This is a genomic window from Desulfotomaculum defluvii, assembly GCF_054657375.1.
In genome coordinates, this window is the sequence record NZ_BAAHYV010000006.1 from 288,358 (window position 1) to 345,306 (window position 56,949).

65 protein-coding genes, 1 pseudogene and 1 riboswitch (1 of these 67 only partly in view) are annotated in these 56,949 nt (G+C 38.6%); of the genes and pseudogenes, 44 read left to right on the top strand and 22 right to left on the bottom strand.

Annotated elements, in window-relative coordinates; all coding sequences use genetic code 11:
- The 16 genes from ACYQ03_RS04005 to ACYQ03_RS04080 form a co-directional block, all read left to right on the top strand.
- Window positions 1-494: the 3' portion of a sugar transferase gene (locus tag ACYQ03_RS04005; RefSeq protein WP_459907831.1), read on the top strand. The gene continues 142 nt to the left of window position 1, outside the view; only the last 494 of its 636 coding nucleotides appear in the window; its start codon lies beyond the left edge, outside the window; it ends in the stop codon at window positions 492-494.
- 18 nt (window positions 495-512) lie between these two features.
- A complete protein-coding gene (locus tag ACYQ03_RS04010) occupies window positions 513-1,049 on the top strand; it encodes a GNAT family N-acetyltransferase (protein WP_459907832.1) in 537 nt (178 codons plus the stop codon).
- Window positions 1,036-1,983 (top strand): 1-aminocyclopropane-1-carboxylate deaminase/D-cysteine desulfhydrase, encoded by a 948-nt coding sequence (locus ACYQ03_RS04015; protein WP_459907833.1) that lies wholly within the window; start codon window positions 1,036-1,038, stop codon window positions 1,981-1,983. Before ACYQ03_RS04010 ends, ACYQ03_RS04015 begins: the two co-directional genes overlap by 14 nt.
- A complete protein-coding gene (locus ACYQ03_RS04020) occupies window positions 1,970-2,965 on the top strand; it encodes an ATP-grasp domain-containing protein (RefSeq protein WP_459907834.1) in 996 nt (331 codons plus the stop codon). Before ACYQ03_RS04015 ends, ACYQ03_RS04020 begins: the two co-directional genes overlap by 14 nt.
- Window positions 2,966-2,980: 15 nt before the next feature.
- Window positions 2,981-4,147: a glycosyltransferase family 2 protein gene (locus tag ACYQ03_RS04025; protein WP_459907836.1), complete on the top strand. Its 1,167-nt coding sequence runs from the start codon at window positions 2,981-2,983 to the stop codon at window positions 4,145-4,147.
- Window positions 4,148-4,563: 416 nt separating this feature from the next.
- Window positions 4,564-5,529, top strand: a complete 966-nt coding sequence (locus ACYQ03_RS04030; RefSeq protein ID WP_459907837.1) for a hypothetical protein — start codon at window positions 4,564-4,566, stop codon at window positions 5,527-5,529.
- A 33-nt stretch (window positions 5,530-5,562) separates the two neighbouring features.
- Window positions 5,563-6,372: a glycosyltransferase family 2 protein gene (locus tag ACYQ03_RS04035; RefSeq protein ID WP_459907838.1), complete on the top strand. Its 810-nt coding sequence runs from the start codon at window positions 5,563-5,565 to the stop codon at window positions 6,370-6,372.
- A gap of 40 nt (window positions 6,373-6,412) precedes the next feature.
- Window positions 6,413-7,549: a glycosyltransferase gene (locus ACYQ03_RS04040; RefSeq protein WP_459907839.1), complete on the top strand. Its 1,137-nt coding sequence runs from the start codon at window positions 6,413-6,415 to the stop codon at window positions 7,547-7,549.
- 54 nt (window positions 7,550-7,603) lie between these two features.
- Window positions 7,604-8,527, top strand: coding sequence for a glycosyltransferase family 2 protein (locus ACYQ03_RS04045; protein ID WP_459907840.1), 924 nt, complete (start codon window positions 7,604-7,606; stop codon window positions 8,525-8,527).
- Between the two features lie 81 nt (window positions 8,528-8,608).
- Entirely contained in the window at window positions 8,609-9,817 is a 1,209-nt protein-coding gene (locus tag ACYQ03_RS04050) for a polysaccharide pyruvyl transferase family protein (RefSeq protein ID WP_459907842.1), read from the top strand.
- 63 nt (window positions 9,818-9,880) lie between these two features.
- A complete protein-coding gene (locus tag ACYQ03_RS04055; RefSeq protein ID WP_459908741.1) occupies window positions 9,881-11,239 on the top strand; it encodes an oligosaccharide flippase family protein in 1,359 nt (452 codons plus the stop codon).
- A gap of 35 nt (window positions 11,240-11,274) precedes the next feature.
- The gene (gene rfbA, locus ACYQ03_RS04060; RefSeq protein ID WP_459907844.1) at window positions 11,275-12,153 is read left to right on the top strand and encodes a glucose-1-phosphate thymidylyltransferase RfbA; all 879 of its coding nucleotides are present in this window, start codon (window positions 11,275-11,277) and stop codon (window positions 12,151-12,153) included.
- Window positions 12,154-12,177: 24 nt separating this feature from the next.
- A complete protein-coding gene (gene rfbC, locus ACYQ03_RS04065) occupies window positions 12,178-12,738 on the top strand; it encodes a dTDP-4-dehydrorhamnose 3,5-epimerase (RefSeq protein WP_459907846.1) in 561 nt (186 codons plus the stop codon).
- 4 nt (window positions 12,739-12,742) lie between these two features.
- Window positions 12,743-13,585, top strand: coding sequence for a dTDP-4-dehydrorhamnose reductase (gene rfbD / locus ACYQ03_RS04070; protein WP_459907848.1), 843 nt, complete (start codon window positions 12,743-12,745; stop codon window positions 13,583-13,585).
- A gap of 12 nt (window positions 13,586-13,597) precedes the next feature.
- Complete coding sequence (gene rfbB, locus ACYQ03_RS04075) at window positions 13,598-14,623, top strand: dTDP-glucose 4,6-dehydratase (RefSeq protein ID WP_459907850.1); 1,026 nt, start codon at window positions 13,598-13,600, stop codon at window positions 14,621-14,623.
- Between the two features lie 67 nt (window positions 14,624-14,690).
- Window positions 14,691-15,857, top strand: coding sequence for a nucleotide sugar dehydrogenase (locus tag ACYQ03_RS04080; RefSeq protein WP_459907852.1), 1,167 nt, complete (start codon window positions 14,691-14,693; stop codon window positions 15,855-15,857).
- Window positions 15,858-16,306: 449 nt separating this feature from the next.
- On the opposite strand, the gene ACYQ03_RS04085 is transcribed toward ACYQ03_RS04080, so the two are convergent.
- The 3 genes from ACYQ03_RS04085 to ACYQ03_RS04095 all read right to left on the bottom strand — a co-directional run bounded on the left by ACYQ03_RS04085 (window position 16,307) and on the right by ACYQ03_RS04095 (window position 17,538).
- The gene (locus ACYQ03_RS04085) at window positions 16,307-16,624 is read right to left on the bottom strand and encodes a type II toxin-antitoxin system RelE/ParE family toxin (protein ID WP_459907853.1); all 318 of its coding nucleotides are present in this window, start codon (window positions 16,622-16,624) and stop codon (window positions 16,307-16,309) included.
- Window positions 16,618-16,797, bottom strand: coding sequence for a hypothetical protein (locus tag ACYQ03_RS04090; protein WP_459907855.1), 180 nt, complete (start codon window positions 16,795-16,797; stop codon window positions 16,618-16,620). The genes ACYQ03_RS04085 and ACYQ03_RS04090 overlap by 7 nt, the downstream gene beginning before the upstream one ends.
- 480 nt (window positions 16,798-17,277) lie before the next feature.
- Window positions 17,278-17,538, bottom strand: a complete 261-nt coding sequence (locus ACYQ03_RS04095) for an RpnC/YadD family protein (protein WP_459907857.1) — start codon at window positions 17,536-17,538, stop codon at window positions 17,278-17,280.
- Window positions 17,539-17,728: 190 nt separating this feature from the next.
- Between ACYQ03_RS04095 and ACYQ03_RS04100 the strand changes: the two genes are divergently transcribed.
- The 5 genes and pseudogenes from ACYQ03_RS04100 (at window position 17,729) to ACYQ03_RS04120 (ending at window position 20,208) form a co-directional block, all read left to right on the top strand.
- The gene (locus ACYQ03_RS04100; protein WP_459907859.1) at window positions 17,729-17,911 is read left to right on the top strand and encodes a hypothetical protein; all 183 of its coding nucleotides are present in this window, start codon (window positions 17,729-17,731) and stop codon (window positions 17,909-17,911) included.
- Window positions 17,902-18,549 carry a DUF6338 family protein gene (locus ACYQ03_RS04105; RefSeq protein WP_459907861.1) on the top strand — a complete coding sequence of 216 codons (648 nt, stop codon included), beginning with the start codon at window positions 17,902-17,904 and terminating at the stop codon, window positions 18,547-18,549. Before ACYQ03_RS04100 ends, ACYQ03_RS04105 begins: the two co-directional genes overlap by 10 nt.
- Before the next feature lie 633 nt (window positions 18,550-19,182).
- Window positions 19,183-19,737, top strand: a pseudogene (locus ACYQ03_RS04110) (reverse transcriptase domain-containing protein); the annotation flags it as partial.
- Complete coding sequence (locus tag ACYQ03_RS04115; RefSeq protein ID WP_459907863.1) at window positions 19,713-19,961, top strand: DUF4258 domain-containing protein; 249 nt, start codon at window positions 19,713-19,715, stop codon at window positions 19,959-19,961. The pseudogene ACYQ03_RS04110 and the gene ACYQ03_RS04115, both read left to right, overlap by 25 nt.
- Window position 19,962: 1 nt before the next feature.
- Window positions 19,963-20,208, top strand: a complete 246-nt coding sequence (locus ACYQ03_RS04120; protein WP_459907864.1) for a type II toxin-antitoxin system MqsA family antitoxin — start codon at window positions 19,963-19,965, stop codon at window positions 20,206-20,208.
- A gap of 43 nt (window positions 20,209-20,251) precedes the next feature.
- On the opposite strand, the gene ACYQ03_RS04125 is transcribed toward ACYQ03_RS04120, so the two are convergent.
- The 4 genes from ACYQ03_RS04125 to tnpA all read right to left on the bottom strand — a co-directional run bounded on the left by ACYQ03_RS04125 (window position 20,252) and on the right by tnpA (window position 24,129).
- The gene (locus tag ACYQ03_RS04125) at window positions 20,252-20,500 is read right to left on the bottom strand and encodes a type II toxin-antitoxin system Phd/YefM family antitoxin (RefSeq protein ID WP_459907866.1); all 249 of its coding nucleotides are present in this window, start codon (window positions 20,498-20,500) and stop codon (window positions 20,252-20,254) included.
- A gap of 1,280 nt (window positions 20,501-21,780) precedes the next feature.
- On the bottom strand, window positions 21,781-23,316 hold the full coding sequence (gene tnpC, locus ACYQ03_RS04130; protein WP_459907867.1) for an IS66 family transposase: 1,536 nt from the start codon (window positions 23,314-23,316) through the stop codon (window positions 21,781-21,783).
- Between the two features lie 95 nt (window positions 23,317-23,411).
- Window positions 23,412-23,768 carry an IS66 family insertion sequence element accessory protein TnpB gene (gene tnpB, locus ACYQ03_RS04135; RefSeq protein WP_459907869.1) on the bottom strand — a complete coding sequence of 119 codons (357 nt, stop codon included), beginning with the start codon at window positions 23,766-23,768 and terminating at the stop codon, window positions 23,412-23,414.
- Window positions 23,758-24,129 (bottom strand): IS66 family insertion sequence element accessory protein TnpA, encoded by a 372-nt coding sequence (tnpA, locus tag ACYQ03_RS04140; protein ID WP_459907871.1) that lies wholly within the window; start codon window positions 24,127-24,129, stop codon window positions 23,758-23,760. Before tnpA ends, tnpB begins: the two co-directional genes overlap by 11 nt.
- Window positions 24,130-24,527: 398 nt before the next feature.
- Here tnpA and ACYQ03_RS04145 point away from each other — a divergent pair, with 398 nt between their 5' ends.
- A complete protein-coding gene (locus ACYQ03_RS04145; RefSeq protein WP_459907872.1) occupies window positions 24,528-24,815 on the top strand; it encodes a hypothetical protein in 288 nt (95 codons plus the stop codon).
- A 205-nt stretch (window positions 24,816-25,020) separates the two neighbouring features.
- Here the strand turns inward: ACYQ03_RS04145 and ACYQ03_RS04150 are convergent, their stop codons facing one another.
- The 11 genes from ACYQ03_RS04150 to ACYQ03_RS04200 all read right to left on the bottom strand — a co-directional run bounded on the left by ACYQ03_RS04150 (window position 25,021) and on the right by ACYQ03_RS04200 (window position 30,624).
- The gene (locus tag ACYQ03_RS04150; RefSeq protein WP_459907853.1) at window positions 25,021-25,338 is read right to left on the bottom strand and encodes a type II toxin-antitoxin system RelE/ParE family toxin; all 318 of its coding nucleotides are present in this window, start codon (window positions 25,336-25,338) and stop codon (window positions 25,021-25,023) included.
- A complete protein-coding gene (locus tag ACYQ03_RS04155) occupies window positions 25,332-25,511 on the bottom strand; it encodes a hypothetical protein (RefSeq protein ID WP_459907855.1) in 180 nt (59 codons plus the stop codon). The genes ACYQ03_RS04150 and ACYQ03_RS04155 overlap by 7 nt, the downstream gene beginning before the upstream one ends.
- A 478-nt stretch (window positions 25,512-25,989) precedes the next feature.
- A complete protein-coding gene (locus ACYQ03_RS04160) occupies window positions 25,990-26,502 on the bottom strand; it encodes an ATP-binding protein (protein WP_459907873.1) in 513 nt (170 codons plus the stop codon).
- A 240-nt stretch (window positions 26,503-26,742) separates the two neighbouring features.
- A complete protein-coding gene (locus ACYQ03_RS04165; RefSeq protein WP_459907875.1) occupies window positions 26,743-27,060 on the bottom strand; it encodes a type II toxin-antitoxin system RelE/ParE family toxin in 318 nt (105 codons plus the stop codon).
- On the bottom strand, window positions 27,054-27,233 hold the full coding sequence (locus ACYQ03_RS04170; RefSeq protein ID WP_459907855.1) for a hypothetical protein: 180 nt from the start codon (window positions 27,231-27,233) through the stop codon (window positions 27,054-27,056). Before ACYQ03_RS04170 ends, ACYQ03_RS04165 begins: the two co-directional genes overlap by 7 nt.
- 420 nt (window positions 27,234-27,653) lie before the next feature.
- Window positions 27,654-27,971: a type II toxin-antitoxin system RelE/ParE family toxin gene (locus ACYQ03_RS04175; RefSeq protein WP_459907853.1), complete on the bottom strand. Its 318-nt coding sequence runs from the start codon at window positions 27,969-27,971 to the stop codon at window positions 27,654-27,656.
- Window positions 27,965-28,144 carry a hypothetical protein gene (locus ACYQ03_RS04180; RefSeq protein WP_459907855.1) on the bottom strand — a complete coding sequence of 60 codons (180 nt, stop codon included), beginning with the start codon at window positions 28,142-28,144 and terminating at the stop codon, window positions 27,965-27,967. Before ACYQ03_RS04180 ends, ACYQ03_RS04175 begins: the two co-directional genes overlap by 7 nt.
- 481 nt (window positions 28,145-28,625) lie before the next feature.
- Window positions 28,626-28,886, bottom strand: a complete 261-nt coding sequence (locus tag ACYQ03_RS04185) for an RpnC/YadD family protein (protein WP_459907857.1) — start codon at window positions 28,884-28,886, stop codon at window positions 28,626-28,628.
- Window positions 28,887-29,392: 506 nt separating this feature from the next.
- Complete coding sequence (locus ACYQ03_RS04190; protein WP_459907853.1) at window positions 29,393-29,710, bottom strand: type II toxin-antitoxin system RelE/ParE family toxin; 318 nt, start codon at window positions 29,708-29,710, stop codon at window positions 29,393-29,395.
- Window positions 29,704-29,883, bottom strand: coding sequence for a hypothetical protein (locus ACYQ03_RS04195; RefSeq protein WP_459907855.1), 180 nt, complete (start codon window positions 29,881-29,883; stop codon window positions 29,704-29,706). The genes ACYQ03_RS04190 and ACYQ03_RS04195 overlap by 7 nt, the downstream gene beginning before the upstream one ends.
- Before the next feature lie 480 nt (window positions 29,884-30,363).
- Window positions 30,364-30,624: an RpnC/YadD family protein gene (locus tag ACYQ03_RS04200; RefSeq protein WP_459907877.1), complete on the bottom strand. Its 261-nt coding sequence runs from the start codon at window positions 30,622-30,624 to the stop codon at window positions 30,364-30,366.
- 189 nt (window positions 30,625-30,813) lie between these two features.
- Between ACYQ03_RS04200 and ACYQ03_RS04205 the strand changes: the two genes are divergently transcribed.
- The gene (locus ACYQ03_RS04205) at window positions 30,814-30,996 is read left to right on the top strand and encodes a hypothetical protein (protein ID WP_459907859.1); all 183 of its coding nucleotides are present in this window, start codon (window positions 30,814-30,816) and stop codon (window positions 30,994-30,996) included.
- Window positions 30,987-31,634, top strand: coding sequence for a DUF6338 family protein (locus ACYQ03_RS04210; protein ID WP_459907861.1), 648 nt, complete (start codon window positions 30,987-30,989; stop codon window positions 31,632-31,634). The genes ACYQ03_RS04205 and ACYQ03_RS04210 overlap by 10 nt, the downstream gene beginning before the upstream one ends.
- Window positions 31,635-32,067: 433 nt before the next feature.
- Here ACYQ03_RS04210 and ACYQ03_RS04215 read toward each other — a convergent pair whose 3' ends face one another.
- From ACYQ03_RS04215 to nudC, 3 genes are all read right to left on the bottom strand, one after another.
- Window positions 32,068-32,400, bottom strand: a complete 333-nt coding sequence (locus tag ACYQ03_RS04215) for a type II toxin-antitoxin system RelE/ParE family toxin (protein ID WP_459907879.1) — start codon at window positions 32,398-32,400, stop codon at window positions 32,068-32,070.
- Window positions 32,401-32,402: 2 nt separating this feature from the next.
- Window positions 32,403-32,651 carry a type II toxin-antitoxin system Phd/YefM family antitoxin gene (locus ACYQ03_RS04220; RefSeq protein ID WP_459907866.1) on the bottom strand — a complete coding sequence of 83 codons (249 nt, stop codon included), beginning with the start codon at window positions 32,649-32,651 and terminating at the stop codon, window positions 32,403-32,405.
- Window positions 32,652-33,032: 381 nt separating this feature from the next.
- Window positions 33,033-33,836: an NAD(+) diphosphatase gene (gene nudC / locus ACYQ03_RS04225; protein ID WP_459907880.1), complete on the bottom strand. Its 804-nt coding sequence runs from the start codon at window positions 33,834-33,836 to the stop codon at window positions 33,033-33,035.
- Between the two features lie 175 nt (window positions 33,837-34,011).
- On the opposite strand from nudC, the gene ACYQ03_RS04230 reads away from it, so the two are divergent.
- From ACYQ03_RS04230 to ACYQ03_RS04295, 14 genes are all read left to right on the top strand, one after another.
- On the top strand, window positions 34,012-34,599 hold the full coding sequence (locus ACYQ03_RS04230; RefSeq protein WP_459907881.1) for a transposase: 588 nt from the start codon (window positions 34,012-34,014) through the stop codon (window positions 34,597-34,599).
- A complete protein-coding gene (locus tag ACYQ03_RS04235) occupies window positions 34,583-36,133 on the top strand; it encodes a YifB family Mg chelatase-like AAA ATPase (protein WP_459907882.1) in 1,551 nt (516 codons plus the stop codon). Before ACYQ03_RS04230 ends, ACYQ03_RS04235 begins: the two co-directional genes overlap by 17 nt.
- Before the next feature lie 101 nt (window positions 36,134-36,234).
- Window positions 36,235-37,245 carry a DNA-processing protein DprA gene (gene dprA / locus ACYQ03_RS04240; RefSeq protein WP_459907884.1) on the top strand — a complete coding sequence of 337 codons (1,011 nt, stop codon included), beginning with the start codon at window positions 36,235-36,237 and terminating at the stop codon, window positions 37,243-37,245.
- Between the two features lie 110 nt (window positions 37,246-37,355).
- Window positions 37,356-38,267, top strand: a complete 912-nt coding sequence (gene galU / locus ACYQ03_RS04245) for a UTP--glucose-1-phosphate uridylyltransferase GalU (RefSeq protein ID WP_459907886.1) — start codon at window positions 37,356-37,358, stop codon at window positions 38,265-38,267.
- Window positions 38,254-38,985, top strand: a complete 732-nt coding sequence (locus ACYQ03_RS04250) for a uracil-DNA glycosylase (RefSeq protein WP_459907887.1) — start codon at window positions 38,254-38,256, stop codon at window positions 38,983-38,985. Before galU ends, ACYQ03_RS04250 begins: the two co-directional genes overlap by 14 nt.
- A gap of 232 nt (window positions 38,986-39,217) precedes the next feature.
- Window positions 39,218-39,688 carry a VanZ family protein gene (locus ACYQ03_RS04255; RefSeq protein WP_459907888.1) on the top strand — a complete coding sequence of 157 codons (471 nt, stop codon included), beginning with the start codon at window positions 39,218-39,220 and terminating at the stop codon, window positions 39,686-39,688.
- 17 nt (window positions 39,689-39,705) lie between these two features.
- Window positions 39,706-40,719, top strand: a complete 1,014-nt coding sequence (galE, locus tag ACYQ03_RS04260) for a UDP-glucose 4-epimerase GalE (protein ID WP_459907889.1) — start codon at window positions 39,706-39,708, stop codon at window positions 40,717-40,719.
- Between the two features lie 150 nt (window positions 40,720-40,869).
- Complete coding sequence (locus ACYQ03_RS04265) at window positions 40,870-41,574, top strand: YveK family protein (RefSeq protein ID WP_459907891.1); 705 nt, start codon at window positions 40,870-40,872, stop codon at window positions 41,572-41,574.
- A gap of 13 nt (window positions 41,575-41,587) precedes the next feature.
- On the top strand, window positions 41,588-42,313 hold the full coding sequence (locus tag ACYQ03_RS04270) for a CpsD/CapB family tyrosine-protein kinase (protein ID WP_459907892.1): 726 nt from the start codon (window positions 41,588-41,590) through the stop codon (window positions 42,311-42,313).
- A 23-nt stretch (window positions 42,314-42,336) separates the two neighbouring features.
- Window positions 42,337-43,908 (top strand): S-layer homology domain-containing protein, encoded by a 1,572-nt coding sequence (locus tag ACYQ03_RS04275; RefSeq protein ID WP_459907894.1) that lies wholly within the window; start codon window positions 42,337-42,339, stop codon window positions 43,906-43,908.
- A gap of 119 nt (window positions 43,909-44,027) precedes the next feature.
- The gene (locus ACYQ03_RS04280; RefSeq protein WP_459907896.1) at window positions 44,028-46,898 is read left to right on the top strand and encodes an S-layer homology domain-containing protein; all 2,871 of its coding nucleotides are present in this window, start codon (window positions 44,028-44,030) and stop codon (window positions 46,896-46,898) included.
- 75 nt (window positions 46,899-46,973) lie between these two features.
- On the top strand, window positions 46,974-47,789 hold the full coding sequence (locus ACYQ03_RS04285) for a tyrosine-protein phosphatase (RefSeq protein WP_459907898.1): 816 nt from the start codon (window positions 46,974-46,976) through the stop codon (window positions 47,787-47,789).
- A gap of 18 nt (window positions 47,790-47,807) precedes the next feature.
- On the top strand, window positions 47,808-48,443 hold the full coding sequence (locus ACYQ03_RS04290; RefSeq protein ID WP_459907899.1) for a hypothetical protein: 636 nt from the start codon (window positions 47,808-47,810) through the stop codon (window positions 48,441-48,443).
- Window positions 48,444-48,501: 58 nt separating this feature from the next.
- Window positions 48,502-48,583: riboswitch (cyclic di-GMP riboswitch) on the top strand.
- A 40-nt stretch (window positions 48,584-48,623) separates the two neighbouring features.
- Window positions 48,624-48,881 carry a hypothetical protein gene (locus ACYQ03_RS04295; RefSeq protein WP_459907900.1) on the top strand — a complete coding sequence of 86 codons (258 nt, stop codon included), beginning with the start codon at window positions 48,624-48,626 and terminating at the stop codon, window positions 48,879-48,881.
- Window positions 48,882-48,898: 17 nt separating this feature from the next.
- Here ACYQ03_RS04295 and ACYQ03_RS04300 read toward each other — a convergent pair whose 3' ends face one another.
- Window positions 48,899-49,975: a hypothetical protein gene (locus ACYQ03_RS04300; protein WP_459907901.1), complete on the bottom strand. Its 1,077-nt coding sequence runs from the start codon at window positions 49,973-49,975 to the stop codon at window positions 48,899-48,901.
- A gap of 213 nt (window positions 49,976-50,188) precedes the next feature.
- On the opposite strand from ACYQ03_RS04300, the gene whiA reads away from it, so the two are divergent.
- The 6 genes from whiA (at window position 50,189) to tpiA (ending at window position 56,922) form a co-directional block, all read left to right on the top strand.
- Window positions 50,189-51,157, top strand: a complete 969-nt coding sequence (gene whiA, locus ACYQ03_RS04305; RefSeq protein ID WP_459907902.1) for a DNA-binding protein WhiA — start codon at window positions 50,189-50,191, stop codon at window positions 51,155-51,157.
- Window positions 51,138-52,142: an MBL fold metallo-hydrolase gene (locus ACYQ03_RS04310; protein ID WP_459907903.1), complete on the top strand. Its 1,005-nt coding sequence runs from the start codon at window positions 51,138-51,140 to the stop codon at window positions 52,140-52,142. The genes whiA and ACYQ03_RS04310 overlap by 20 nt, the downstream gene beginning before the upstream one ends.
- Window positions 52,143-52,271: 129 nt before the next feature.
- A complete protein-coding gene (gene rpoN, locus ACYQ03_RS04315; protein WP_459907904.1) occupies window positions 52,272-53,696 on the top strand; it encodes an RNA polymerase factor sigma-54 in 1,425 nt (474 codons plus the stop codon).
- A gap of 122 nt (window positions 53,697-53,818) precedes the next feature.
- Entirely contained in the window at window positions 53,819-54,865 is a 1,047-nt protein-coding gene (gene gap, locus ACYQ03_RS04320) for a type I glyceraldehyde-3-phosphate dehydrogenase (protein WP_459907906.1), read from the top strand.
- A gap of 3 nt (window positions 54,866-54,868) precedes the next feature.
- On the top strand, window positions 54,869-56,050 hold the full coding sequence (locus tag ACYQ03_RS04325; RefSeq protein WP_459907908.1) for a phosphoglycerate kinase: 1,182 nt from the start codon (window positions 54,869-54,871) through the stop codon (window positions 56,048-56,050).
- A 119-nt stretch (window positions 56,051-56,169) separates the two neighbouring features.
- Window positions 56,170-56,922, top strand: a complete 753-nt coding sequence (tpiA, locus tag ACYQ03_RS04330) for a triose-phosphate isomerase (RefSeq protein WP_459907910.1) — start codon at window positions 56,170-56,172, stop codon at window positions 56,920-56,922.
- Window positions 56,923-56,949 lie beyond the last annotated feature (27 nt).

The window sequence follows — 56,949 nt, forward strand, 5'->3', positions numbered from 1 at the left end:
AACGACTTGGCATGAATGGTAAGGTTTTTAAGATATTAAAATTTAGAACAATGGTTGTTAATGCTGAAAAAATTGGCTCAGGTTTGTTTGTAAAAACTGAAAGTGATAACCGAATTACAAAAATCGGAAAACTACTTCGTGCCACAAGCTTGGACGAACTTCCTCAACTTTGGAATGTTGTTACTGGTGATATGAGTTTGGTTGGCCCGAGACCTCCCGTACCCCATCATCCCTATAAATATGAAGATTATAGTGATTTTCAACGAAAACGATTCGAAATGAAGCCAGGTATGACTGGTTTAACACAGGTAACAGTTAGAAATTCTGTATCATGGGATGAACGAATTCCGATTGATGTTAAGTATATTGAAACGTTTAGTATTTGGTTAGACATTAAGATTCTTTTTAAGACACTGCAGAAGCTATTTAAAAGTGAAAGTATTTACACTCATAAAAATGTAAAAGGGACAGAGAAATCATCTAACATTAATTAAATTGCGAGGGGTTATAATATGGAAATCTCCATTCGGAAATTTCAGGAAGAGGATATACCATATAAGGTAAAATGGATAAATGATGATAGAAATAATAAGTACTTGCATTATGATTTGCCTCTAAGAGAAGATAAGACCCTTCAATGGTTCAAATCACTTGAAGGTAGAAACGATAGGATTGATTATACCATTACTTACGCTGGCGAACCTGCTGGGTTAATTGGACTACTGAATATTGATTTAAAAAGTAAGGAAGCTGAATATTACATTTGTCTTGGTGGAGACAAATTTAAGGGTAAGGGCATAGCTAAAGTTGCAACTAACCTTTTAATTAAAAAGGCTTATAAGGAAATAGGCCTTAATAAGATATATCTTTATACAGAAGTAGATAATGTTCGCGCTCAAAAACTCTTTGAAAAGAGCGGCTTTGTAAAAGAGGGACTACTAAAAAATGATCTGTTTTATAACGGAAAATATGTAGATAGATATATATATACCTTAGATGTAAAAAACTATATTTATAATGTAGGTGTATCGAAAATTGGAATTAAATAAATATCAAGCAACTCCAATTCAAAGCTTAAGTGAAAATCTAAATAACAACTCATTTTATATAAAGCGAGATGACCTTATTCCTATTTCATTTGGTGGAAATAAGGCGAGAAAAGCAGTTCTTTTTTTCGAAGATTTAATCTTAGAAAAATCAGATTGTGTAGTTACGTATGGTAGCAGCAGCTCAAATCATTGTAGAGTTATAGCTAATATCGCAGCTTCAAAAGGTATTCCATGCCATATTATTTCACCATCTGAATCGAGTTACCCAACCTCTAATAGTGAAATGATTAAGTTGTTTGGTGCTTTCGTTACGAAGTGTCCTGTATCCCAAGTAAGTATTACGATTGAAAGCAAAATGGACGAATTAAGTGGAAAAGGCTACAACCCCTATTTTATTCAAGGGGGAGGCCATGGTGATATTGGTACACAATCTTATATTAACGCATATGAAGAAATTCTAGATTATGAAAAGTCATCAGGCATGTATTTTGATTATATTTTCCATACGACCGGAACAGGAACAACTCAAGCCGGACTTGTATGCGGAAAAATTCTACATGACGATGATAGAGAAATTGTTGGAATCAGCAATGCACGAAAAAACCCTTATGGCAGTAAAGTTGTTCTTGATAGTGTGAATAGTTATTTGTTGAGCCGGGATATAGAACCAATCGTCTCTGAATCCATAGCATTCATAGACGACTATATACTTGATGGGTATGGTTCCTATAATGGAGAAATATTGCAAACTATCAGGGATATTCTAATTACAGACGGTATTCCAATGGATACAACTTACACTGGTAAAGCTTATTGGGGTATGAAAGAATATATCAAAAAGAATCATATAACTGATAAGAAGATACTATTTATTCATACGGGTGGGACACCATTGTTTTTTGATAAATTGGAGGATCTAAATGATGAGCGATGATTTAAACATACTAATATTAAGCTGTGGTACTAGAAATAAAATTGTGCAGTATTTTAAAAAAGAGTTAGACGGTAGAGGGCTTGTAATAGCCACGGATTGCAGTGAGTTAGCTCCCGCTCTATATGAGGCTGATAAACATTTTATCGTACCAAGAATGAATGATGAAGGATACCTTGATGCGGTTCTCTCTATTTGCAAAGAGAATAAAATTAAAGCAGTCCTATCATTAATTGATCCTGAACTATGTCTTCTTGCAGAACACAAACAAGCCTTTTTGGATATTGGTACGATTCCGATCGTCTCAGAGTCTGATGTGGTTGAAATTTGTTTTGACAAATATAGGATGTTCGAATTCTTAGTTCAGAATTGTATACCAACTGTAAAGAGTTATATAGATAAAGAGCAGTTTTACAGTGACGTAGAAGCAGGAGTTATTAACTATCCTGTTTTCGTTAAGCCAGTGCGAGGTAGTGCAAGTATTAATATAAGTAAAGTAACGTCGAAAGAAGAAATTGAATTGCTATTTAGTAGATTTGATAATCTAATGATTCAAGAGTTCATGAATGGTACTGAATACGGCGCTGATGTTTATATTGATATGATTTCTAGTGAACCAGTTGCAATATTTATAAAAGAAAAAATTAAGATGAGGGCTGGTGAAACTGACAAATCAGTTTCAATTAAGGATGAGCATCTCATTAATTTAATTAAAAAGTTCGTCAACAAAGCTGGATTTAAAGGCATTATCGATATTGATATTTTTAAAGTTAATGATGAATATTACATTTCTGAAGTTAACCCACGATTTGGTGGAGGATATCCTCATGCATATGAGAGTGGTGTTAATGTACCAGAAATGATAATAAATAATATATATGGAAATGTAAATTTAGATTCAATCGGTATGTATGATGATGGTATTTATATGATGAAATATAATGCGATAAAGATCGTTAGAGGTTTAGCGGGAAAACAATTATAGAAAGAGGTTTAGATAATGGAATTCATCATACGACTAATTTTTTATTTGAATGCTTTTATAATCTTTTGGGCCATGGTTGGTTATCCACTATCATTAAAAATTCTGAGACGAGTCTATAAAAATAGAACATTAAAAAAAGACTTTACCTATCAGCCAACTGTAACAGTGATGGTGGTTGCTCACAATGAAGAGAAAGTGATACATGAAAAGTTAGAGAATATAATTGAGCTTGATTATCCAAGAGACAAAATTGAATTTCTTGTTGCTTCGGATAATAGTACAGATAAGACAAATAAATTAGTAAGAGATTTTATATTTAATAACCCTGAATATAGGATTCGGTTATTTGAAGTAAAACAGCGTAAGGGAAAGACCAATGCCCAAAATGAAGCCCAGAAAGTAGTTAATAGTGAAATTTTAGTTATGACTGATGCTAATTCTATGCTAAAAGTTAATTCTATAAAGGAACTGGTATCAGCATTTACTACACAAGATATTAGTTATGTTAGTGGGAGATTAGTAATCGTAAATAAGGATTATAGTGATGTTACAATCTCAGAAAACACATATTGGGATAGTGATACAAAATTAAGAAAAATTGAGAGCGATATACAAACTATAACTGCTGGTAATGGTGCCATCTACGCTTGTAGAAATGCTGACTACCACGATTTTGAACCAATTAAAAGCCATGACGGAAACATGCCTAGGTTCTATGCGTTGAATAATAAGAAAGCATTATATAACCCGGATGCTATTGCATATGAAAAGGCAGGCGAAGTTATTGAAGATGAGTTTAAGCGTAAAGTGCGTATGAATCGTGGGATTTTAAGAAATATTCTACCGGATTTTCGTATTTTAAATATATTTAAGTATCGTTGGTTTTCATATTTTTATTTTGGACATAGGACTTGTAGATATTTACTATGGTTATCACATTTAATTATTTTCATAACTAATGCTCTATTAATCACTGAACACTCATTCTATATCATGGTATTTGTAGGCCAAGTATTATTTTACCTACTAGCTTTAATAAAGGTAATTACAAAATCAAATAATAAATACTTGACTTTAATTTATTATTATTGTGTCACTTTATTTGCACAATGGGTGGGTGTCTATAATATATTAACTGGTAAAGCAAAGCCGTTCTGGGAGAAAGCTGAAAGTACAAGATGAGTCGTTTAACATAGACAAAAAGTAAGGTAATTGATGTGGTAGTGAAAACGATTATTTTTTGTCCATACAAGCCGTAAATTTAGATATAAAAAACCAAAATGCGTTTTTTACTTAGATTATAGTTTTGAGAGAGGATATTAATTGATATGTGGCAAAGAAATAGTCAAAAGCAAGTCAGCACTGTGGAAATATTATTATTTATTATGTCAATGTCCTTTGCGCCTCAGTATTTACCAGTTGATATTAGGCCGCTTGTGTACGTCTTTTGGTTATTAATAAGTTTCTCTAGAGGAGCTTTTTTTACTAAAATAAGGATTTATAATTATTCGAAAATAACTATAATGTTCTTATTTGTAATAAGCATTTATAGTATGTTGGTGGTTCTGTTTTCGTCTTCAGGTGATCATTATATATATATGAGATATATAAGAGCTATGGTGGCATTGGTTGTTATTATTTTATATATTTCTACTGCGAAATTTGAAACTAATAGACTAGTTAAAAGCATAATTTTATTGCTATTTATACATTCTACAATAATTATAACTGAAATTTTATTCCCTCCTTTCAGAGAGTTTATGACTCCATTTTCAGGGGTAAGTAGGAAATTTTATGAATTTAGAGCTAATGGAATAGTTAATTCTTATGATTTAGCAGGTATATATTCAAATTTGGGGTTACTATTATCAGCTCTAATCTATATTCAAAGCCGAAAGAAAGTATACTTACTAATGAGTTTAATTAGTATTATAGCGGTAATTTTTACATCAAGATTAAACATGGCTGTAATGTTATTAGTGCTTTTATTTATATTAATAAAGTCGATAAAGATGAAAGTTAAAGTCTTTACTACTTTAATTTTCTCAATTTATATAGTTTCAGGTGTCGTTGGGGGAGTTGTATGGGCTATAACCACCGATATGTTTCCGACAATAAGAGATTTTATTTTACAATATAATTGGGGGAATAGTTTGTATATAAATATTAGAGCTACTTATTCAGATGATGATATAACAAGTGTACTGGCAAAGCACTTTAATCTAAACATTAACTCAGCTCAATCGTTTTTATTTGGTTTAGGAACTGAAGGTAATTTAGATCCTGGGTTTAGTAAAATATATAACTCAATTGGATTCTTAGGATTAGGCTCAATTGTTTTATATTATTTGTACCAATTATTTTATATTAGGAAACTAAAGTGTGTACAGTTCAACACTCATGAATATGTTGTGTATATTTCTTTAATATTCATAATGTTGGTCATGTTGATTGGGAACCTTAAAATCTTATATTTCTTTTCAACTAGTCTATTTGAGTTGGTTAGTATTTTAATGATTAAGTATGAACTTACTATTTGGAAGCTAAAAAAACAAAGACTATAACTTGTGATAACGGTAGTATGAATAGGGGATAATATGGATAAAGTTAATTTAAAAATTGCTTTTATAGTACTCTGCTATAGAGAAACTAAAGATGTAATAAATTTAATCAAAAACATTAATAGCTATAATGGGGAAAATAAAATAGTTATTGTCAATAGCTACTATGATGAGAAAACGAAATTAGCATTTGAAAACATTGCAAAAGCTTATAATTGTGATTTTCTTAATGTTGAGAATAAAGGTTACGGATATGGAAATAATCGAGGGATTGAGTTTGTAAATGATAAATATAATTATGAGTTTCTGTGTATTTGTAACCCGGATATAATATTTAATACTTCTCCAATAAAATTACTAACAGAAGATTTACATGGGTCGATTATTGCCCCCACTATAAAAACTAAGAATGGTAAGATGCAAAACCCTTATTACTATTTACATCTACCAGTTGTTGATTGGTTAAAATATGTAGGATTAGTGAAAAATAAACGAACTTTCTACTTATTTGGTGTTGGAATTAATAAAATAGTTAGAACAATCTTTGGGATGTTAAATTTTAAAAAGAGAACTAAAATATATGCTTGTCACGGTTCGTGTTTATTTATAGGATACAAAGCAGTAGATAAATTAGGAGCAATTTATAATGAGGATATGTTTTTATTTCACGAGGAAGAGCATTTAGCGAGAAAGGCAAGGTGGATCAGTATACCAACCCTATTAATAAAAGATATAAAAGTTTTACATTTTGAAGACGGTAGTTCTGAAAGTATTAAAGATTCAACCTTACAATACATGCAACAATCTTACTCAGTATATTACAAGAGTTGGAATGGTGAAACTTAATAAAGGAAATATTAATTCAATAAGATTGAAGGTGCATCTAATGAAAGGAATATTTATTTATTATAAAAATATCAATTATGATAATTTAACAGGGATAGATAAGAAAGTTTTATGGCAAGTAGATGCTTTAAAAGAGAATGGTATCCATTGCGATATAGTTGTTATTGATAAGTATAAAAATTATAGTAAAAAGACCTCTTTAAAAAAACTATTAGATCAGATAATTATAAGTTTGCCATATGGGAACGTGTTTCCAAAATGGAAATATCTTAAAGAGTTTGATGATATTGATTATATTTATCTTAGGAGACCTACATGCTTTACATTTCATATGTTGAGAGTACTCAAGAAGATTAAAGTAAATAACCCCAATGTAAAAATCATTCTTGAAATACCAACATACCCTTATGATAAAGAGCTGCAAGTTAAACTTCGTTATCTCCCTTTATTGATTAAAGATAAATATAATCGTTTAAAATTACATGACGTAGTTGATAGAATTGCTGTCCAAAATGATATAGATAATATATTTGGTGTACCAACGTTAAATTTTACAAATGGAATAAAAGTAGATGATCTTACTATAAGAGCACCTATAGAAAAAAATACCGATGAAATAAATCTATGTGCAATTGCTAGCTTAAATCCATGGCAAGGGTATGAAAGAGTAATACAAGGAATATTTAATTACTATAAAAATGGTGGGAAAAGAAAAATTGTTCTTCATTTGGTGGGTGATGGTACTGAGCGCCAACGGTATGAGAAACTAGTAAAAAGTTATCAGTTAGAAAATAACGTGAAGATATATGGTAGATTATACGGAGATGACCTTAATTATATATATGATATTTCTAGTATTGCATTAGATGCATTTGGAAGATATAAAACAGAAAACGGTATTTCTACATCATTAAAAAGTAGAGAATACTTAGCAAAAGGGTTACCAATTGTAGCTGGCTGTAAGGTTGATATTATAAAGGAAAATACTCCTTATTATTTAGAATTTCCTAATAATGATTCTATTATAGATATAAATAGAATTATTCAATTCCATGATAAGATATACAAAAGTAACGAATCTACGATGCAGATCTCAAAAAAGATTAGAGATTATGCTTATGAGGTTTGTGATGTTTCAAATACAATGAAAAAAATTGTTCAATATATTAATAAATAGAAGGATTAGAGTTTAGTAATTAAAAATATAGAGTATATAGGTGAGGACTTTTATATGAATTTCACATTCGTGATATTACATTATTTAACACATAAAGACACTATTGAATGCGTTGAATCAATATTGAATAATGTGTTACACGAGGATTATTCAATACTTATTGTAGATAATGGATCTACTAATAATTCAGGACAAATATTGCATGAAAAATATGATTTGAACCCTAAGGTATATTTGATAGAATCGAAAATTAATTTGGGATTCGCAAAAGGAAATAACCTAGGATATAGTTATGCAAAGGAAAAGTTAAAAACAGATTTTGTGATAATGATTAACAATGATACTGTTATTACACAGAATAATTTTTTATCAAAAATCAAAAGTATTTATGTTGAAGAAAAGTTTGATATTCTTGGGCCTGATATTATTTCACTCATTGATAATAAACATCAGAATCCATATAAAGTAAATGTGAAAAAGTATTCAGAAAAAGGCATTAAAAGTATGATTCGTACAAGATATAGAAATATATTATTTTCATATCTTTACCTTTATGATATTTACCTATTTATTTACAAAAAAATTATAAGAAAACACTTCAATAAATATATTAAAAAGATAAAGAAGCAAAATGATAGAAATTCACTATATAGTGAAAATCAAAGAAATATTAAATTACATGGTAGTTGTTTAATTTTTTCACCTGATTATTTACGTAAATACAAAGGGTTATACAGTAAAACATTTATGTATTTAGAAGAAGATATACTTTTTTATATAGCTCAAAAGGAAAGGTTGAAATTAAGATATACCCCTCAAATTAAAATATATCATAAAGAAGACTCATCAACAAATGCCCTGTTAAACTCAAATAGAAATAAAAGAATATTTATTTATAAGCATGAAATTAAATCAGCAAAGGAACTATTGAAAATTATTAATGATGAATCAGTGTATAAAAGGAATCTAATAGAATGATTAATAATGTAATTGAATAATTGCGAAAATAGTGTAAATTAAATTACCTTTCAAACTATTTTATGAATTAAGGAGACAACAATGAAAAAATCAATAAATATTATTGGAGCATTTGATAGATATAACTATGGAGATTTACTTTTTCCTATTATTATTGAAGAATACCTTAAAAAGTATGATAAAAATTTACTGAAGGATTTTCAACTTGAATATTATGGATTAGTTAACTCTGACTTAACAGGGGTAGGAGGTAAGAAATCCAAAAGAATTAAAGACTTATATCAAAAGAATATCCCAGATGGTAGTGCAGTTATTATTTCAGGTGGAGAAGTAATTAGTTCAAAAAATACAAATTTATATTTGCATCTATGTGAAAACTATCCAATATTTTTATTTAAGAGTTTTATAGTTAAAGGTATGAGGAAAATAGTTGGGAAGAAAATAATAGACTCTTTTTTTAGAAAGAAATTTGGAATTAGATCAGACTACCCTTGGGTAATTGATCCAAGCCATTTTAATAATGAAATTAACATTATGTATAATACAGTTGGGGGGCGCATACCGGCTAGTAAGTACGACTATTTGCATGATAAATTGTCTAAAGCGGATTATATATCAGTGCGAGAAAATGACGTATTAAATAACATTAATATTCCACAAGCTCATTTATATCCTGATTCAGCTACAATGATGTCTGATATTTTTCCGTTAGAAATTTTGGAAAAAAAGGTTAGCCCGGTAATCAGAAATTTTGTTAATGAAAATAAAAATTATATCTGCATTCAAACAAATTTGAGTATTTACAAAAAAAATAAAGAGGAATATATTTCTCAAATAAAAAGAATAAAGTCCCATTCAAAAGAAGTAAAAATTGTATTATTGCCGTTAGGGTATGCCACAAATCATGATGATAGAATAGGGTTACGAAAGATTAAGGATCAAATTCCAGATAAAGTAGAATTAATGGATGAACTCAATATTTATGAAATGATGTATATCATTGGCTGCTCTCAATTTTTTGCGGGTACTAGTTTACATGGAAATATCACTGCAATGTCTTATAGTGTACCGCATATAGGGTTAAGTAAAGATAGACCTAAATTAGAGAGCTATTTATCTACTTGGGATATAGAAGAGCAAAATCACTGCATTGAAATATCGATGTTGTACGATTATTATGTTAAATCATTAAATACTAATAAAGAATTGTTAGCTTCAAAACGAGATGAGCTAGTTAATTTAGTATTAGAGAACTTCCAAAATTTATTTAAGGTTTTAAAAGAAGAATAAATCTAATTCTATACAAAAAATTAGATAATAATATAAATTTGTGGAGGAAAATATGAATTGAAAATGTTAAGTAGAGTTGGAAAGAAATTCTCTAAAAATAAAGTGAATGCTGCAAAAATATCTTTCGGAACTATACTAGGGCAAGGTATTTCAATTCTTACACTTCCGATAATTGCTAGAATATATGGTCCGGAAATTATTGGGCATTGGACGTTACTGATGTCCATCGCTATCATTGTTAACTCTTTTTCGGACTTAGGTTTGTTGCATTCAATTATGATTGTAGATGAAGATGATGTAAATGATCTGTACAAAGTATTAACAACAATAATAAGTTTTTTTAGTATAACAGCATCTATAATTGTAACTTTGTTTTATAGTTTTTTTGTAGAAACAGAAATGAATTTACTATTCTTATTTATATATTTGTCTTTCTTAATCTTTACTTCTAAACAAATAGATCTTTGTTATACCATTTTGAATAGGAATAGTGAGTACGATATTCTAATGAAAAATCCGGTAATAAATTATGGATTATTTAGTTTGTCTGCAATTTTATTAGGTTTGTGGCAATGGGGAGAGTATGGGTATTTTATTGGTCATATGTTAGGTCAATTTTTTACAGTTATCCATATGAAACGAAAATTACCTAAAGGTATGTTTACCTTTAAACATGAATATATGTTATTTCATATTTTAAAGCAAAAAAGGTTTATCAAATATCAAATGCCTGCAAATATTCTTTCAAACATTAAAAATCAATTGCCGACTCTATTAATAAGGAGTTTTTGGGGAGAAGAGATTCTTGGATACTACGCAATTACAGTTAGGCTGCTTCAAATGCCAAGTACATTCTTGGCAAAGGCTATAGGGCGTGTTTTTTTTAGCACATCTTCTAAAATGAGAAGAGATGGAAAAGACATAGGAAAGTATGTAATTAACAATATGATAAAAGGAATGAAGGTTGGTATTATTCCCATGTCTTTACTAATAGCTTTTGGTGATGTTGCTATTACCATTTTCTTAGGGGATGAATGGGAGATTGCAGGGAATTTTATACAAATATTAACATTGCAATATTTCTTTATGTTCCTCACTTACTCAGTACAAGGACTACCCGTTGTTTTGGAAAAACAAAATTATGCAATGATATCAGTTATATTACAGATCTTCGCCTATACAATTGGTGCTTTAATTGGTAAGTATATATTCCAAGATGTTTATAGTGCTCTGATAATTATGTCATTATTTTTTATAGTATTGAATATTGGGTATTATTGCTCGTTTTTTAAAGTTATGAAAGTACCGGTTAAGAAATATTTAATTAATGTTGCAGTTAGTTTAGGTTTAATATTTTTTATTTCAGTTTGTGTAAGGGGGATTTCCTACTTGTTAGGTATTACAAATTTCTTTGTAATATAAGACATCTATTCGCAATATAGAGAGGAGTATTATTAGTGAAAGGTATTATTTTAGCAGGGGGTAGTGGTACTCGATTATACCCTTTAACAATGGTTACAAGTAAACAATTACTACCAGTTTATGATAAGCCCATGATTTACTATCCTTTATCAACTTTAATGTTAGCAGGGATTCAAGATATACTTATTATTTCAACTCCAGATGATACGCCACGATTTAAGGCATTACTTGGGGATGGATCGCAGTTTGGAATTAATCTCGAGTATAAAGTCCAGCCGAGCCCAGATGGATTAGCTCAGGCTTTTTTAATTGGTGAAAAATTCATTGGTAATGATTCTGTTGCGATGATACTAGGAGATAACATCTATTATGGAAGTGGAATGAGAAAAATACTACAACGTGCTGCAAATAAAGAAAGTGGATCTACAGTTTTTGGTTATCATGTTCAGGACCCACAACGTTTCGGAGTAGTAGAGTTTGATCAAAATGGCAAGGTCATTAGTGTTGAAGAGAAGCCTGAAGTACCAAAATCAAATTATGCTATTACAGGGTTATATTTTTACGATAATCGTGTTGTTGAGGTTGCTAAAAATGTTCAACCTTCTAACCGTGGTGAACTCGAAATCACCTCAATAAATGAAGCATATTTAAAAATGGGAGATTTAGAAGTTGAGTTATTAGGTAGAGGGTTTACTTGGTTGGATACAGGAACACATCAAAGCTTAGTTGAAGCAACAAACTTTGTGAAAACAGTAGAAGAACATCAAGGAATTAAGATTGCTGCTCCAGAGGAAGTTGCTTTTATTAATGGATGGATTACTAAGGAACATTTATGGGAGTGCGGTGAAAAACTTAGTAAAACTAGATATGGCCAATATTTAATGAAGGTTGCAAATGGAGAGATACAATATTAAATAGAGAAAGAAGTGAATTGAAGGATGAAATTTACAAAGACAAATATAGATGGTGTGGTTGTTGTTGAACCAAACGTATTTGGTGATCATCGGGGCTGGTTTTTGGAATCCTATAACGAATCGGTTTTTTTAGAAGCTGGAATTGATGTGAAGTTTGTTCAGGACAACCAATCTTTTTCAGCATCTAAAGGCACATTAAGAGGATTACATTATCAATTAAATCCGAAAGCACAAACAAAATTAGTACGTTGTACACAAGGTGCTATTTTTGATGTTGCAGTAGATATACGTAAACAAAGTCCAACATTTGGGGAATGGTTTGGAATTGAATTAACAGCACAAAATAAAAAGCAATTATTAATTCCAAAAGGGTTTGCTCACGGGTTTATGACCTTAACTGAAAATGTTGAAGTACAATATAAGGTGGATGAGCTTTATGCTCCGGAATGTGATAGGGGCATTATTTGGAATGACCCTACAATTGGAGTCAAATGGCCTTTGGATATAAAGCCTGTATTATCTGGAAAAGATGAAAAGGCACCAGTATTAAAGAATGCTGAGAATAACTTCAGCTATGGGGATTAGTCTTATGAAGGTATTAGTAACAGGATATACTGGTCAGCTAGGGTATGATGTCGTACAATGTGGCTCGAAAAATGGGCTTAAAATGGTGGGAACAGGCTCAAAGGATTTAGATATTACAAACGAAGCTGCAGTTACTCAATACGTTAAAGAAATGAATCCTGACGCAATTATTCACTGTGCTGCTTATACAGCAGTTGATAAAGCAGAGGATGATAATGGTAATTGCTGGAACGTTAATGTTGAAGGAACAAAGCACTTAGTTAAAGCTGCAAGAGAGATAGATGCAAAGTTCTTGTATATAAGTACTGATTACGTGTTTAACGGAAAAGGAGAATCACCGTTCCAAGAAACTGATAAAACAAATCCTATTGGATATTATGGGTTAACAAAATATGAAGGTGAAAAAATAGTAAAACAAATGTTAGATCATTGGTTTATTGTACGTATATCATGGGTTTTTGGTATAAATGGAAGTAACTTTATTAAAACGATGCTTAGATTAGCGGAAACTAGAAAAGAATTAAACGTTGTAGGTGACCAAGTGGGCTCCCCTACTTATACATTCGATTTAGCTCGATTGATTATAGAGATGATCCAAAGTGATAAATATGGAGTTTATCATGCTTCAAATGAAGGTTTTTGTAGTTGGGCAGAGTTTGCTCAAGAAATATTTAGACAAGCTAATGCTGATGTGAAAGTTAATTCTATTTCTACTGAAGAGTATCCAACTCGAGCTGTCCGTCCAAAAAATTCACGGATGTCAAAGCAAAAACTGATTGAGAATGGTTTTCATCCCTTACCAAAATGGCAGGATGCAGTAAAACATTATCTAAGTGAATTAAAATAAGAGGTGAAATAAGTGTCTAGAAAGAAAATTCTCGTTACCGGTGGAGCTGGTTTTATTGGAGGTAACTTTGTTCAATATATGATGAACAAGTATCCACAATATGACATATATAATTTGGATTTATTAACTTATGCAGGGGATTTAACAAAGCACAAGTATATTGAAACAAAAGGCAATTACTTTTTTGTGAAGGCTGACATTGCTGACCGTGAAACAATAGTTACACTTTTTGAAAAAGAAAAGTTTGAGTATGTTGTCCATTTTGCTGCAGAAAGCCATGTTGATCGTTCCATTACAGATCCAGGGGTCTTTGTTCAAACGAATGTAGTCGGGACACAAGTGTTATTAGACGCATCAAGAGCAGTTGGAGTAACCAAATTTGTACATGTTTCGACCGATGAGGTTTACGGAGAGCTTGATTTTGATCCAACTAAATTTTTTACAGAAGAAACGCCATTGCAACCAAATAGCCCTTATAGTGCTAGTAAAGCATCGTCTGATTTATTAGTAAGGTCGTATCATGAAACCTATGGTCTACCTGTAAATATCACTCGTTGTTCGAATAACTATGGGCCGTACCACTTTCCAGAGAAATTGATTCCATTAACTATTTCTCGTGTTTTAAATGAACAGAAGGTACCAGTTTATGGAGATGGGAAAAACATTCGTGACTGGTTACACGTGATTGACCATTGTTCAGCGATTGATCTAGTCATGCACGAAGGTGTAAATGGTGAGGTATACAATGTTGGTGGGCATAATGAACGAACAAACTTAGAAGTTGTTAAGACAATTATTAAAACGCTTGGTAAATCAGAGGAATTAATTGAATTTGTAAAAGATCGGTTGGGTCACGATAAGCGCTATGCAATTGATCCTACTAAATTGGAGAATTTAGGTTGGCAACCAACTTATACTTTTGAAACTGGAATTTCTCAAACTATTCAATGGTATCTTGATAACAAAGAATGGTGGGAGCAAATTTTAAGTGGAGATTATCAGAACTATTTTGAGAAGCAATATAGCATTAATAAATAGAGTATTAAGATTAATAAATGTGGCTTAAACAAAAAAGTTATTGAAATTTGAAAGAGGTAATGTTCATATGAAAATTACAATCGCAGGTACAGGTTATGTGGGCTTATCAAATGCAATATTACTGGCACAACATAACGAAGTAATTGCGTTAGATATTATCCAAGAAAAAGTAGATATGATTAATAATAAAAGGTCTCCAATCATTGATAATGAGATTGAAGAATATTTAGCAACAAAAGAACTAAATCTAACTGCAACAACAGATAATTATAAAGCTTATAAAGATGCTGAATACGTCATTATTTCTACACCAACGAATTATGATCCGGAAAAAAACTATTTTAATACTAGAACTGTTGAAGCTGTTATTGCCAATGTATTGTCTATTAATCCAGATGCCATAATGGTAGTTAAATCAACGGTCCCAGTTGGTTATACAGAAAAGATAAGGGAAAAATTTGAAACAGATAATATTATTTTTTCACCTGAATTTTTACGTGAAGGAAAGGCTTTGTACGATAACTTATACCCGTCACGCATAATCGTTGGTGAACAATCTGATAGAGCCCAATTATTTGCTGACTTGTTAGTTAAAGGTGCTATTAAGGAAGATATTCCTTTGTTATTTACTAATTCAACAGAAGCGGAAGCTATTAAACTATTTGCTAACACTTACCTTGCGATGAGAGTCGCATTTTTTAATGAGCTCGATTCTTATGCAGAGGTAAGAGGATTAGATAGTAAGCAAATTATTGATGGTGTAGGTCTGGATCCACGAATTGGTAACCATTATAATAATCCTTCCTTTGGCTATGGTGGCTACTGTCTACCTAAAGACACTAAACAGCTATTAGCTAATTATGAAGATGTTCCAAATAATATAATGACAGCTATCGTAGATGCAAACAGAACAAGAAAAGACCATGTAGCCGAAATGATTATTAAGAAGAAACCTAAGATTGTTGGTATCTATAGGCTTACCATGAAAATGGACTCTGATAATTTTAGACAATCAGCAATTCAAGGTGTCATGAAACGTATTAAAGCTAAGGGTATTGAAGTTGTTGTATATGAGCCAGCACTTCATGAGGAGACCTTCTTTAATTCAAGAGTAATTAATGACTTTGAAGAGTTTAAGAGAGTTTCAGATGTAATAGTTGCGAATCGATTGTCTGATGATTTACGTGATGTAGAAGACAAGGTATATACAAGAGATTTGTTTAGTAGAGACTAAATACAATTACCCGCTAAGCCCATTGTGTTGGCTCGGCGGGCTTATTTGTGTTGCTTACTTTTTCCTAGAAATGCAATTCTTCGTAATCAGTTCCTCGTAAAATAATGATACTCGTCACAATATCTAAATGTATATGCTCGGGGGAAATACCGGAATCCCCCTCCCCGTGGGCTTCCGGAATTTCCCAGAAGGGGACAGTCCCCACTCACGTTACCAACTTAACGAGCTAAAGCGATTGGATTAATACAAACTCCTCCGCTTGATTACCTCGGCAGAGGAGTTTTAACGTAAGATATATTACCGGAACCATTTGACTGGTTGGTTTTATTTCATTTGTAGTATATTCCTAAGCTAATAATAGTGCTAACACTAGAAAGGCAGGACCTGTCCCAGACCAATAGTCTGATTGATATGACCGGAATGAAGAAATAGTCTACTGCTCGTTATGTCTATTGTAATTCCCAGTCATCGCGAGAAAGTGATAAAAGATTACGAGAAGCATGCACAATTGAAATTATTTCCACTGTTTTCAGGTCCTCCGAAACACGATATACAATACGGTAATTCTGAAAAACTACTTCTCTCAATTGTTGGTTAGTGAATTCTGGAACCACTCTGCCAATTAAGGGAAAGTTTTTCAGCTTATCACTCGCTTTAACAATTCTTTTCGCAAATTGGTTTGCATAAATCCTGGAATCGACTGCTATATAATCAAAAATATGTTTCAAATTTCTTACAGCACGTTCGGTCCAAATTAGCTTTACCACGTTTCAATCTGCTCCAATACATCTTTGGTTGTTAATACTCGACCTTCATCAGCATCTTTAATTCCTTCCATAACCTGTGAAATAAAATATATCTGATACATAATATCTTCAGCCGAGCACCCATCAGGTAACTTTTTGATAGCCTCGATAATATTGTACTTGATTAAATCCATATACTTTCAACTCCTTTGTACAATTATACCACAAACTTGTGCTCGGGGGGAAAACCGGAATCCCCTCCCCAGGGCTTCCAGTTTTCCCCAAAAAGGGACAGTCCGTGCGGGAGCAGCCGTCAAGGCTGAGAATCTAATGGCGTGAAAGTCGCCTATCACCAATTAGCCGGTTCGGGTGATTAGCATATCCGGAACGCAGGGAGGTAACAAACTGCGGTGTGCCCGGATGTAAAAGCCACTGAGGCCTGTATTACTCAGAGAATTGAAGGTCGGAACAGTCAGAGTGGCGAGCAAAACTGATCGGAGGTAACCGGAAGGCCTCCCGGCACTTCCAGAATTTACCGAACGGGGACTGTCCCTACATACGTTACTAACTTAACGAACTAAAGCGCTTGAATTAATACAAACTCCTCCGCTAGATTACCTCGGCAGAGGAGTTTTCACATAACATGTATTATGGAAACCATTTGACTGTTTGGTTTATTTCATTTGAGTAATGGCTGTCTGAATAATTTTTTTGGCTACTTCCTTGTCAGTGACATCAACAATTTGATCAAATATCCAGTCTAATACAGGTTCGCTGGTTATGTTCTTGACCATCTGCTGAAGTTCCAGGGACCCGACGCCAACTTTTCTGTAGAGTATTTTACAAATAGCATCTTGAGCTTTTTCAGTTTTACCTTCAGCTCTACCTTCAGCACGTTCCTGTTTTACCCATTCTTGATAGAGCGGTGATTCCATAATCATTTCCCTCCTAATCATTGAATGTATTAGTTCAGGGCTATATTTATTTCCAGCCATTATAGCCATCGCCCCATCGGTTTAACTCATTATTGGAACCAGTTGATTACTAACAAAGAGTACTCTTAAAAGTGTATGCTTATTGATATATTATATTTTCCACTGTAAAATATAGCCAGGGGTGATTTTTATGTTTAAATTTTTCTTTAAGGCAGAAGCTCAAGAAGCGGATAGTAGAACTTTAAATAGTAAACGGGAACCCGTAATACTTGAAACGACTGTAACAAAGCTGGTACCCCCTAAGGAAGAAACTAGGCCAAGCAGAATTGTTATAAGGGACAAGCTTAAAAAAGAAGAACTTATATGCAAATAAGACCGGATACTATATTCTTAATTGTTCTTTTTATATTACCCGGTTTCTTTTCCCAAACGTTAATACGGTCTTTAAGTAAGAAAGAAGAAACCACTAAAAAATCTGATATCACATATTTAAGTATTTTACATTCATTAGTTATTTATACAATTATTTACCCAATATTAATTTTAATATGGGGCCTAGATATTCATGATGTAGGATCCATTAAAAACCTTCTTCTTTCTACCCGTTGGGCACCTATGGCAACTGTTGGTTTATTGGCAGTAATAAGTTTTACCTGGGCATTGATATACCTAAGATTTGAAGTGTTTTTAGTAAAGACATTAAGAAGATATATAAGACCAACCGTGGAACCACCAAATGTTTACGCCAGACTTTTAGATAGTGATTATAGGAAAAGTAGTGAACCCAATTCACATTGGATAACTATAAGAGTAAACGATAAATTAATTGAAGGTGGAGTAGAGTATGTAGTTGCCCAAGGTGAATATCGCGAAGTTTTTTTAACTAACGTTGCATACCTGGATATTGAAACACGGGAAATACTCTATAGACTACCTGAGAACACTGGGGTTGTTATTAATTTGGATAATGTAGATATAAGTGAAGTTACCTCTGTACGCATTAACAACTAATAGATATTACATTTAATGGAAACACTACCTACCAAAGGTGGTGTTTAATTATTATGACGAACAAAAAGGAAGATAAGATTATACTTGATACAAAGGTTAAGGAAATAAAACCTCCCAAAGAGGAAACAAGACCCAGCACAAAAATTAGGGACAACTTACTCAGGTAAATTGCCATTTCAGTAAATTTCGGAAGGCCTCCTCGTGCACTTCTACCAAAAGGAGACGGCTCGTGTTCGGGGGAACCGGAATCCCCTTCCTAACAGTTTTCAGGATTCCCCAAAAGGGGACAGTCCGTGCGCCAAGCAAAGGGCGTGTCATATAGTGGGTGGGAATCCCACTGGAAAAGGTTCAGCCAAACCATTCTATAGCGAGTCTTGGTTGGCACACGGTGACGTGCGTCTTCAAGCGTAGACAGCCAACTAGTAGGCCGGAAGCGAAAGCTAAAGTGATTGAGCCCCGATATCCTTAATCCGGGAAGGCCGACGCGGTGGACTGTGCGGAAGGCAACATCTACCTGATCGTAACGGCAAGAGCAGGTAGGCTTCCCCGGGGTCGTAGAGCCTGGCATGCTCAAGAGAAACATTAACAGGCCACCAAGGTGGTCAACTATTATGTTAGCACTACTACCACGTAAACCACGAATGGCTAATCAAATTTCTAGAACATCGTATCAGTGACCCTAACATTATCCGGTTAGTCAAACGATTTCTCAAAGCAGGGATTATGGAAGAGGGAAAACGATACGAGACAACAGAAGGCACTCCGCAAGGTGGCCTAGCCTCCCCAATCTTGTCGAACATATATTTGCACTACGTCATTGACCTATGGTTTGAAAAGAAGGTACGGAAACAATGCAAAGGGGACGCCTTCATGGTTAGATATACCGATGATAATGTTTTCTGCTTCCAGTACGAACAAGAGGCTAAACACTTCTATCAGTTACTGCAAGAGAGGTTAGGTAAATTTGGGTTAGAAATATCCTTTGAGAAATCGAAGATTATACCATTCGGACGTAATATATGGAAGAAATACAAAGATGATAAGGATGACGAGAACAAGCCAGGCAGTGGCAGAGTTACCAAACCGGAAACCTTTGATTTCCTAGGTTTCACACACTATTGTAGCCAGAGCCTGAATGGGAAATTCTTAGTCGCCATGCTAGGATGCGAGCAGGGCAACGGTGTGTAAGGGATTTTGATTTAGTAATAGCAATTGCACATGGAGAAGTTCTTGAGGATTATCAGGAGGACCAAAGGGGTCATAGTTGCCTAGTATTAGGTTATACTAGCGGTGGCAAGCCCTTACATGAAGTTTGCGGTTCCGATCCTTCAGGGACCTCGGTAATTATTACTGTTTATTTTCCAGAGCCACCCAAATGGGTAGATCCAAAAACGCGAGGAAAGGTCGAATAGCATGATTACTAAATGTTTAATGTGTGGTGGCAAGACTGTTAGAAAAAAGGTAACCACAGAAAATTGGTGGGGAGAAAAATTAACATTTGTTGAAAATGTTCCGGCTTTTGTATGTGATACTTGTGGTGAGCAGTATTTTGAGCCAGAGGTATGTGAGGAACTTGATCGTTTAAGGGAAACTCCACCAGTAGCCAAGAAAACTATTCAAGTCCCAATCTATAATTTCCCTAAAACAATAGTACGTTAAATTGTTTATCCTAGAAGGGAACTGCACCTCTTATATTTCACAATTAGACCTCCAATGCATTCTTTAGGTCATTAAGTGACTTCCATTCCTCTCCCGTTTTAACTGCATCCTCTGCTTCGGAGAGCTTGGATAGCAGCTTTATCACTGCCTGTTGTTTTTCGTAATCCTGCATATCTAAAAGAGCATAGCGACCTCTACCGTTTTTAGTTAAGAACACTGGTTCTCCGACCTTGCAGGAGCGGAGAACATTGTTATAGTTCCTTAAATCAGAAATTGGCTTAATGTTTGGCATTCTTAACACCTCCATGACTTGCTGTTATAATTATACCCTAAATTTTCGAAAAAAAGGATGAAAGATTTTACAACAAGGTACTTAATCCCACTGCTCGGCGGTAAATTCCGGAAGGTCTACGGGGCATCCAAAATTTACGAAAATAGTCCCCACTTATGTTACCAACTTAACTAACTAAAGCGCTTGAATTAATACAAACTCCTCCGCTAGATTACCTCGGCAGAGGAGTTTTCACATAACATGTATTATGGAAACCATTTGACTGGTTTATTTCATTTGAGTAATGGCTGTCTGAATAATTTTTTTGGCTACTTCCTAATCATTGAATGTATTAGTTCAGGGGTATATTTATTTCCAGCCATTATACCATCGCAGCTAGTAAATCTTGTTGTAATGATCTGTCTGATTATTGCCATAGAAAAGATCCAACTATGCCATATTTTTGAACCACTTAGGATATTAAAATGAACCACTGGTGACATTAATAGGGCCACCACTTTTAGTGGTGACCTCAGATCACTATTTTTCTAAACCATGTCGTTCTCTCATAGATATCTCACCATCAATCAGAATGTGCGGAGGTAAATCCCGGAAGGCCTCCCGGCAACTTCCAGAATTTACCGAAAGGGGACTGTCCGTGCGCCAAGCAAAGGGCGTGTCATATAGTGGGTGGAAATCCCACTGGAAAAGGTTCAGCCAAATCGTTCCATAGCGAGTCTTGGTTGGCGCACGGTGACGTGCGTCTTCAAGCGTAGACAGCTAACTAGTAGGCCGGAAGCGAAAGCTGAAGTGATTGAGCCCCGATATCCTTAATCCGGGAAGGCCGACGCGGTGGACTGTGCGGAAGGCAACATCTACCTGATCGTAACGGCAAGAGCAGGTAGGCTTCCCCGGGGTCGTAGAGCCTGGCATGCTAGATATTGTTATGATACGTCAACTTGGGAGAACTCACCTGTCCTTCCCTGCTCGGCGGTAAATTCCGGAAGGCCTCCCGGCACTTCCAAAATTTACCGAAAGGGGACTGTCCCTACATACGTTACTAACTTAACGAACTAAAGCGTTTGAATTAATACAAACTCCTCCGCTGGATTACCCTGGTAGAGGAGTTTTCACATAACACTTATTATTGGAACCAGTTAAATATTTATACGTGTACTTTCTTGTTATTCTCTTTGTAAAGTAATTTCCATAAGGCCTAAGTTTGTAAGTTTAAAAGTAAGCGTCAAATAACTTGGTGGATAGAAAAAAGCAAAAACTTGTGTAAACTAAGTTTTTGCTCTCTACTTGCAGGCTTCTTGAACTTCTGGACTCCAGGGAAGGTAATCTTCAAGGAACTCTGGATGTTGGCCGAACTGTACCCCCGGCAATTCTTTGAAGATAAAATTAAGATATTTATACGGATTGAGACCATTTGCCTTAGCACTTTCGATGATGCTGTAAACGGCGGCACTTGCTGAAGCTCCTTTTGGGCTTCCACTGAACAGCCAGTTTTTGCGTCCTATGGTAAAGGGACGGATGCTGTTTTCAGCAAGGTTGTTGGAAATGGAGCAGTTACCATCCTTAAGATAATTCATAAACTCTTCCTTATGGTTGAGAGCATAGATGAATGCCTCACTAAGCTTGGATTTTGGCAGCACCTTACCTCTGGTGGAATCAATCCACGCCCAAAAAGCATCTAAAACTGGTTTTTCCTGTTTCAGACGCTCCGATTTACGTTGTTCGCTCGAAAGGTTCTCTAGAGTCTTTTCAATCTCGAAGAGTTTGTTGCAGAATGAGATGCCTTGGCTTGGCAAGGTGGCTTCCGGGCTATGTATATCTTTCGGAAGGGCATCGACAAAGTTTCTTCGAAGATGTGTCCAACAGAGGCACCGTATGATTCCTGGAATCTTTTTGTACCCTGAGTACGCATCTGTGTGAAGATATCCCTTGAACCCTTTTAGGAATTTTTGAGGGTATTTGCCACTTCTGCCAGGTTGATACTCGAAGATTCGAATGGGGTGTTTGCAATGTTGGCCAGTGGCGTATACCCACATGTAGGAATCGGTCGTATTCTTACGTCCCTCTTCATTCAGAACTTGAACCGTTGTTTCATCCGCATGCAGATATTTTCCCTGCAAGATCTTCTGATGCATTAAATCCACCAATGGTGCCAACCAGTCCCGGGATGCGGCAATAATCCAATTGGCCATGGTAGCACGGCTTAAGTTCACACTCAGCGTCTTCCACTCCTTTTCCTGTCGGTAAAGGGGTAAGGCGTTGACGAACTTTTGATGCATGACCCATGCTACTGTAGAAGGAGATGCCATGGAATGTTGTACTACTGGATAAGGCATGGGTGACTTCTCCATGTAGGGTTGACCTTTTTTACGACAGGTGCGGCACTCGAAGGTTTCACGGTAATAATCGATAACCCTCACTTGGGCAGGAATGAACTCAATTTCAGTACGGATGAATTCTTCACCTACCGGGACAAGAGGGGTGTTGCATGCTTCGCAAAAGCGGTCTTCTTTAACAAGGGTACAGAGACGTTTAACACGAGGGATATCCTTTAATAATTCCTTCCGCTGACCCTTAAATTTCTTTCGCCGGTAATCATCCACCTCTTTAAGTGTAGGTTCTGGCGCCAACGGATCAGTTGTGGTTTCTGCTTCATCAAAAAGAGACATCTGCCCCAAAGAAAGGGATGATGTCTTCTCAGAACTTCTGCCGAATAATTTTTTCGTCAGATATTCAACGCTATCGTGAAGCCGTTTGTTTTCCAACTCCAGTTCGCATATACGTTTTTCCAGTATTTTTACCTGCTCTGTTGCGCTCATGAATACAGATCCTTTAGTGTTTTCCGCTGTATCCATTATACCATAAAGATGGCAACAAACCCAGTAAACATGCAGATTTACAGGATTTTTTGCTGTTAAAGACAGGCCGTAATATTAAGCTTTTTCACTGCCTTAGGTTGGTCTATAGAAAGACCTTCTAGGAGCCATCGGAATTCCTGGTATGTGATTAAGCGAACGGCTTTAGCATTCATTGGCCATTGAAAGCTTCCGCTTTCCAGGCGTTTATAAAGGAGAACGAATCCATCCCCTTCCCAATAGAGTGCTTTCATCCGGTCGCGTCTTCGACCACAAAAGAGAAACAAACTGTTCTGGAAGGGGTTCAATTGAAAGTTCTGTTGGACAATGGCGGCAAGCCCATCAATGGACTTACGCATATCGGTATAACCACAGGCGATATAAATTCTCTCCGCTTTCGAGATATCACCGAACATTTTGCAGTGCCCTCAGGGTGTTTTCGATCAACGTTGCGGAGGCATTGTTGCGAATCTCCAGTGTTACAGTACCCAAACGTATTGTAATATCTGACGATGATTTTTGATCCATGCTGGGATCAGTACCAGCAGTGGGGCCCGCAATGTTTACCGGAACGATTGGGTTGTTTTGGGCACAGAGTGATGGAAGGGCTTCGCAGGCAGCCGTACGAATACGTTTTAGCCAATAATAGTAACTCGCCGGACTGATGTCATGATCAGAACACCATGCAGAGACAGTTTTTCCACTACTGCGGCATTCTCGGACAATATCAGTCCACTGACTTAATCGATACTGGTTGGTCACTTCCCTGGTATTCAACTCTAAACCTCCTTTAGAGTTTTTCGAGTGAACTCGATAAACTCTAAAAACTCTAATTTAGAGAATTGTCCCACTGAATTAGGGAAGTTTCCATACACTGACTTATTAGACGCTTACGTTTAAAACATGGTGTTTATAATTTATTGCGTTGCAATGTTTACTGATTCTAAAATATTTAGCAATTCTATATGTAAATGATATTATAAAAGTGTACCACTTGACCCCATTTCGCTACTGTGAATAATATGACGAGATAGAGCCACCGTTCCGATTTGTGAGAGCCACCATGTGCATGAAATAGAGCCATCATGGTACTCAAGAGAGCCACTGCCCTCTTAATCCCCCTATAATGGAATTTGCACTTCTTCAGTGTAAATAACATCTAGGAGGATCAGCAAATGATCAAGTACCGTGAAATCCTTCGGCTCCATAGCCAAGGCATCAGTCAGCGTGGCATAGCAGCAAGTTGCCAATGCTCACGTAACACCGCATCAGCTGTTATTCAACGAGCAGATGAATGTGGAATATCCTGGCCGTTTGAAAAAGACCTATCGGACAGCGAGCTTCAGGATTTAATGCTCGGGGGAAATACCGGAATCCCCCTCCCCGTGGGCTTCCGGAATTTCCCAGAAGGGGACAGTCCCCACTCACGTTACCAACTTAACGAGCTAAAGCGATTGGATTAATACAAACTCCTCCGCTTGATTACCTCGGCAGAGGAGTTTTAACGTAAGATATATTACCGGAACCATTTGACTGGTTGGTTTTATTTCATTTGTAGTATATTCCTAAGCTAATAATAGTGCTAACACTAGAAAGGCAGGACCTGTCCCAGACCAATAGTCTGATTGATATGACCGGAATGAAGAAATAGTCTACTGCTCGTTATGTCTATTGTAATTCCCAGTCATCGCGAGAAAGTGATAAAAGATTACGAGAAGCATGCACAATTGAAATTATTTCCACTGTTTTCAGGTCCTCCGAAACACGATATACAATACGGTAATTCTGAAAAACTACTTCTCTCAATTGTTGGTTAGTGAATTCTGGAACCACTCTGCCAATTAAGGGAAAGTTTTTCAGCTTATCACTCGCTTTAACAATTCTTTTCGCAAATTGGTTTGCATAAATCCTGGAATCGACTGCTATATAATCAAAAATATGTTTCAAATTTCTTACAGCACGTTCGGTCCAAATTAGCTTTACCACGTTTCAATCTGCTCCAATACATCTTTGGTTGTTAATACTCGACCTTCATCAGCATCTTTAATTCCTTCCATAACCTGTGAAATAAAATATATCTGATACATAATATCTTCAGCCGAGCACCCATCAGGTAACTTTTTGATAGCCTCGATAATATTGTACTTGATTAAATCCATATACTTTCAACTCCTTTGTACAATTATACCACAAACTTGTGCTCGGGGGGAAAACCGGAATCCCCTCCCCAGGGCTTCCAGTTTTCCCCAAAAAGGGACAGTCCGTGCGGGAGCAGCCGTCAAGGCTGAGAATCTAATGGCGTGAAAGTCGCCTATCACCAATTAGCCGGTTCGGGTGATTAGCATATCCGGAACGCAGGGAGGTAACAAACTGCGGTGTGCCCGGATGTAAAAGCCACTGAGGCCTGTATTACTCAGAGAATTGAAGGTCGGAACAGTCAGAGTGGCGAGCAAAACTGATCGGAGGTAACCGGAAGGCCTCCCGGCACTTCCAGAATTTACCGAACGGGGACTGTTGTGTATTCCGATCAAATAAGACCACCTTCACGGGCAAAGAGGGCCACCTTGACGGTAAGTGAAGGCCACTATCACGGTCGTCAAGGCCACCCTCTTTACACAGCGTTAGTTAATCAAATTACTATGTTTGATTCGGCATCTTAGGGGCCGTTGCTTTCAAACCATGTCTTTCGCGCATAGAGACTTGTCCATCAATAATGATCTCAAAAGCATTATGAATGATACGGTCAATGATTGCTTCGGAGATCGGTCCCTCATTGGACGGGCTGATGCGTTCATACCAGCCTTTAGGAGCATATTGAGCGCAGAGAATCAGAGAACCACGGTGAATCCTAGCTTCAATGATCTCTAAGAGGTCGTAGGATTCTTGCTGGGTGAGACAACGAATGAGCCATTCGTCAACAATAAGCAAATCGGGCTTTTGGTAAGATTTGATCACCTTTCGGAAAGTCCCTAGTCCTTTTGCCACATTCAACTCGGTCAGTAACTCTGGCATTCGAATGTAACGCACACTTTTGAATTTTCGACAGGCAGCAATTCCTAGGGCGCAAGCAATCCATGCTCGGGGGAAATACCGGAATCCCCCTCCCCGTGGGCTTCCGGAATTTCCCAGAAGGGGACAGTCCCCACTCACGTTACCAACTTAACGAGCTAAAGCGATTGGATTAATACAAACTCCTCCGCTTGATTACCTCGGCAGAGGAGTTTTAACGTAAGATATATTACCGGAACCATTTGACTGGTTGGTTTTATTTCATTTGTAGTATATTCCTAAGCTAATAATAGTGCTAACACTAGAAAGGCAGGACCTGTCCCAGACCAATAGTCTGATTGATATGACCGGAATGAAGAAATAGTCTACTGCTCGTTATGTCTATTGTAATTCCCAGTCATCGCGAGAAAGTGATAAAAGATTACGAGAAGCATGCACAATTGCAATTATTTCCACTGTTTTCAGGTCCTCCGAAACACGATATACAATACGGTAATTCTGAAAAACTACTTCTCTCAATTGTTGGTTAGTGAATTCTGGAACCACTCTGCCAATTAAGGGAAAGTTTTTCAGCTTATCACTCGCTTTAACAATTCTTTTCGCAAATTGGTTTGCATAAATCCTGGAATCGACTGCTATATAATCAAAAATATGTTTCAAATTTCTTACAGCACGTTCGGTCCAAATTAGCTTTACCACGTTTCAATCTGCTCCAATACATCTTTGGTTGTTAATACTCGACCTTCATCAGCATCTTTAATTCCTTCCATAACCTGTGAAATAAAATATATCTGATACATAATATCTTCAGCCGAGCACCCATCAGGTAACTTTTTGATAGCCTCGATAATATTGTACTTGATTAAATCCATATACTTTCAACTCCTTTGTACAATTATACCACAAACTTGTGCTCGGGGGGAAAACCGGAATCCCCTCCCCAGGGCTTCCAGTTTTCCCCAAAAAGGGACAGTCCGTGCTCGGGGGAAATACCGGAATCCCCCTCCCCGTGGGCTTCCGGAATTTCCCAGAAGGGGACAGTCCCCACTCACGTTACCAACTTAACGAGCTAAAGCGATTGGATTAATACAAACTCCTCCGCTTGATTACCTCGGCAGAGGAGTTTTAACGTAAGATATATTACCGGAACCATTTGACTGGTTGGTTTTATTTCATTTGTAGTATATTCCTAAGCTAATAATAGTGCTAACACTAGAAAGGCAGGACCTGTCCCAGACCAATAGTCTGATTGATATGACCGGAATGAAGAAATAGTCTACTGCTCGTTATGTCTATTGTAATTCCCAGTCATCGCGAGAAAGTGATAAAAGATTACGAGAAGCATGCACAATTGAAATTATTTCCACTGTTTTCAGGTCCTCCGAAACACGATATACAATACGGTAATTCTGAAAAACTACTTCTCTCAATTGTTGGTTAGTGAATTCTGGAACCACTCTGCCAATTAAGGGAAAGTTTTTCAGCTTATCACTCGCTTTAACAATTCTTTTCGCAAATTGGTTTGCATAAATCCTGGAATCGACTGCTATATAATCAAAAATATGTTTCAAATTTCTTACAGCACGTTCGGTCCAAATTAGCTTTACCACGTTTCAATCTGCTCCAATACATCTTTGGTTGTTAATACTCGACCTTCATCAGCATCTTTAATTCCTTCCATAACCTGTGAAATAAAATATATCTGATACATAATATCTTCAGCCGAGCACCCATCAGGTAACTTTTTGATAGCCTCGATAATATTGTACTTGATTAAATCCATATACTTTCAACTCCTTTGTACAATTATACCACAAACTTGTGCTCGGGGGGAAAACCGGAATCCCCTCCCCAGGGCTTCCAGTTTTCCCCAAAAAGGGACAGTCCGTGCGGGAGCAGCCGTCAAGGCTGAGAATCTAATGGCGTGAAAGTCGCCTATCACCAATTAGCCGGTTCGGGTGATTAGCATATCCGGAACGCAGGGAGGTAACAAACTGCGGTGTGCCCGGATGTAAAAGCCACTGAGGCCTGTATTACTCAGAGAATTGAAGGTCGGAACAGTCAGAGTGGCGAGCAAAACTGATCGGAGGTAACCGGAAGGCCTCCCGGCACTTCCAGAATTTACCGAAACGGGGACTGTCCCTACATACGTTACTAACTTAACGAACTAAAGCGCTTGAATTAATACAAACTCCTCCGCTAGATTACCTCGGCAGAGGAGTTTTCACATAACATGTATTATGGAAACCATTTGACTGTTTGGTTTATTTCATTTGAGTAATGGCTGTCTGAATAATTTTTTTGGCTACTTCCTTGTCAGTGACATCAACAATTTGATCAAATATCCAGTCTAATACAGGTTCGCTGGTTATGTTCTTGACCATCTGCTGAAGTTCCAGGGACCCGACGCCAACTTTTCTGTAGAGTATTTTACAAATAGCATCTTGAGCTTTTTCAGTTTTACCTTCAGCTCTACCTTCAGCACGTTCCTGTTTTACCCATTCTTGATAGAGCGGTGATTCCATAATCATTTCCCTCCTAATCATTGAATGTATTAGTTCAGGGCTATATTTATTTCCAGCCATTATAGCCATCGCCCCATCGGTTTAACTCATTATTGGAACCAGTTGATTAATAACAAAGAGTACTCTTAAAAGTGTATGCTTATTGATATATTATATTTTCCACTGTAAAATATAGCCAGGGGTGATTTTTATGCTCGGGGGAAATACCGGAATCCCCCTCCCCGTGGGCTTCCGGAATTTCCCAGAAGGGGACAGTCCCCACTCACGTTACCAACTTAACGAGCTAAAGCGATTGGATTAATACAAACTCCTCCGCTTGATTACCTCGGCAGAGGAGTTTTAACGTAAGATATATTACCGGAACCATTTGACTGGTTGGTTTTATTTCATTTGTAGTATATTCCTAAGCTAATAATAGTGCTAACACTAGAAAGGCAGGACCTGTCCCAGACCAATAGTCTGATTGATATGACCGGAATGAAGAAATAGTCTACTGCTCGTTATGTCTATTGTAATTCCCAGTCATCGCGAGAAAGTGATAAAAGATTACGAGAAGCATGCACAATTGAAATTATTTCCACTGTTTTCAGGTCCTCCGAAACACGATATACAATACGGTAATTCTGAAAAACTACTTCTCTCAATTGTTGGTTAGTGAATTCTGGAACCACTCTGCCAATTAAGGGAAAGTTTTTCAGCTTATCACTCGCTTTAACAATTCTTTTCGCAAATTGGTTTGCATAAATCCTGGAATCGACTGCTATATAATCAAAAATATGTTTCAAATTTCTTACAGCACGTTCGGTCCAAATTAGCTTTACCACGTTTCAATCTGCTCCAATACATCTTTGGTTGTTAATACTCGACCTTCATCAGCATCTTTAATTCCTTCCATAACCTGTGAAATAAAATATATCTGATACATAATATCTTCAGCCGAGCACCCATCAGGTAACTTTTTGATAGCCTCGATAATATTGTACTTGATTAAATCCATATACTTTCAACTCCTTTGTACAATTATACCACAAACTTGTGCTCGGGGGGAAAACCGGAATCCCCTCCCCAGGGCTTCCAGTTTTCCCCAAAAAGGGACAGTCCGTGCGGGAGCAGCCGTCAAGGCTGAGAATCTAATGGCGTGAAAGTCGCCTATCACCAATTAGCCGGTTCGGGTGATTAGCATATCCGGAACGCAGGGAGGTAACAAACTGCGGTGTGCCCGGATGTAAAAGCCACTGAGGCCTGTATTACTCAGAGAATTGAAGGTCGGAACAGTCAGAGTGGCGAGCAAAACTGCTCGGCGGTAAATTCCGGAAGGCCTCCCGGCACTTCCAGAATTTACCGAAAGGGGACAGTCCCTACATACGTTACTAACTTAACGAACTAAAGCGCTTGAATTATACAACTCCTCCGCTGATTAACCCAGCAGGGGAGTTTTCACATAACATGTATTATGGGAACCATTTGACTGGTTGGTTTATTTCATTTGAGTAATGGCTGTCTGAATAATTTTTTTGGCTACTTCCTTGTCAGTGACATCAACAATTTGATCAAATATCCAGTCTAATACAGGTTCGCTGGTTATGTTCTTGACCATCTGCTGAAGTTCCAGGGACCCGACGCCAACTTTTCTGTAGAGTATTTTACAAATAGCATTTTGAGCTTTTTCAGTTTTACCTTCAGCTCTACCTTCAGCACGTTCCTGTTTTACCCATTCTTGATAGAGCGGTGATTCCATAATCATTTCCCTCCTATCATTGAATGTATTAGTTCAGGGCTATATTTATTTCCAGCCATTATAGCCATCGCCCCATCGGTTTAACTCATTATTGGAACCAGTTGATTACTAACAAAGAGTACTCTTAAAAGTGTATGCTTATTGATATATTATATTTTCCACTGTAAAATATAGCCAGGGGTGATTTTTATGTTTAAATTTTTCTTTAAGGCAGAAGCTCAAGAAGCGGATAGTAGAACTTTAAATAGTAAACGGGAACCCGTAATACTTGAAACGACTGTAACAAAGCTGGTACCCCCTAAGGAAGAAACTAGGCCAAGCAGAATTGTTATAAGGGACAAGCTTAAAAAAGAAGAACTTATATGCAAATAAGACCGGATACTATATTCTTAATTGTTCTTTTTATATTACCCGGTTTCTTTTCCCAAACGTTAATACGGTCTTTAAGTAAGAAAGAAGAAACTACTAAAAAATCTGATATCACATATTTAAGTATTTTACATTCATTAGTTATTTATACAATTATTTACCCAATATTAATTTTAATATGGGGCCTAGATATTCATGATGTAGGATCCATTAAAAACCTTCTTCTTTCTACCCGTTGGGCACCTATGGCAACTGTTGGTTTATTGGCAGTAATAAGTTTTACCTGGGCATTGATATACCTAAGATTTGAAGTGTTTTTAGTAAAGACATTAAGAAGATATATAAGACCAACCGTGGAACCACCAAATGTTTACGCCAGACTTTTAGATAGTGATTATAGGAAAAGTAGTGAACCCAATTCACATTGGATAACTATAAGAGTAAACGATAAATTAATTGAAGGTGGAGTAGAGTATGTAGTTGCCCAAGGTGAATATCGCGAAGTTTTTTTAACTAACGTTGCATACCTGGATATTGAAACACGGGAAATACTCTATAGACTACCTGAGAACACTGGGGTTGTTATTAATTTGGATAATGTAGATATAAGTGAAGTTACCTCTGTACGCATTAACAACTAATAGATATTACATTTAATGGAAACACTACCTACCAAAGGTGGTGTTTAATTAATATGACGAACAAAAAGGAAGATAAGATTATACTTGATACAAAGGTTAAGGAAATAAAACCTCCCAAAGAGGAAACAAGACCCAGCACAAAAATTAGGGACAACTTACTCAGGTAAATTGCCATTTCAGTAAATTTCGGAAGGCCTCCTCGTGCACTTCTACCAAAAGGAGACGGCTCGTGTTCGGGGGGGAACCGGAATCCCCTTCCTAACAGTTTTCAGGATTCCCCAAAAGGGGACTATCCCTCCTTGCGTTACCACTTTAACTTGCTGAAGTACATACCACTAAACTTCCCCGCTGGTGAACCTGGGGATTTAACGTATTGTATATTATAGGGACCAATGAATAAGGATTTGGGTTCTTAACCAATATTAGAGGTATTTCACTTATTTGTCTTTTTGAATGGCTTATCTTCAAAAAGAATAGATAAATAATCTCGAACTCCATTTAGGATACGGTAAACGGAAACATATTCTCCCTCGATTTTGTAAAATATGAGGTTATCACCACTAACTAGATAACGGTAGTCCGTCTTTATATTAATTTTAATACTAAGTGAGGCCCCTACTTCTGGGAAATCAGCAAGTTTTTCTATCGCTGAGTAAAGGTTGTTTCCTATCCTTAAGGCGATTTCAGAATTGTATTGAGCGATGTATTCTTTTATTTCTTGCACATCTGAAATTGCCATTGGGTTGATTCTGATCTTATATTTCACAATTAGACCTCCAATGCATTCTTGAGGTCATTAAGTGACTTCCATTCCTCTCCCGTTTTAACTGCATCCTCTGCTTCGGAGAGCTTGGATAGCAGCTTTATCACTGCCTGTTGTTTTTCGTAATCCTGCATATCTAAAAGAGCATAGCGACCTCTACCGTTTTTAGTTAAGAACACTGGTTCTCCGACCTTGCAGGAGCGGAGAACATTGTTATAGTTCCTTAAATCAGAAATTGGCTTAATGTTTGGCATTCTTAACACCTCCATGACTTGCTGTTATAATTATACCCTAAATTTTCGAAAAAAAGGATGAAAGATTTTACAACAAGGTACTTAATCCCACTGCTCGGCGGTAAATTCCAGAAGGTCTACGGGGCATCCAAAATTTACGAAAATAGTCCCCACTTATGTTACCAACTTAACTAACTAAAGCGCTTGAATTAATACAAACTCCTCCGCTAGATTACCTCGGCAGAGGAGTTTTCACATAACATGTATTATGGAAACCATTTGACTGGTTGGTTTATTTCATTTGAGTAATGGCTGTCTGAATAATTTTTTTGGCTATTTACTTTGAGTAGTAAAATTTCATTAGTGGTTTGTACGTACAGTTATATATTGTAAACATGATTCTTAATTCTTATTTATAAACCAATCTATTAATCTTCTTGCTATTGTACTCTTGGCAGCCAGACTGGGGAGTTCATCTGAAGTAAACCATTTTGCATCCATAATCTCTAGATTGTCTACTTTTATCTCCCCTTGATCATACTCCGCCGTAAAAGCAATCATTAAAGCGTCGGGAAAGGGCCAGGGCTGGCTGCCAAAATACTTAATGTTCTTTACCCCTATGCCAACTTCTTCCCAGATCTCTCTTTTAATGCACTCCTCCAGGGTCTCCCCTGGTTCCACGAAACCTGAAATAACACTATAGTGGTTGGTTGTAAATTTCTTATTTCTCGCCAATAGTATTTGGTTACCCTTGGTAATAGCTACAATCACAGCTGGGGATATTCGGGGATAACTAATAAGCCTACAGGATGGACATTGTTTAGCTAACTCATCCGGGCTATCTATGTTGTGCGAACCGCACCTGCCACAAAATTGATGGGTTTGATCCCAATGAATCACTTGATAGGCCCGACCGGCAGTAATAAAAATTTTTTCAGTTAATTGGTCTAATAGCTGTCTTAAATTTTGAAAACTATAGTAATCAGGTAATTTAATATCTTTTTTTAGTTCAGCAGCATAACAAGGAAGTTGATCTGATTTTCCAAGGTAGTGGGATTGTGTTATATCAATTTTTAAATCTTCCAAGTCAGAAGAAGTTACTGGAGTCACTTGGTTATTCAACATTTTTACCAGCAGCTTGTCGTCTTGAAATAAGAACCAAAGGGTATAAATTTGTTTAAATTCTCTATCATACACAATAGTCATTACTATAACATCTCTTTTCATTTTTCTTGAACTTTTAGCTGTACACCTTATCATTATAAAGCAATTTTTTTGCAAAAAAGGACACAAATAGCTAAATAATTTATGTAAAATAAAGGAAATTTACTATCGTTACAAGAATTATTAGAAAATTATATAATGTGGGTGGTGGGTATTTATGCCACGCAAGAACCGAGTATGGTATCCTGGTGCTGTTTATCACATCATGTGTAGAGGGAATCACCGTCACGATATTTTTAGGGATGAGGAAGACAGGTTGTTTTACCTGACCACATTGAAGGAAGTCAAAAAAGAACTACCTTATATATTGCATAGTTATTGTTTGATGACAAATCACGTCCATTTGGAGATTGAGTCCGGCGATATCAATATAGGTCAGGTTATGAAAAAAATAAATATGTTTTATGCCGTGTATTTTAATAAAAAATATAATTTTATTGGGCATTTGTTTCAGGACCGGTATCGTGCTGAATTAATAGAGACAACGTCCCACCTATTGCAAATAAGCAAATATATACATTTAAATCCTGTTAGAGCTAATATTGAACCAAGTCCCGATTTATACAGATGGAGCAGCTATAAAGTATATGTGGGCGAACACCAAGATGAACTTACAACCACGGAAAAAATATTAGGATGCTTTTCTCCCCCAAGGGTCAAAAACTATCGGGCATATGTTGAGGAAGTATTAAAATTTATTGAAGATAAGCCTAAAGGGGATGAAGTAGATGGCAACAGTAATTAACTCATTTGCTATAACCGGAATTGATGGTTATCAGGTGGACGTTGAAACAGTAACTATGTATGGGCAACCCTCCATAACCATTGTAGGGCTTGGTGATACAGCTATTAAAGAATCCCGTCAGCGTCTGGAAGCGGCCATTAATTATGTAGGTTACGAATTTCCAAAGATGAAAATAGCTATTAACCTGGCACCCGGAGATATTAAAAAGAGTGGTTCGCATTTTGATCTTAGTATGGCAGTTGGCTTGTTGGTTGAAACCAATCAAGCAATGGTAAACAGAGAATCGTTAAAGGGTTACGGCTTTATTGGAGAGCTGTCCTTTAATGCCTTTTTGCGCCCTTGTGGTGGGGTATTGTCTATGACTATTGCGGCTAGGGATGCAGGTATAACAAAACTAATTGTTCCTGAGGAAAATATTAGGGAAGCATCCTTGGTACATGGGATTGAAGTATTGGGCTTTAGTAGCCTTCAATCGGTGGTTGACTACCTTGAAGGTAGAAAGGACTATAGGGCACCTATAATAGAAATAAGTGATCAAGACCGGACAAAGGACAGAATGCTGGATTTTCGGGATGTACAGGGACATGATGTGCTGATCCAATATATCGTTGTTGCAGCAGCTGGAGGACATAATATGTTGATGAGCGGATCTCCGGGCTGTGGCAAGTCTATGATCGCCAAAAGAATGGATACTATACTTCCTGATATGACTGAGGAAGAAGCACTGGAAGTAACCAAAATATACAGTGTTGCTGGGTTGATAAAGGACCGAAGCCAACTAATTAATAATCGTCCCTTTCGTGCCCCACATCATAATGCCTCTATGAATTCACTTGTGGGAGGAGGTAATCCTGCCGTACCTGGTGAGGTCTCACTGGCCCATAACGGTGTGCTTTTCCTTGATGAAATGGCAGAATTTAATAGTAAATCCTTGAATGCTTTACGCCAGCCAATGGAGGATAAAGTAGTGACCATATCCAGGGTAAAAAGTACTGTGACATTTCCCTGTAATTTTATGCTAGTGGCGGCGATGAATCCTTGTCCCTGTGGTAATTATGGGAATGATCGATGTAAGTGCAGCGATTATGAAGTCTTAAAGTATCGGCAAAAGATATCTGGCCCAATATTGGATCGCATTGATTTGCAAAAATATGTACATGCTGTTAATTATCTTGAATTAACCTCACAGACAGAGGGGAAAAGTTCATCCGAGCTACGGGAAAGAGTGCAGTTTGCCAGGAAAATTCAACAGAAACGTTTTGTGCATATACCCACAGTGAATTGCAATGCCCAAATGAATGAAGCTTTGGTTAAGGAGTATTGCCGTTTAGATGACGCTGGCAATAAACTTTTACAACTCGCCTATGATAGGTTTCGTTACAGTGCCCGGAGTTTTCATAAGTTCTTAAAGCTGGCAAGGACCTTTGCTGATCTTGATGGTGCAGACCAAATACGCAAGCAGGATGTGGCAGGTGCACTTATGTCGCGGGATCTAGATAAAGATAAATCAAGGCTTCTGGTAGTTCAAGATTGACTATGGATCTATTCTGGATTTGGTTGAGTACAATTAAGGGCATAGGTCCAGTAAGCCAAAAAAGACTACTGGCTGTATTCCAAAACCCGGAGCGTGTTTACATGGCAGATAGGGAAGAACTTATTGAGCGGACAGGACTGCCTATGAAATTTATTGAAGCACTTTTGATATCACGTTCCCTAGTAAAAGCAAAAAAAATTAAAGAAAGCTTGAGTAGATATAATATACGGCTGCTAACTATTAATAATGAACTATATCCCAAAGAAGCAAGTACCTTCCCTTCCTCACCTGTAGTATTATATTATCGCGGTAATTTAAAAGAGGAAAGTATGGGCATTGCGATCATTGGCAGTCGACGTTGCACACAATACGGGAAGCAGGTGACCTCAGAAACAGCCGCTTATCTGGCGGAAAAAGGGATACCTGTAATCAGTGGCATGGCCAAGGGAATTGATGGATATGCACATACTTCTTGCCTAGGGGCAGGGGGTTATACCATAGCCTTTTTGGCCAACGGCCTAGATATATGTTACCCGCCGGAACATCAGATTCTAATGAATAAAGTAATTGAAAATGGTGCCGTTATCTCACCTTATCCACCCCAAACAAGGCCTCTAAAGGCTAACTTCTATAAAAGAAATGAGTTGATGAGTGCTTGGTCGATGAAAGTGCTGGTGGTTGAGGCAGGTATTAAGAGCGGTGCGTTAATGACGGCCCAATTTGCCCGGCAACAAAATCGGGAGATATTGGCCGTACCTAACAGCATATACAGCACAGAAAGTGCTGGGACTAATAGGTTGATCTCCCAAGGGGCCAAGATATATTTGCAACCCGAACAGCTTTTGCCCGAAGGGTTAGAAATAGCTAACACACCTTTGTCAAAATCTAAAACCTTGATTAATTCCCATGGGCAGCATTCTTCAAGGCAACTAACATCCTTAGAAAAACTTATTATTGAAAGGTTGACAACGCCGCAGGATATAGAGCATCTAGTGGATATATTTGATGGTAATATGACGGCGTTATTGGATTTGCTTTGTATAATGGAACTGGAAGGGAAAATAAATATCCTCCAAGGTAAGATTGTCAGGGAAGTGGGTGCCAGGTACTAAACTTGTAATAACTAGGAGTTTATTTTTGATGCATTTTTATTTGCACTTATAACACTTATAATAAGGTTGATATAAGTTTTTCGAATTGTGTTTTAGAGGAGGATAGATTTATGAAAGTACGTAAAGCAATTATACCGGCTGCAGGCCTGGGTACTCGTTTCTTGCCAGCTACCAAGGCGCAGCCTAAAGAAATGTTGCCTATCGTGGATAAACCAACACTTCAATATATTATTGAAGAAGCTGTAGATTCTGGGATAGAAGAAATACTCATTATCACTGGCAGAAACAAAAAGTCTATTGAGGATCATTTTGACAAATCAATAGAGCTGGAGCTGGAGTTAGAGAAGAAGGGCAAGGATAGCTTGCTAGAGGAAGTTAGAAAAATTTCTGACATGGTCAATATCCACTATATCCGTCAAAAGGAGCCCAAGGGATTAGGGCATGCCATTTATTGTGCAAAATCCTTTATTGGCAATGAGCCCTTTGCGGTGCTTTTAGGGGATGACATTGTTTATGCAGAAAAGCCTTGCCTCAAGCAGATGATTGAGGTTTACCAGGAATACAAGACGACAATTCTAGGGGTACAGGAAGTACCTGTGGAAGACGTTAACAAATATGGCATAGTGGCGGGCAAGCATATCGAGGGCGGGGTTTATAAGGTGAAGGATTTAGTAGAAAAACCTGCAGTAAAGGATGCACCCTCTAATGTAGCTATTTTAGGAAGATACATAATTAACCCAGCGATATTTGGTATTTTAGAATATGTCCAACCGGGCAAGGGCGGGGAGATTCAGCTGACTGATGCCCTAAAGGAACTGGCTCAACATGAAGCTGTTTATGCCTATAACTTCGAAGGCAGAAGGTATGATGTAGGGGACAAGCAAGGCTTCTTGGAGGCCACTGTGGAATATGCATTAAGAAGAGAAGATTTACGAGAAGAGTTTATTAACTACCTAGTAAAGGTTATTGCTAAGGAAAGCAAAGGTATTGTACTTGATGAGGTAGCGATTGCAAAGGATTGATAGGGTGATAGGTGACAACATGCAAAGCAATATAAATAAATTCATGCAAGAACTCCAAGCATATAAATCAACAGAAAATGTTTTTAATCCCTGGCGAGATTATGATGAACGCTGTGATATATGCCCTGAAGCACCAGCTATAAGGTCAAATCATCTGGAGCAATTCTTATCTGCTAGGGTACCTGGAGCGAAGTACCTGCTTGTGGCTGAGGCTGTTGGTTATCAAGGCGGGAGGTTTACCGGGGTGGCGATGACCTCAGAACGAATACTTTTGGGTAATCACGAGAGTATTAAACCTGCCGCTATTTTACAAAATGTACAAGGAAGAAGAACCAGTAACCCAGACAACAAAAATCTAAAAGCTACCCAAAAACGTTTTGGGTTTACAGAGCCCACAGCAACAATTGTCTGGGGCGAAGTAATGGCAAGTAACGTATCTCCTTACCAGGTGATAACGTGGAACATCTTCCCTTTTCACCCCTATGATCCAAGTAAAGGACCTTTAACCAATCGCACCCCCACTGCTGCAGAATTGGAGGTGGGTGCATACTATACGGAAATGTTATTAAAGTTATGTCCCAATATTACCGTTGTTTCTATTGGGGGACACTCATCAAGAACCTTAAGTAAATTAGGGCTTGAAAACATTCACGTACCACACCCGGCAAATGGAGGCGCAGGTAATTTTAGGGCTGCAATCAAAAACATTTTAGTCTAATAAAATGCTATTATAAGATCCCTTGGCTGAGTGCCAAGGGGTTTTCGTAATTTATGGTAGTTATCGGAACATATCTATAATGTAAAAAATTATAAAATATGGTAAAATAAAAGCCTATACGTGGGATATTAAACTCAGTCAAAAAAATTGTTCTAAATATATAACTGTTTTTCCAATTTACCCTTATAAAAGGAGTGCCTAGCTATGGGGCTATTGTCAAAAGGAGTAGTCTATGCATCGAGTAACAAATGGTAAAGTTATTCTGTCCTGGGTATTTGTTGTTCTATGGATGGTACTTATCTTTACTTTATCAGCCCAACCGGCAGAACAATCCAACGGACTGAGTAAAGGGTTAACAGCCGTAATTGTAGAAACTATACAGAAAGTTGCCCCTGAGTCGGATTTTGATATAGGTATATTTAACCATGTGGTCAGAAAAAATGCTCATTTCTTTGCCTACCTTGTGCTGGGTGTATTGCTCATGAATGTATTCAGGAAAAGTGGGGTTAAAGGGCTGAGGGGTTATGGTTTAGCTTTGGCAATTTGTGTTTTATATGCTGCAAGCGATGAAGTACATCAGCTATTTGTGCCTGGTAGGGGTGGGCAGATTAGGGATGTATTGCTAGATAGTACCGGAGCCCTTGTGGGTATAGGGATCTACTGGAGTTTATCTAGGAACGTTAAGATAATGAAGCAACTTTAAACTGATGGAGGGATTTAATGGCCATATTAGTTACGGGAGGGGCAGGCTATATCGGTAGCCATACCTGCGTGGAGCTACTTAATGCAGGTTATCAAATAGTAGTTGTTGATAACCTTTCTAATAGCAAGCCCGAGGTTCTAAGGCGTATAAAGGCACTTACGGGTCAAGAAGTAAGATTTTATAAGGTTGATGTTTTGGATAAGGAAGGGCTTGAAAAGGTATTTTCTGAAAACCAAATCGAGGCGGTAATTCACTTTGCTGGACTCAAGGCAGTGGGGGAGTCTGTGGCTATACCCCTGCGTTATTATCACAATAATATTACTGGCACCCTGATGCTCTGTGAGACTATGCAAAAATATGAAGTAAAGAAGCTAGTGTTTAGCTCCTCAGCTACGGTATATGGCAACCCACAAAGTGTACCCATCTCTGAGGATTTTCCCCTCAGTGCCACCAACCCCTATGGGCGTACTAAGTTAATGATCGAGGAAATACTAAGGGATCTTTTTACTTCTGACAAGGACTGGAGTATTGCTCTGTTACGCTATTTCAACCCCATAGGTGCTCACCACAGCGGCCTAATTGGTGAGGATCCCGAAGGTATCCCAAATAATTTGATGCCCTATATTTCACAGGTGGCAGTTGGCAAGCTGCAGGAACTGCGGGTCTTTGGCAATGACTATCCTACGTCTGATGGTACAGGGGTTAGGGACTATATTCATGTTGTGGATCTGGCCATAGGCCACTTAAAGGCCCTGGAGAAGATCTTTCCCTCCACTGGTTTGGCTGCCTATAATCTTGGCACAGGAAGGGGCTACAGTGTTTTAGAGGTGGTCAAGGCCTTTGAAAAAGCATCTGGTAGGAAGGTTCCCTATACCATTGTAGACCGCCGGCCTGGCGATGTAGCCATATGCTATGCCGATCCGGCAAAGGCTAGAAAGGAACTCAATTGGGTCGCCCAGAGAGGAATTGAACAAATGTGTTCTGATTCCTGGAACTGGCAGTTCCATAATCCTAAAGGTTATGATGAGTAACTTAATAGCCACCTTCTATAATACGCTGGATAGGTGAAATTTTAGTGGTAGTTTTTAAAAAATCTGAAAAATATAAAGGATTTAATTGGGTTATAGTGGAATGTTTTCATTTAGTTTCTAACAAGCGGTTTGGCAAAGGAGATTAGTCAGTTGAATGAGGACAGATTTGACACAAGAGAAGATTTAGAGGTAATCGACCTAAGGGATATTTGGCGCATAATTAAAAAGGGTAAATGGATTTTAATTAGCCTACCTTTAATTGCTATGATCACCAGCGGTATTATTAGTTTTTTTGTACTTACACCCCGTTATGAAGCCTCTACTACTTTAATGGTCGGTAAAACCTACTCCGGCCAAGATGCCATGATGCTTCAATATAACGACATTTTAACAGCTAACCAGTTAGTTAAAACCTATAGCCAGATAGCCAAGAGCCGTACTGTGGTAGAAAAGGTTATGGATTCTGAAAAAATAGATACCACCTATGAGTCATTAAGTCAAAGTATTAATATTGTACCTGTGAAGGATACCCAACTTATACAAATAACAGTGCAGCATATTAATCCCCAGCGGGCTGCCAGGCTAGCTAATGTCACGGCAACTGTCTTTATAGGCAAAGTTACTGAAATTATGAAGGTTGATAATGTTAATATTATCGATCATGCGGTGGTACCCAGCGCACCAGTAAAGCCAAATAAGAAACTAAACATTGTTATTGCCGGGGTTGTGGGTTTTATGCTTGCTCTGGGGATTGTTTTCTTACTTGAGTTCCTTGATCGAACCATCAAGACCGGAGATGATGTTCAACGGCATTTAGAACTTCCAGTGCTGGGAGTTATTCCTAAGATTGAATAAAAGGAGCAGAAGGATGTTTAATAAAAGACTTGTGGTTTTGGAAAACCCTAAATCACCCGTTGCAGAAGCCTATCGCATTGCCCGAACCAATATTCAATTTGCAGCCGTTGATAAAGACCTTAGAACAATCCTAATAACCAGTTCCGGCCCAGCGGAAGGGAAATCTACCACTGCTGCAAATTTAGGTATTGCCTTTGCTCAATCCGGTAAAAGTGTCATTATTGTAGATGCGGATTTGCGTAAACCCACCCAACATAAGGTCTGGGAAAATGATAACAGCATAGGACTCACCAATATTTTGCTAGGGGATACTGGTATACCTAAAGCTTTGCAAACCTCACCTATGAAAAATCTACATATTATAACCACCGGACCTATTCCTCCTAATCCAGCTGAATTATTAGGCTCCCAAAGAATGACAAACTTGCTGACATCCTTCCAAGAATACGCAGATATCATTATTATTGACACACCCCCAGTTATCGCCGTAACCGATGCTGCCCTGGTGGCACCCCAAGTAGACGGAGTTGTTTTGGTTGTTGCTTCTGGACAAGCCAAAATTGAAGCAGCTCAGCGATCCAAGCAAATGCTCTTAAATGGTAAGGCGAAGATCCTGGGTACAATCTTAAATATGGTGGAAGAGGATAGTCAGGATTATTACTATTATTACTACTATGGTGAAGGTAGTGGCGGTAAGAAGAAGGGTAAAAAAGGAAGTAGTAAAGCAGCTTGCTTATAAATTAAAAGAAAAAGGAGATAGCAATGTTAAGAAAAAAGACCTGCTCAGTTATCTTATCCCTTGCGTTATCCTGTCAGTTTATCATTACTCCCATGGCCATGGCCGATTCTGTGGATGATGCCATAAATAATATTACAAAGGACCCAAGTTACACAAAGGTAGTTGATCAGTTAGGTGTTGATTCTGGAGCCGTTGAAGGTTTTGTACGAGATGTGGTCAATAGCCTTGATAAAAGCAAATTAAATAATGATAGCTATATAAAAGGTGTAGTGACAGAAAAGCTTGTCACAAACGAAACGATCTCTGATGCTATTATAAGCCTGGAGCCATCGCAATACAGTGAAGCTAAGGATGCGGTCTTAGGCTTGGGTAGAACTCTAAGAGATGAACTTCTAAAGGGTCAAACAACCTCGGGTGCTGTTGGTGGTGTCGGGGAAGCATTATCCTCAGAAGAATTTAAATTAAAGACTTCAGGTTCCCGGGCAAGTGTCGATTCTAATGGTAAAGCATATATTTATCTGAGCGGCTTACAAGTCAAGGAAGTAAAGGAAACAGGTAAAGCTTTAGAAATGCAGTTTAGTGATGTTAAGTTAACATTTTCTTCAGGGGCGTTAAATATTGCTGCGGTAACAGATAAAGAAGAATCTGAATTCAAAGTGCGTGTAAAGCAACTAACTGATTCTGAGATTAAAGATCTTACATCATCAGCTAGAAATGGTATGTTATATAAAGTTGCAGGAAAGATATATGATTTGACTTCTGAATCAGTTGATGCAGCAAGTAATATTACAGCTATTTCTTCGTTTAAGGGAAATGTTACCGTATCCCTTCCTGTACCTCAGGAGTATAAAAATAGTGCAGCAAGTGGGAAGTTAAAGGTCTACACCTATAACGAAAAAAGCAAAAATTGGGAACTGGTTGGTGGTCTGTTTAATAGTAGTTCAAACTCAATAAGCTTTGAAACAAAGCATTTTAGTAAATATGCTTTATTCCAAGAAGTTTCAGCGACTGAAGTACTGCCACAGGAAAAACCAGTCACTAAAAAATTCAAGGATATTGAGGGACACTGGGCTGCTTCTGACATAGAGTATATGGCAGCACAGGGCTATGTAAATGGTGTCGAAGTGGACAAGTTTCAACCCCAAGCTTTAGTAACTAGGGCTGAGTTTGTTACTATGCTGGTAAATGTTTTAGGTCTACAAGGTCAGGCTGAGGTCAACTTTAAAGATGTTCCTAAAGGGGCTTGGTATTACCCAAGTGTAGCCATGGCCTGCAAGACTGGCTTAGCCAAAGGAAATGGTGCAGATACCTTTGCACCTAGTGCTCCCATTACACGGCAAGAGATGGCAGTTATGCTTGTAAATGCCATGAGTAATCAGGGTATAGCGGTTCAAACCGATACAGCTGCATTGGCCACCTTCGTTGATAATTCCCTGGTAGCAGACTGGGCCAAACCTTCTGCTGCTGCAGCATATGCAGCAAAGATAATTAAAGGGAAACCAGCCACAAAGGGCTTAAACTTTGGCCCAAGAGATAACACCACAAGGGCCGAGGCAGTGGTGATGTTAAAGAATTTCTTATTACAAAATAAGTAGTGGCGTTATTTATGAGGATTTTGTCAGAATTTATAGCAATAAACAAAAAATGTAGGAGGTGTTTCTTGAAAGAATAGATTATAAAAATGTTTAAATTGGGAAGGGAGGACACTGAATCAGTGCAAAAGAAAAAATATTTAGCATTAATGCTTAGTCTGTGCTTATTGTTATCATTGACGACAGTAGCCTTTGCTGCAACTTTTACCGATCTGCAAGGCCATTGGGCGGAAGGGCAAATTAACGAATGGTCAGCAAAGGGACTTGCTGGAGGTTATGCAGATGGGACCTTTAAGCCTAATAATGAAGTTTCCAGGGCCGAATTTGTTGCTCTGGTAAATCGGGCTTTTGCGCTAAAGAATAGTGGTGTAGAAAATAGTTTTTCGGATGTTAAAGAAGGACAATGGTATTATGGTGAGGTAAGCGTTGCCAAGGCTGCTGGTTATATTGGGGGATACAGTGATGGTACCTTCAGACCTAATCAGGCCATCTCAAGGCAAGAAGCTGCCAATATTCTGGCCAGGTTGTTAAAGCTTCAAACAACCACAGTAGGTATAGACTCCTTTGCGGATGCTTCCCAAATCCAGGCTTGGGCCAAGGGTGGCGTTGGCGCGGTTGTTAATAGCGGTTTGATGGCAGGTTTTCCAGATAACACCTTCCGCCCACTAAAGAGTATTACCAGGGCTGAGGCTGTTGTTTCCCTAGATCGAGCTCTAAACGGCAAAAAGATAGTTAATAGCGGTATCGAAGGTAAAGTTACTTTGAATGGCAAAAATATCGCTAATGCTGTTGTCAAAGCTTTTTCAGCAGATAGCTTTAAGGTAATAGAAGAAACAAAAACTGATAGCAATGGTTACTATAAGTTTAATTTATCCCAAGGTAAATATGATCTTACCGTTTCTACTGAAGGTGAAGTGGGCTACGAGAGTGATGTAAAGGTATTGGGAAATCAGTTAACAACTCAAGCTTTGACTATGGAAAAAGCTGCTGTGTTAAGTGGTGACTTAGTGGACAAAGATGAAAGAACTGTTAAGAATGCTACCATAGCATTTACCACCAACCCTACTTTTATTAGCACCACGAATAAGGACGGTAAATATAAGATAGTTGTTCTCGCAAACCGTGATTACACTGTAAGGGCATATAATCCTGATGAAAAGAACCCAGAGCCTGATGTTGTGACAGAAGGTCTACAGGTTGGAGCAGCAGGAAAACAGCAAATTAAAACACTGGAAACTCACTTTGAAGTTAAAAGTAGCAGCAGTGGCGGAGGTAGCAGCAGTGGCGGCGGAGGCGGTGGCGGTGTTGTAACTCCTACCGAAAATATTAATGAACCCGGCACGCATACTGGTGATTTTTCAATCACAACCAGCGGTACCTATGGTCCTGCTACTGGGACATCAACCATCGTTGGTTCCTTAACCATCGATCCAGGTGCAAATGGTGATGTTACTATCCAGAACATTGATGTGGATAATGTAATAGTAAGTTCTGGTGCTTCAAATTCAGTTCATCTTAAAAAGGTTAAAGTTAAGAAGGAATTAAAGGTTAACGCTAAAAATCAAAATAATAGTGTCCGTATTGTGACGGAAGATACTACTATTACCGTTACCAAGGTTGAATCTAAAGTAGTTCTGGAAGCAGCCCAAGGGGGTTCCTTTGGTGATGTAGCAGTTGAATCTGCGGCTGCTGGTGAGGAAATTGACTTAAAGGGTACCTTTAGTGGGACTATTACTGTTGCCCAAGGAGCACAAAATGCTATTTTAAACATAGCTGAAGGTGCAAACTTGGCAAATCTTACATTAAACAGTAAAGTAACCGTGAATTTGGCAGGAGATACAAAGTTAGAAAATCTTTCACTGAATAGTAATGACGTAACACTGGTGGGTAATCTAGATAACATTGAAACTGTAACAGTAGCAGATAATGTGCAGATTCCTGCCGGAGATCCTGTACTTGACCAATTGGCAGCAGACTTGCAAATTGTACGTGATATTAAAGGAAGTTTAGATATAACTTATGCCACTGGGGATAGTATAGGCAATGTAACCCAAAATGTGGGCCTAAAGTTAGCAGAAGGTAATGTTTTGATTTCCTGGGCCTCCAATAATACTGCTGTAATTGCTAATGATGGTACTGTTAAACGCCCTAGGTTAAATGATACTTCGGTTGTATTAACAGCTACCATAAATAAGGGAAAAGCCAAGGTTATTAAAACCTTTACAGTAAAGGTTAAAGGCATAGCCGGAGATATTGTTCCATCAGAACCAACCCTACAGGCCTTACTAGAAGCAATTCAAATCGGCTTTAATAGCCTCTCTGAGGATGAGTGGAATAATTTAGTAGCACAAAGAGATCAATTGGTTAATTCATTAACTGAAGATGAAATTTTTGATGCATTGAAGAAGGCTGGCTTCGAGAATATAACAAATACAAATATTACCATTGAAGAAGCACGCTTTGCTTTAGCAACAATTCGTGGGCTATCTCACTTGGGACGCGACAACGTGGGAGAAAGTGTTCAGCTTATCAGTGGCGAGATTGAAAAGTTAAAAACAGAGTTTGATGATATTGTGATCAAGCTTCGCAAACATAATATTAATCAAGAGGTTATCTATAAATATGCCATTGATTTATATAGTTGTATAGTTAATGGAACTTGTCCCATAAGATCTGACAACTATGAAAGGGATCTTTACAATGCAGCTCTGGATGTGTTGCGTGATCGTAACCACCCGGAACTAAAAGCAGTAGCAAAACTAACCTTTGATCGTCTTAAAGCACAGTACCCAGAGGAAACCTTGATTGGTGGAGTACTTAAAGGTATTGTTTTTGAAAACGATGGAACTACGACTGGTGTTGAAGTAGATGCCACAGTAATATTGTTGGCAAAGCAAGAACTAGCAGCCAAACAAGATAGTACCTATGATAGTCTTATAGAAACTTTAGATTTTATGGTTAATTTAAGTAAGACTTTTATTCCCCTAACCTAAACAAAAAGCATAACAAACTGATGACCCTGTGGACCACAGGGTCATCTTTTACACTATCTTTTTGGAGGAAATAGTTTGATTGATATTCATTGTCACGTTTTGCCTGGCTTAGACGATGGTCCCCAAGCCCTAGAAGTAAGTTTGCAAATGACGGAAATGGCAGTAAAAGAGGGCATAACAGAGATTGTAGCTACACCCCACTGTATTCCTGAGGTGTTTTTTAATGAAGGAAAAGCAGTATTATCTAAAACGAGGGAGTTCCAAGAAATACTGGATGCCAAAGGAATTCCCTTAAGAATATTACCGGGCATGGAAGTGCATCTTACCTTAGATGTTCCTGCCAGATTAAGTAGTGGCAGTGCCTTAACTGTTTGTGATTTTAAAAAACACATGCTTCTTGAACTCCCCTTAAACTCTGTACCTGCCTATGCAGGTCAAGTCATCTTTGAAATCATGCTCAAAGGAATTAAGCCCATTATTGCCCATCCAGAACGAAATAAGGAGATAGCAGAAAACCCACGGGTCTTACATGAGTTAATAGAAAAGGGCTGCCTAGTGCAGATTACTGCAGGAAGTTTAACTGGGAGGTTCGGTAGTACTATACAGGAACTAACCCAAGAATTTCTTAGTTTGGGCTGGGTAGATTTTATAGCCTCTGATGCCCACGATACCATACGGCGGCCTTTTCAAATGAAGGAGGCCTGGGCAAGGGCTAAGGAACTGGTGGGGGAGGAGCGTGCCAACCAGTTGGTTATTGGTAATCCTACCAAGCTAATTAATGGGGAAGCTATCAATAAGGCTGATATAGAACCCTATCCAGAGCAGCGAAAAAGGGTTAGACATAGAAAGGATAAGGGTTTGCTAGGGAGGCTTAGCCGCTTGTTTCGTTAATTCATTGGACTAGAGGTGATGGAAATTAAAAAATTAGGGATTCTCCTTGTTTGCTTGACTTTAATTGTAGCTGCAGGTTATATATATTTTGACCGTTTTGTATTGAATGGTACTTCGGAGTTAGATACTAAAACCGGAGAAGAACAAAAAACTGAGTTACTGACCAAAGAGGAATTTGCAGCCTTACCAGAAGTGCAAGAGTTAAAGGAACAGGAAGAACAATTGGAAAGGGTTGGAGTTATGGAGGCGGGTTCAGGACAGGCGGGTGCTTCTCCTGGAAATAAGAGTACTGCCCAAGCATCTGACGCTGCTCCAAGCAAAGCAGATATTGAAAACCGACTAAAAAAGAAACTAGTTTCTTTGCAGGGTGAGTACAATGGTAAATTAGAAGGGTTAATTGCCTCTGCCAAAGGAGAATATCATCAAATTGTTTCTGGCCAAAGAAAAGGTTCAAAAAGTGCACTGGCTGATAAATACCTAAATTTGGCCCAGGGTCTAGAGGCCCAATGTGATGCGCGGGTTTATGCAGCCATTGCCTTTGCTGAGAATGAACTACAAGAATACGGTTATCAAAGTAGCATGCCTGAACAAGCACGACAGACCTATCAACAGCAAAAGAAAGAACGTAGAAAACAATTACTAAGTAAGATATAAGGTAAATCTTTTTTAATAAAGAGGATTTATTAAAATATGTCGAATTGAATAATATATGTTCCGACAAAGGCAAACTGCCCGAAAGGGTAGGACGCAAAGCCACGGACCTAAGGTTTTGCTAGGGTGGCCGGGCTGCCGAAAACAATGTATATATGGTCGGGGCTTTAGGGAGGTTACCAAGTGTCATTTTATTTAAAAGCCCTGAGAGGCGTTTTTGTTTCTGACAATAGTAATCATGGCACCAGACTACAGCAGGTAGAAACCTTACGACAGAAATTAGTTAACGAGGGCTATCAGCCCTCCGAGGCAGAGCATTTTATCAAGGTTGCTCTGGGATCTCGTAAAATTGAACGTTTAGACAATAGGGAATTGGACACTGTTATTGAGTATCTGGAGAAACAAATTGAAATTGCTCAAAAATGCAAGAATCTATTTTAGAAAAAGCGAAACCGGGGCTAGCTCCCGGTTTTGCCTTTAGCTGCGTCTTTACTTCCTGTTGTATCAAAACCATGCCAAATGATTCTGGTTCCGGTGGAGGGGTATTTACCTTGACCAAGGGAAGTGAGTCTGACCCGATGCTCACCCGAAGCTAGGGCATCTGCCACTAGGAAATACTTCATTACAGGCTCAGGTGCATAGGTGTTAATGATTTCGTACCCTTCATTATCCACATACACTCTGGCCATGCCGCCATCGGGCACACACTTCACCAGTACCCCTATGGTATTGCCGGCAAAGATACTTTCCACAAAGGCTCCATTTTGAGAACCAACCAATACTGGTAAGCTACCATTGACATTGGGTTTATCCATTAAATGAGTAAGGGAAGCTTTGTAGATCCGCTGCCAGGACAAATATTTCTCTATTTCTGAAAGGGGTTTTATATTAGTAATATTGTTTCCGGTAAATCCAGAGGCTGCTCTCTTTTTTAACAGATCTATCAAAGCAAGACTGCTGTCATCTTCTAGCACAGGCAAGCTATAATGTTGAACCAATTCCTGAAGGGCCCCTGGCAGATTGTGGCCCTGTACCAATATTTCAGCCCTGGGAAAAGCTTTACCAGTCGTCTGCAGGATAGCTTCATAGATACTCTGGGACTCTTTAACTTTTATTTCTTGCTGGTCTCCGGTACTGGGGTATAATAAAATCAGATCAGGTACCTCTGGCTCGCTGGCTATAAAATTATTTAAGGTCATCAGGGTACTCCAACCGGAGTTGTCCCAACTTACCGGGGAAGCTAGGAATACTTTGCAGCCGAGTTCTGTGGCCAGCTCTTGGGCCAATTGATCAAGCTGTTCCTTTGAGACCCTTTGTTGGTCGCTAAAAACCACTACATTTATAGGCTGCCTGAGCTGCAGTTTACTGTAGAGATTACCTGACACGGCTGTTGAAGTCATGTTTTGGGTAGTTATGGCATTGGGTTCTTTGGCCAACAAGTACTTATAACTAACACCGCCCACAGATATTAGAAGGCCTAAGGTAAGTGCCGAAATAATAATGATTTTTTGTATTTGTTCAAAACTTCTTCGCAAAACTAATCACTCCCTACTATATTATAAATGGAAATAATTTCTAAATAAAGACTTAATTATAAAAAAACATTTCCGGGGCTGACGTTTTTTACCCAAAATATTTAAAAGTCGAACAACCCATTAATAAAACGATATTTTTGGTATAAAATTTGCATCAGGCCATATTGTGCCATTTTAACTGTGGTATAATATCCTTTGGAGTGGAGGGGTTACATGTCCTTCTCGGCAGTAACGAAAAATGAACTGGCGCGGGTAGTGGGGAATAAACAATGCTGCCGTTTGGCGGAACTGGCTGCCCTCATTAAGATGGATGGCAGTGTACAGATTAATGGTATGAAGAAATTTTCCCTAAATATTGTCACTGAAAATGCCGCCGTTGCCAGAAAGATATTTACTCTTTTAAAAAACCAATTTGGACTGGCCACTGAGATTATGGTTCGACGTAAGGTGCGGTTGAGGAAAAACAATGTTTATTTAGTTCGTATTCCTTCCCAACCGGGTATTGATGAGATATTTAAGGCCCTTGGCTTTGCAGCAGGTGGCTTTAGCTTTATTGAAGAGGGTATCGTCAAGGATTTAATCTCACGAGATTGCTGCCGCAAGGCCTATCTAAGGGGAGCCTTTTTGGGAGGTGGCTCCGTTAATAATCCTGAGGGGACCTATCATTTGGAAATCATTACTGATAACCTGAAGCATGCAGAAGATCTAGCAAAACTGATGCAGCATTTTTCCCTGCCGGCCAAGGTTAGCCCCAGGAAAAACTGGTATGTAGTTTATCTGAAGGGCAGTGAGCAAATCATTGACTGCTTAAATCTGATGGGAGCCCATTCAGCCCTGCTGGATTTTGAAAATGTCCGAATATACAAGGACATGAGAAACCAGGTAAATCGGCTGGTCAATTGTGAGACGGCGAACCTAAATAAAACTGTCAATGCTGCGGTACGGCAATTGGAGAACATAAAGTATCTGGCCGAAACCATAGGACTGGATAAACTACCGAAGGCCCTGCGAGAAGCAGCGGAATACCGTCTAGAATATCCCGATGCCAGCTTAAAGGAATTGGGGGAACTTTGGGACCCGCCGGTGGGTAAATCCGGGGTCAATCATCGTATGCGTAAGATCGAACGTTTGGCAGAAAAGCTTCGCTCAAGGAAGGAAGATCATGGACCTAAACAAGCTTGATCAGGAACTTAGGAAAAAGACAGGGGTGGCCGCCTATGACTCCTTTTGTCGATATCGGCATCGGGAGGAACCGGGAGAGGCTGCTTCGGTGGCCAGTGTGCTTTTCTTGGGTACAGGCGGTAATCCCGAGGCAGTCTTTAGCCAAGTCCCTCGGACTGCGGGCTTTATCCTGACATTGGGTGGTATTCGTCTTTATGTGGACCCGGGGCCAGGAGCTGTGGTGCGGGCCAGGGAGGCTGAATTTGATTTAGGTACTTTGGATGGCGTCTATATATCCCATGGCCATTTAGATCACTATGCTGGTGCCGAGGCGGTTATTGAGGCCATGTGTTGGGGGATGTTTTCGCGTCGGGGAGTGGTATTGGCACCGAGCCAGGTTTTAGAGCGAGACCGACTCATCAGCCTCTATCACCAGGGCAAGGATCAGCTTTCGGGGTATAAGGGAGGTCCTGCGGTGACAAATCTGCAGCCTCACCAACCCATTGCCATCGGTAGAGCCAACTTGACTCCTATACCAGTACATCATGCAGAGGAAAACTACGGTTTTATTATACATACAGAGCAGCTTACCCTTGGTTATACCAGTGACACCAATTACATCAAGGGGTATACGACACCCAAAGGGCCCAAGGATTTATCCTACCGGGAACCCATTACAGATTTATTAGACATTGTTGAATATCGTAAGGATATCAAAGATGTTTTTAGTCAGGTTGATGTATTAATTGCCAATGTTACCAGTCATAATGTATATGCCCACCGGCATATAACCACATTGGGGTTAGCTCATTTATTGGAAAACAGCAAGGTCAAACTTTGTATCATAACCCACTTTAACCATTGTTGCCTGCGTCCAGAAGACCTTCGTTCCAGTATGGCTTACTATGTGGAGAAGAAAAGTGGAGTAAGGACCCTCTATGCCGAGGATGGAGGGAAGTTTAATATTGCAAAATTACTCGAATCTTGGCAGGAAAATAGAGACTAGTCAAGAACATAGGTAAGGGTTCATTTACTATTGAGCGTTATGCGGGTTGGAACACGTGAGCCAAAGGCTACTAGGCTAACGACTAAAAGCTAACAGCTAATGGCTAACAACTAAAAGGAGTGATGGATCTTGCGAATAGATTTTGGACTTAATTTGGAGCAGACCCAAAAACTTATTATGACACCTGAACTTCGTCAGGCCATCACGGTATTACAATTATCTTCTCTTGAATTGGTGGAATACGTTGAACAGCAGGTGTTGGAAAACCCCTTGCTGGAAGTAAAGGATCACGATCAAGAGCGCGGCGAAGACAATATTTCCTCCCGAGAGGAATCAGATATAGATAACAATAATCCTAAGAAAGAATTAGACCTGGATTGGGAAGAGTATTTTCAAGATCGCAGTGATCTTGGCCTTTCTCCCATGCGTGGTCAGCGGGAGGTTGCAGAACAACCGGGGTACGAACAATTTGTTACCCCAGCCCCCACCCTGATAGAACACCTGACCTTTCAACTTAGCCTTAGCCGAGCTGATAAAAAGCTCAAGCAGATAGTTCAATATTTAATCGGTAACATTGATGCCCGGGGTTATTTAGGTATTGACCTGGGAGATGCAGATGAACAGCTTGGTGTAGGGATAGCCAAGTTGGAAGAGGCCCTTAAGGTACTGCAAGGTTTTGACCCACCAGGTGTGGGAGCTAGAAATTTGCAGGAATGCCTCAAAATTCAAATGGAATTATTGAAGATTGACAATCCCCTTGTAAAAGTACTGATAGAGGATTATTTACCGGATCTGGCTGGGGGCAGAATGGCCAAAATTGCAGCTAAATTAAATGTATCTCCCTTGGAGGTTCAAGAGGCTGCAGATATCCTAAAGAAGCTGGAACCAAAGCCAGGTAGGAATTTTACCCAAAATGATGATCTTCGTTATATTACCCCCGATGTGGTGGTGGAAAAGGTGGAAGGTCAGTATATCATATTAGTAAATGACGTTGCCATTCCAAGACTTTCCATTAATAATACCTATCGTACAGTTTTATCTAAAAATAGTTCAGCGGATCAGAATACGAAACAGTTTGTAGAGGAAAAATTAAATGCAGCAGCTTGGTTAATTCGTAGCATTGAGCAACGTAGGCTGACCCTGTATAAAGTAGCCAGTTGCTTGGTGGATTTGCAGCGGGAATTTTTAGAACATGGGGTTAAATTTCTTAAACCTTTAAATCTAAAAAAAGTTGCGGATATTGTTGGTGTGCATGAGTCCACTGTGAGTCGGGCCACTTCAAATAAGTATATACAGACTCCCCAGGGAGTATTTGAAATGAAGTATTTCTTTTCCTCAGGGCTTAGCGATACCAGTGGATCTCAAGTATCCTCGGAGAGCTTGAAAAAGGTTTTGCAAGAGATTATTCAAGAAGAAGATGCCTCAACCCCCTTGAGTGATCAAAAGATTGCAGAATTGTTTGGCAAGCGGGGGATTAAGATATCAAGGCGGACGGTGACCAAATATCGTGATGAATTGGGCATTCCTTCCACAACCAGAAGAAAAAGATATTAAAAATTTTATTATTTGGCAGGGATATTGTAATTAATGTTGAAAACATTTCTTAAATGAGACATACAATTTAATAGGAGCACAATGTATTGTGACATAATAAATTTTAAGGAGTGTGTTTACAAATGGCACCTATTAAAGTAGGTATCAACGGATTTGGTCGTATTGGAAGAAATGTGCTGCGTTGCGCCATCGAGCGTGGCGAGTTTGAGGTAGCATTGGTTAATCATAAGTCCCGCCGCTTAGACTTTAAAGCTATTAACGATTTAACCTATGCCCAGACTTTGGCACACCTCTTAAAGTATGACTCAGTGCACGGTATATTAAATGCAGATGTATCCGCCACTGAAGACAGTATTATGGTTAATGGTAAGGAAATAAAAGTAGTGGCCGAAGGTGATCCTGCTAAACTGCCCTGGAAAGAACTTGGTGTGGATATTGTAATTGAATCCACCGGTCGCTTCACCAAGGGTCCCGATGCTGCTAAACACCTAGAAGCAGGGGCAAAGAAGGTAATTATTTCGGCACCTGGTAAAGAAGTGGATGGCACCTTTGTCATGGGTGTAAATGACGATCAATATGATCCTGCTAAACACCACATTATCTCCAATGCTTCCTGTACCACCAACTGTTTAGCTCCGGTGGCTAAAGTTATCAATGATAACTTTAAAATCATCAAAGGTTTAATGACCACTGTCCACTCATATACCAATGACCAGCAAATTCTTGATCTACCCCACAAGGATCTACGTCGGGCTAGAGCCGCCGGGATGTCTATCATTCCCACCACAACTGGTGCCGCCAAGGCAGTTGCTCTAGTACTGCCAGAGCTGAAGGGCAAGCTAAATGGTTTTGCCATGCGGGTTCCTACCCCCAACGTATCCGTTGTGGATTTGGTGGTTGAATTAGAAAAAACCACAACCGCTGAAGAAATTAACGCTACCTTAAAGGCCGCAGCTGAAGGCCATTTGAAAGGTATTCTGGAATTTAACCCACTGCCGTTGGTATCCAAAGACTTCAATGGTAACCCCAATTCTTCCATCGTAGATGGTCTATCCACCATGGTGATGGATGGCAATATGGCTAAGGTTATTGCTTGGTATGACAACGAATGGGGTTATTCCAACAGAGTACTTGACTTAGCATTGCTGATAGCTGAAAAGGGGCTGTAAACCATGCAAAAAAAGTCCGTTAAGGACGTTGACGTTAGAGGTAAAAGGGTCTTCGTACGGGTGGATTTTAACGTACCCTTGTCCGGCGAGAAAATTACCGATGATACCCGTATCCAAAAGGCTTTACCTACCATTCAATATTTGATGGAACAGGGAGCCAGGGTTATCCTAGCCTCCCACTTGGGTCGTCCCAAGGGAGAAGTTGTGGAAAAGTATCGTTTGACCCCCGTGGCTAAACGATTGTCTGAACTTCTGGGCAAAGAAGTTGTCAAAGTCAATGATTCTGTGGGAACAGAACCCCAGCAGGCTATTGCCAGGATGAATGAGGGTGATGTACTGTTGCTGGAGAATGTTCGTTTCCACGGTGAAGAAACAAAAAATGATGAGAAGTATGCTAGACAGCTTGCTGAGCTGGCTGATCTTTTTGTGAATGATGCCTTCGGGGCCGCACACCGGGCCCATGCTTCCACCGCAGGGATTGCTGAGTACCTGCCGGCAGTGGCTGGTTTCCTTATGGAAAAGGAATTAGCAAACCTAGGAAAAGCAGTTTCAAATCCCGAGCGTCCCTTTGTAGCCATCATTGGTGGTGCCAAGGTTTCTGATAAGATTGGTGTGATTGATAATTTATTAGGTAAAGTTGACACCTTGATTATCGGCGGTGGCATGGCCAATACCTTCTTGAAGGCCCAGGGATATAACGTTGGTAAATCCCTGATAGAACCGGATAAAGTTGACCTTGCCAAGGAATTGTTGGAACGGGCGAAGACCCAAAGGGTGGAGCTGTTGCTACCCAACGATGCCGTGGTTGCCCTAGCCATGGAACCCACCAGTCAACAGAAGGTAGTTTCAGTGACTGAAGTTCCAGAGGATTGGATGATCCTAGATATTGGTCCGGCTAGTGCAGAAAATTATGCGACTGCGGTCCGAGGTGCGGCTACCGTAGTTTGGAATGGTCCCATGGGTGTCTTTGAAATGGATGCCTTCGCCAAGGGCACCGAAGCTGTAGCCAAAGCTTTAGCTGAATCTAAGGCCACCACCATTGTGGGTGGCGGAGATTCTGTGGCTGCTGTTAACAAAGTTGGAGTTGCCGATAAAATTAGTCATATTTCCACTGGCGGTGGAGCTTCTCTGGAATTTTTAGAAGGAAAAATTTTACCAGGTGTTGCAGCCCTGCAGGATAAATAGAGAATATGGCGAAAAACATTATTTAATATAATGGACTACCACAAAGAAGTGAGAAGGGAAGTAAGGGTTTGATACCCACTTCTAACTTCTCACTTCTCGTATTTCAAGGAGGAATTGTTTTGAGACAAACTATTATCGCTGGAAATTGGAAAATGCATAAAACTATAGCGGAAGCGGTAAGCTTTGTGGAGGAACTAAAACAAAGGAATCTTGGCACCGAGGTAGAGGTTGTGGTCTGTCCGACCTTTACTGCTTTGGCATCGGTGGCTGAAGTCTTAAAGGGGAGTAATATTGCTCTAGGTGCCCAAAATATGCATTGGGAAACCCAAGGTGCCTTTACTGGAGAGATATCCCCGGCTATGTTAAAGGAACTGGGGGTTAAATACGTTATTTTAGGTCACTCCGAAAGACGGCAGTTCTTTGGGGAAACCGATCAGGGTGTCAACCGCAAGGTGAAGGCAGCTTTGGAGTTTGGTTTGGTGCCCATTGTCTGTGTGGGGGAGACCTTGGAGCAACGGGAAGCTGGTACCACAGAGGCAATTGTTTCCCAACAAACTCAGGGCGCTTTAGAAGGCCTGTCTGCGGAGCAGGTAGCAGGTCTCGTCATTGCCTACGAACCGGTCTGGGCCATTGGTACCGGTAGGACCGCTTCTGATGAAGATGCCCAGCAGGTCAATCAAACCATACGCAAAGTGATAGCCCAAATGTTTGGTGGAGCTGTGGCCGAGGCTATTCGTATTCAATATGGTGGCAGCGTAAAGCCCAGCAATGCCCGGGGGTTGATGTCCCAACCAGATATTGATGGAGGTCTGGTGGGCGGTGCCAGTCTGAAGGTAGAGGACTTTGCAGGAATTATAGAGAATTGCAGCTAATTTAAACTGTGATGAGGTTTTAGGAGG

What these genes read in the sequence shown, in the direction of transcription:
- ACYQ03_RS04010 (WP_459907832.1), top strand. Translation starts at nt 513, where the DNA reads ATGGAAATCTCCATTCGGAAATTTCAGGAAGAGGATATACCATATAAG.
- ACYQ03_RS04020 (WP_459907834.1), top strand. Translation starts at nt 1,970, where the DNA reads ATGATGAGCGATGATTTAAACATACTAATATTAAGCTGTGGTACTAGA.
- ACYQ03_RS04025 (WP_459907836.1), top strand. Translation starts at nt 2,981, where the DNA reads ATGGAATTCATCATACGACTAATTTTTTATTTGAATGCTTTTATAATC.
- ACYQ03_RS04030 (WP_459907837.1), top strand. Translation starts at nt 4,564, where the DNA reads ATGAGATATATAAGAGCTATGGTGGCATTGGTTGTTATTATTTTATAT.
- ACYQ03_RS04035 (WP_459907838.1), top strand. Translation starts at nt 5,563, where the DNA reads ATGGATAAAGTTAATTTAAAAATTGCTTTTATAGTACTCTGCTATAGA.
- ACYQ03_RS04040 (WP_459907839.1), top strand. Translation starts at nt 6,413, where the DNA reads ATGAAAGGAATATTTATTTATTATAAAAATATCAATTATGATAATTTA.
- ACYQ03_RS04045 (WP_459907840.1), top strand. Translation starts at nt 7,604, where the DNA reads ATGAATTTCACATTCGTGATATTACATTATTTAACACATAAAGACACT.
- ACYQ03_RS04050 (WP_459907842.1), top strand. Translation starts at nt 8,609, where the DNA reads ATGAAAAAATCAATAAATATTATTGGAGCATTTGATAGATATAACTAT.
- ACYQ03_RS04055 (WP_459908741.1), top strand. Translation starts at nt 9,881, where the DNA reads ATGTTAAGTAGAGTTGGAAAGAAATTCTCTAAAAATAAAGTGAATGCT.
- rfbC (WP_459907846.1), top strand. Translation starts at nt 12,178, where the DNA reads ATGAAATTTACAAAGACAAATATAGATGGTGTGGTTGTTGTTGAACCA.
- rfbD (WP_459907848.1), top strand. Translation starts at nt 12,743, where the DNA reads ATGAAGGTATTAGTAACAGGATATACTGGTCAGCTAGGGTATGATGTC.
- ACYQ03_RS04080 (WP_459907852.1), top strand. Translation starts at nt 14,691, where the DNA reads ATGAAAATTACAATCGCAGGTACAGGTTATGTGGGCTTATCAAATGCA.
- ACYQ03_RS04090 (WP_459907855.1), bottom strand. Translation starts at nt 16,797, where the DNA reads ATGGATTTAATCAAGTACAATATTATCGAGGCTATCAAAAAGTTACCT.
- ACYQ03_RS04095 (WP_459907857.1), bottom strand. Translation starts at nt 17,538, where the DNA reads ATGGAATCACCGCTCTATCAAGAATGGGTAAAACAGGAACGTGCTGAA.
- ACYQ03_RS04100 (WP_459907859.1), top strand. Translation starts at nt 17,729, where the DNA reads ATGTTTAAATTTTTCTTTAAGGCAGAAGCTCAAGAAGCGGATAGTAGA.
- ACYQ03_RS04105 (WP_459907861.1), top strand. Translation starts at nt 17,902, where the DNA reads ATGCAAATAAGACCGGATACTATATTCTTAATTGTTCTTTTTATATTA.
- ACYQ03_RS04115 (WP_459907863.1), top strand. Translation starts at nt 19,713, where the DNA reads ATGCGAGCAGGGCAACGGTGTGTAAGGGATTTTGATTTAGTAATAGCA.
- ACYQ03_RS04120 (WP_459907864.1), top strand. Translation starts at nt 19,963, where the DNA reads ATGATTACTAAATGTTTAATGTGTGGTGGCAAGACTGTTAGAAAAAAG.
- ACYQ03_RS04125 (WP_459907866.1), bottom strand. Translation starts at nt 20,500, where the DNA reads ATGCCAAACATTAAGCCAATTTCTGATTTAAGGAACTATAACAATGTT.
- tnpC (WP_459907867.1), bottom strand. Translation starts at nt 23,316, where the DNA reads ATGAGCGCAACAGAGCAGGTAAAAATACTGGAAAAACGTATATGCGAA.
- tnpB (WP_459907869.1), bottom strand. Translation starts at nt 23,768, where the DNA reads ATGTTCGGTGATATCTCGAAAGCGGAGAGAATTTATATCGCCTGTGGT.
- ACYQ03_RS04145 (WP_459907872.1), top strand. Translation starts at nt 24,528, where the DNA reads ATGATCAAGTACCGTGAAATCCTTCGGCTCCATAGCCAAGGCATCAGT.
- ACYQ03_RS04155 (WP_459907855.1), bottom strand. Translation starts at nt 25,511, where the DNA reads ATGGATTTAATCAAGTACAATATTATCGAGGCTATCAAAAAGTTACCT.
- ACYQ03_RS04170 (WP_459907855.1), bottom strand. Translation starts at nt 27,233, where the DNA reads ATGGATTTAATCAAGTACAATATTATCGAGGCTATCAAAAAGTTACCT.
- ACYQ03_RS04180 (WP_459907855.1), bottom strand. Translation starts at nt 28,144, where the DNA reads ATGGATTTAATCAAGTACAATATTATCGAGGCTATCAAAAAGTTACCT.
- ACYQ03_RS04185 (WP_459907857.1), bottom strand. Translation starts at nt 28,886, where the DNA reads ATGGAATCACCGCTCTATCAAGAATGGGTAAAACAGGAACGTGCTGAA.
- ACYQ03_RS04195 (WP_459907855.1), bottom strand. Translation starts at nt 29,883, where the DNA reads ATGGATTTAATCAAGTACAATATTATCGAGGCTATCAAAAAGTTACCT.
- ACYQ03_RS04200 (WP_459907877.1), bottom strand. Translation starts at nt 30,624, where the DNA reads ATGGAATCACCGCTCTATCAAGAATGGGTAAAACAGGAACGTGCTGAA.
- ACYQ03_RS04205 (WP_459907859.1), top strand. Translation starts at nt 30,814, where the DNA reads ATGTTTAAATTTTTCTTTAAGGCAGAAGCTCAAGAAGCGGATAGTAGA.
- ACYQ03_RS04210 (WP_459907861.1), top strand. Translation starts at nt 30,987, where the DNA reads ATGCAAATAAGACCGGATACTATATTCTTAATTGTTCTTTTTATATTA.
- ACYQ03_RS04220 (WP_459907866.1), bottom strand. Translation starts at nt 32,651, where the DNA reads ATGCCAAACATTAAGCCAATTTCTGATTTAAGGAACTATAACAATGTT.
- nudC (WP_459907880.1), bottom strand. Translation starts at nt 33,836, where the DNA reads ATGACTATTGTGTATGATAGAGAATTTAAACAAATTTATACCCTTTGG.
- ACYQ03_RS04230 (WP_459907881.1), top strand. Translation starts at nt 34,012, where the DNA reads ATGCCACGCAAGAACCGAGTATGGTATCCTGGTGCTGTTTATCACATC.
- ACYQ03_RS04235 (WP_459907882.1), top strand. Translation starts at nt 34,583, where the DNA reads ATGGCAACAGTAATTAACTCATTTGCTATAACCGGAATTGATGGTTAT.
- dprA (WP_459907884.1), top strand. Translation starts at nt 36,235, where the DNA reads ATGGCAGATAGGGAAGAACTTATTGAGCGGACAGGACTGCCTATGAAA.
- galU (WP_459907886.1), top strand. Translation starts at nt 37,356, where the DNA reads ATGAAAGTACGTAAAGCAATTATACCGGCTGCAGGCCTGGGTACTCGT.
- ACYQ03_RS04255 (WP_459907888.1), top strand. Translation starts at nt 39,218, where the DNA reads ATGCATCGAGTAACAAATGGTAAAGTTATTCTGTCCTGGGTATTTGTT.
- galE (WP_459907889.1), top strand. Translation starts at nt 39,706, where the DNA reads ATGGCCATATTAGTTACGGGAGGGGCAGGCTATATCGGTAGCCATACC.
- ACYQ03_RS04270 (WP_459907892.1), top strand. Translation starts at nt 41,588, where the DNA reads ATGTTTAATAAAAGACTTGTGGTTTTGGAAAACCCTAAATCACCCGTT.
- ACYQ03_RS04275 (WP_459907894.1), top strand. Translation starts at nt 42,337, where the DNA reads ATGTTAAGAAAAAAGACCTGCTCAGTTATCTTATCCCTTGCGTTATCC.
- ACYQ03_RS04290 (WP_459907899.1), top strand. Translation starts at nt 47,808, where the DNA reads ATGGAAATTAAAAAATTAGGGATTCTCCTTGTTTGCTTGACTTTAATT.
- whiA (WP_459907902.1), top strand. Translation starts at nt 50,189, where the DNA reads ATGTCCTTCTCGGCAGTAACGAAAAATGAACTGGCGCGGGTAGTGGGG.
- ACYQ03_RS04310 (WP_459907903.1), top strand. Translation starts at nt 51,138, where the DNA reads ATGGACCTAAACAAGCTTGATCAGGAACTTAGGAAAAAGACAGGGGTG.
- gap (WP_459907906.1), top strand. Translation starts at nt 53,819, where the DNA reads ATGGCACCTATTAAAGTAGGTATCAACGGATTTGGTCGTATTGGAAGA.
- ACYQ03_RS04325 (WP_459907908.1), top strand. Translation starts at nt 54,869, where the DNA reads ATGCAAAAAAAGTCCGTTAAGGACGTTGACGTTAGAGGTAAAAGGGTC.